Source organism: Marinobacter sp., from assembly GCF_046484525.1.
Lineage (GTDB): Bacteria > Pseudomonadota > Gammaproteobacteria > Pseudomonadales > Oleiphilaceae > Marinobacter.
In genome coordinates, this window is sequence record NZ_JAWOIS010000004.1 from 1 (window position 1) to 55554 (window position 55554).

Consider the following 55554-nt stretch of genomic DNA (forward strand, 5'->3'; position numbering starts at 1 on the left):
GGTACGCCGTCTGGTTCCAGGGTAGATGCCCGGGCTCCCCCGGCCCGACGCAATGGGGGAAAGGGGGCAGTGTGTCCAGGCAACAGAAATTGATCAATTATCAGGCAATGATGGCCGCATCTGCGTGGTCATGGCGGAAAACCGCCCAGTCTGCGAGACTTGCTGAGTAGCTATGAGAAATCCGGGCTAACACTCGTAAGCTCGCGCCAAATAATTGGGCGTTTAATGTTTAGAGGAATCTATGTCAGAGATAGTCAAAACCCCTGAGCCACCCTATTACGCAGTCATTTTCAGCAGTCACCGCACCGCAGGGGACAATGGTTACGCGGAAATGGCTGATCGCATGGTGGAGTTAGCAGCGGCCCAGCCCGGATTTCTTGGCATGGAATCCGTAAGGGAAGATTTAGGTATCACGGTGTCGTACTGGGAAAGCCGGGAGTCTATTGCGAACTGGAAGAAGAATGCTGAGCATCGGGAAGCTCAACGACTCGGCCATCAAAAATGGTACTCAGATTTTCGGGTACGGGTGGCAAAGGTGGAGCGCGAGTATGGTGTTTAACCAGTCATTCAGGTTCGTTCCCGGCCTGGCGGTCGTCCACCGGACGTCGTAGTCGGGCAGCGCCTAATATTGGTGTTAGGCGGAACAGAACGATGAATAGGACATTAGCCGTGTCATTGGGACTGTTGGTGCTCACCCTGGGAGCCAACAACCGCGCGTGGACTCAAAGCAGCGGCCTTGAGATCCTGTTGCCCGGGAGTGAATATCACCAGAGTGACCTTCCCGAGAATTCTGCGGGGCTGTGGTTTGTTCTGCACCGGCCAGACGGGGAGACGGTGCTGGAGGCGTCGAACGTGGTGGTGAGGCCGTTCCACACATGTGGGGACGAACGCCCTGAAGAGCAGCGTGGTCGCGCGGTGACTGTGTCCGCCATCAGCGATCCCGTTTTGCTCATTCGTGGGCACCCTGAACTGAGGCCAGGGCCGGTGCGGACCGAGTTTCAGGATGACGGCGTATCGGGAGAGGCGAAACGAGTCGAAGCAACATGGGGCGACGAAAAACTCATCCTGCGCCATATCGTAGACCAGGCAATTGACGATCAGCCGGGTAGGCATCTAATCGAACTCACGCTTGGAGACCTGCAGTTCCCGCTGCATGCAGACGCATGGCACGGAGACGGTCATTGGCGCGTGCGATGGATTGGTGATCTGAACCGCGACGGGTGGCCCGACCTGCTGCTCGATGCCTCGTACAAGTACAGTGTGTACACCACCCGGCTGTACCTGTCTTCGCCCGGAGCTGATGGTGGGCTGGAAATCACGGAAGTGGCGACGTTCACGCATACTGCATGCTGAATTCATTCGCCACTGGGGGATGTGCGTCGAAGGCAACGCCGTGTCATATGAACTGGCTGAACATGGCGTTGAGGCCGTTATCCAGCGAAATCCGGGAAACCGAGGCGCCGTAGATCTCAACGCCGAGGGGTTCCAGTCGTTTGAGCGTCAGCCCTGCCTCTTCGATCAGGGAGACCCGCTCAGGGTCCAGCGGGGGGTATGGTCGGCGCCATGCTGCGGGTGGTGTCTTCCGATCTCTGGTCCATCGTCCTGACTCCCTTTTCTGGTTAATTCATAGACAGGCTGACTCAGTGAGTTTTGTGAACAACTGTCTTCGGGGTGACGAAAGACCAATTCCGCCTTGCCTTCGTATCTGCGTGCCATAGACTGATAGTGGCTGGCCGCAAATTGTTCATTCGGAATGTTGCGGCAGCCCATAAATCCAAACTGAGCCAAACGACCAAGAGGAATGGCCGTGTCCCCTTTTTCCCGCTTTCGCCGCGTAGCGGCCCTGACCGCCATGCTGATCACCGGGCCCGCGATGGCCGCCGACCCGGTGGTGGTGTCATCAAAGATCGATACCGAAGGCGCCGTGCTGGGCCAGATGGTGCTGCAGTCCCTGGAAGAGGCTGGCATCCCGGTGGAAAATCGCCTGCAGCTGGGAGGAACGAGTATCGTGCGCAATGCCATCAAGGCCGGCGAAATCGATGTCTACCCGGAATACACCGGTAATGCGGCGTTCTTCCACGACCAGGCCGATCGCGATATCTGGAAGGACGCGGACAAGGCCTACGAGCAGGCTGCCCGTCTTGATCAGGAAGCGTATAACATCATCTGGCTGAAACCCGCGGAGGCCAACAATACCTGGGCCATGAGTGTGCGCGGGGACCTGGCGCGGGAGAAAGGTCTGAAGACCCTTGAGGACCTGGCCCGGTACATCAATGACGGCGGTGCCTTCAAGTTTGCCGCCAGTGCCGAGTTCGTGGAATCGGCCAGCGCCCTGCCTGCGTTCCAGGAGGCGTATGGCTTCAAGCTGGCGTCGGACCAGTTGCTGGTCCTTTCTGGCGGTAACACCGCCGCGACCCTCCGGGCAGCAGCCCTGAACAACAATGACGTCAACGGCGCCATGACCTATGGTACCGATGGCGGTCTGGATGCGCTGGATCTGAAGGTGATGGAGGATACCCTTGGCGTTCAACCGGTGTACCAGCCGGCACCCATCGTGCGCGCCGAGGTGTTGGAAACCTATCCGGAGATCCGTGACGTCCTGGTCCCCATCTTCGAATCCCTGGATCTGGAAACCCTGCAGCGTCTGAACGGCCAGGTTGCGGTGAACGGGGTGCCCGCCCAGACGGTGGCGCGGGAGTATCTGGATTCCCTGACCCGGGACTGAAGTTTGTCGGTTAGCAGCTCCGATCCCGGTCAACTGTCGCCAAACCGTGTCATTCCCGTGCTGGGTTTGCTGGCCCTGGCGCTGGTCTGGCTTCTGGACGTTGGCACCATTCAGCCCAACCGTATCGTGCCCGGTACCGGCTATGGCCTGGTCTCAGCGGTTGGCTGGGGCGGCGCGGCACTGGTCACGTTGATGTTGGCCGGTTCCATTCTGCTCGCCTTCCTGAAGTTACGGGGCCGCTACCTGATCCTTCTTGCCCTGGTTGGCCTCTCGCTGGCACTGTTGCCGTTGCTGTTGGATGTGTTTGCAGGCCGGCACCTGCCGGAAGATTCCCCCTATGCCCGCTCGTCCATTGGAGCGGGTTTCTGGTGTCTGCTGTTCCTGCTCTCCCTGATGTTGATCGAGACCCTGGGGCAGCTTGGGAGCCGGCGAGGGCCGCAGCTCCTGCTGGTGGTCGTGGTCGGAGGCAGCTGGCTGATGCTCCTGCAGAGTGACGGCCTGGAAAGTCTGTCTCTGGTGCGGGAATTCAACGCGCGGCCAGCCAAGTTCGAGCAGGCGTTCTGGACCCACCTGGCGCTGGCATTCGGAGCGGTTGCGATCAGTGCCGTTCTGGCATTTGGTCTGGCGCTGAAAATGATGCGCAGCCCCGGCTGGCAGCGGCCCATATTCGGCTTTGTGAGTTTTCTCCAGACCATCCCCAGTCTGGCAGTGTTCGGTTTGCTGATCGCACCGCTCAGCGCTCTGGTGGCGGCGTTCCCGGCGTTGGAGACGCTGGGCATCCGGGGGATCGGCTGGGCGCCGGCATTGCTGGCCCTGGTCGCCTACAGCCTGCTGCCGATGGTTCGAAACACCTTTGTGGCACTTACGGAGGTGCCCGAAAACCTGGCCGATGCCGGCCGGGGCATGGGCATGAATGAGCGGCAACTGTTTTTCAGGCTCAAGTTACCGCTGGCGCTGCCGGTCATCATCGAGGGTGTGCGTATCACCACGATTCAGGCCATCGGCCTGACGGCGGTGGCAGCACTGATCGGTGCCGGCGGCTTCGGCAGTTTTATTTTCCAGGGGCTCGGTCAGGCGGCGATGGATCTGGTGTTGCTCGGTGCCTTACCCACCATCGCGCTTGCCCTGCTGGCCGATGCTGTCTTCACAATACTTGCTGCCAGCCTGAAGCCGGCCCCGGCCTGACAGGAAAAAGGATTTGTCCGGATGATCGAACTGAAAAATGTCACCCGGCGCTTCGGTAATACCGTCGCGGTGGATAACATCAACCTGACCATTGAGACCGGTGAGGTCTGCGTGCTGGTGGGCAGTTCCGGCTGTGGCAAGTCCACCACGCTCCGGATGATCAACCGCTTGTTGCCCCACAGTGAGGGCGAAATCCTGGTGGATGGTGAAGACATCACTACCATGAATCCGGAGCAGTTGCGGCTGAACATGGGGTACGTGATCCAGGGCACTGGGCTGTTTCCCCACTGGACGGTGGCCCGCAACATCGCCATGGTGCCCCAGTTACTGAAATGGCCCCGGGAGCGGATCGACGCGCGGGTCCATGAGCTGATGACCCTGCTCGATCTTGATCCGGCCAGCCACGCCAACAAATACCCCCAGCAACTGTCCGGCGGTCAGGCGCAGCGGGTAGGGGTGGCCCGGGCGCTGGCGGCGGACCCGAATATCCTGTTGATGGATGAACCCTTCGGTGCGCTGGATGCCATCACCCGGGACAACCTCCAGCTGGAAATGCTGCGCATCCAGAAGCAGGTCCGTAAAACCACCGTTTTCGTGACCCACGACATCGACGAGGCGCTGAAGTTGGCCACCCGCATTGCCGTGATGGACCAGGGGCGGATCATCCAGCATGACACGCCCGAGAATATCCTTCGGTGGCCCGCGTCTGAGTTCGTGGAGGACCTGGTCGGCAAACAGGATCGGGGTCTGAAACTGATGAGCCTGCGTCCGGTGCGGGAGCTGATGCAGCCCCATTCCGAGCCAAAACGCCCCGAACCCGGAGCAGAGGGCCTCAAGGAGGAGGACAACCTGCGTTTGGCGCTGTCGGTCATGCTCTGGCGGGACGCGCAGCAGATGGCGGTCTTCAATGCCCGGGGGGAGGAGACCGGTGTGATCACCCGTGAACGCATAATTCGGGAAGGCGCCTGATGCGTATCTGGCTGTCGCCCGTCCTGCTGGCTGTTCTCCTGTGCGGATTGAGTGCCGGCATGCCCGTACTTGAGCCGTTGTTTCACTGGGTGCAGCCGGACAAACAGCAGGTGATCTATGAGCGGGAGAGCTTTCTGTTTCTCCTGCAGAATCATTTGCTACTGGTTCTGGTATCCGCGGCGGTTGGCACCTTGGTCGCCGTGGCCGGGGGCATCTTCGCCACCCGGCCGTCGGGGCGCGATTTCCTGCCGCTGGTCAGTCAGGTGGCTTCCATCGGGCAGACCTTCCCGCCGGTCGCCGTCCTGGCCTTGGCGGTGCCGGTCCTCGGTTTCGGGGAAGCGCCGATACTGGTCGCCCTGATGCTCTATGGTCTGTTGCCGATCCTGCGCAACACCCTGGCGGGCCTGGAAGGTATCAGCCCTGCCGTGAAGGAGGCGGCCAGGGGGATGGGTATGTCGCCACTGCAGGTGCTGGTGCGGGCCGAACTGCCTTTGGCGGGCCGGGTGATCCTTGCCGGCATCCGCACCTCCGTCACCATCAACATCGCCACCGCAGCCATCGGCTCCACCATCGGTGCCCGTACACTGGGCGATCCGGTCATCGCCGGGCTGGTCAACGGCAATACGGCGTATGTGCTGCAGGGGGCGATCCTGATTGGTCTGTTGGCGCTGACAACCGACAGTCTGTTCGAGGCGCTGGAACGAACCTGGGACCGTCGGTTTTCACCACAAGTGGCGGTTTGATACGCGCCTGTTGAATGGCTTTTCGCCGGCTCAGCCGAAGTAGAAAAACGCGAGCTTGTTGCCGTCCGGGTCTTTTACATAGGCTCCATAGAACTGGTTCGGGATGCGCTGTCCGGGTTCTCCGTCACAGGTGGCGCCCAGTTCGATGGCTTTTTTGTAGTGGGCATCAACAGCTTCCTTGGAGCCGGGGTGGATGGCCAGCATGTTGCCGTTGCCCGGGTGGTTGGGTTCGCCGTTGAAGGGTGTGCACACCGCCAGTGTGGGTTCGCGCATGCTTTTGCCGATGAACGCGATGCGGTCCATGTCCAGCAGTACCTTGGCGCCCAGATCGCCCAGCAGTTCACTGTAGAAGGCCTTTGCCCGTTCCATGTCACTGACACCGATGGTGACGTAGCCGATCATCCTCGTTTCTCCTGTTTGGTTGGTTCAATTGTGTAAGTATGAAATTCAGGGCGGATAGTTTAGTCCCTCCGTGACCTGACGTCCCGTCGGCTCCATCGCCCTATCAGCCATTTTTCCAGCTCCAGCACCATCAGCAGGCCCAGTCCGACGGCCAGGATGACAAACCACATGGCAGCGGGGATGGGCCGGGTATCAAAGAAGGTTTCCATGAACGGTGCGTAAGTGAAAACCAGTTGCAGCATTAGCACCACGCCGACCGCTATCAGTACCTTGCCGGAACCGAACAGCCCGGTGAACCCCAGGGAAGTGCTGCGAAGTCGGCGCACGCTGAACAGATAGAAAATTTCCATGATGACCAGGGTGTTGACCGCATAGGTGCGCGATTCCTCCAGCGTGTAGCCGTGGTACTGGGTCCAGCTGAAGATACCGAAAATGCCGGCGGCGAACAGCGTGGAGACTAGCAGTATGCGCCACACCAGAAAGGAGGTGAGCATCGATTCTTTAGCGGGTCGGGGTGGGCGTTTCATGATGTCGTTCTCACTGACTTCGAAAGCCAGTGCCATGGCCAGCGCCACCGAACTGACCATGTTGACCCAGAGAATCTGGAGCGGGGCGATTGGCAGCGTCAGTCCTGCCAGGATCGCCAGGATGATGCTCACGGATTCGCCACCATTAACAGGCAGCAGAAAGGCAATGGCTTTTTTCAGGTTGTCGTAAACGGTGCGTCCTTCACGCACGGCATCGACGATGGACGCGAAATTGTCATCGCTGATGACCATCTCCGCGGCCTCCTTGGCGGCCTCGGTTCCCTTGTGACCCATGGCAATGCCGACATCGGCCCGCTTGAGGGCGGGGGCATCGTTGACGCCATCGCCGGTCATGGCAACGATGGCCCCCTGTTGCTGAAGCAGGGTCACAATCCGCAGTTTGTGTTCGGGACTGACGCGTGCGTAGACGTCCACCTCACTCAGCCGTTTCTGAAGCTCGGCATCATCCATTCTCTCCAACTCGTGCCCGGTGACGGCCTCGGCGGTGTTCTGAAGCTTGAGTTGGGCAGCGATCGCACGTGCCGTCGATGAGTGATCACCGGTGATCATTTTTACCCGGATTCCGGCTGCCTGGCACTCGCCCACGGCACTGATAGCCTCTTCCCGGGGTGGGTCGATCAGTCCATAGAGGCCCAGCAGTGCAAGGCCGTTCTCCACGTCATCAAACGTGAGCTCTGACTGGTCATTCGGAGCCGGCTTCGTGGCCACAGCCAGTACCCGCTGCCCCCGGGCGGCCATCTGTTCGATCTGTTCATGCCAGTATTCGCGATCCATTGGCTGATTGTGATCAGCGCCCACCACCTCCTTGCACATTTCCACGACCCGTTCCGGGGCCCCCTTGAGGAAGAGAAAGGCCCGCCCCTCGTGGCTGTGATGCAGTGTTGCCATGAACTTGTGCTCTGACTCAAAGGGAATGAGATCCGCGCGCGGGTATTGTTTGGTCTCATGCTCCGGGTTCATCCCGGCTTTCATGGCGGCCACCAGAAGTGCCCCCTCCATTGGGTCACCATGTACTTCCCAGCCGTTATTGTCCTCGCGTTTCTGCAGCGAGGAATCGTTACACAGCAGTGCCGCCAGCAGCGTCTGTCGCAGCAGATCGTTCGAAGTCGGTTCGGAAGCCTGGCCATCACGCTCAAAGGTGCCGTGCGGGTCGTACCCCGTGCCCGTCACGGTATAGCTGTCAGCGACCGTCACAACACTTCGCACCGTCATCTCGTTCCGGGTCAGGGTGCCGGTCTTGTCGGAGCCGATAACGCTGACCGAGCCGAGTGTTTCGACCACCGGCAGTCTTCTGATGATGGCCTTGCGTGTTGCCATGCGCTGCACGCCGATGGCCAGGGTTACGGTGAGGATGGCCGGAAGGCCTTCAGGTATGGCGGCTACTGCCAGCCCCACCACGATCATGAACATCTCCACTGCTGTGTGATCGCGTAGCGTGATTCCGGCTACAAAGACCAGCGTGGCGATCAGCAGGACGGCAGCGGTGATCCACCGGGCCAACCGGTCCATCTGTTGCAACAGGGGCGTGGTGAGGGACTCCACTCGGGACACCATGGTGCTGATGCGCCCGATTTCTGTATCGACCCCGGTAGCCACAACAATGCCGGCGCCTTGCCCCTGGGTAACCAGTGTGCCGGAATAGGCCATGTTCCGCCGGTCTCCCAGATCCGCATCCGGCCGGATCGGATCGAGCGATTTCGACACCGCCACCGACTCCCCGGTCAGCGCCGCTTCCTGCACCTGCAGGCCCTTCACCTTCAGCAACCGAAGATCCGCCGGCACTTTGTCGCCGGACTGCAGGGTCACCAGGTCTCCGGGCACCAGTTGCTCGGCCGGCACCGACATCCGGCGCCCTCCGCGCACTACCATCGCTTTCGCCGAGAGCAGCTGGCGGATAGCGCGCAGGGCATCCTCGGCCTTGCCTTCCTGAATAAAGCCGATCGTGGCGTTCACCAGTACGACTGTCAGGATGACAGCCGTATCAACCCAGTGATGCAGTGCGGCCGCAATCGCTGCTGCTACCACCAATACATAGATCAGAAGGTTTCTGAAATGGGAAAAGAAGCGAACCAGCACACCGCGCGGCCGGACTTCCGGCAGTGCATTCGGCCCATATTCCGCCAGTCGCTGTCTGGACTCCTCCTCTGACAACCCTTCGCCGTCGGTGGCGAACTGAGACAGCAGTTCATCCCTTGCCAGTGCGTGCCAGGAAGGTTGTGGGGACGGGTCGTTGCCTTGTTTCCGGGCTTTGTTTCTTGCCATGGGCTGTTCCTTTTCCCGCGCTCAACTGGAGCCATCCAACAGAGTTAAACACAAGTTTCCCCTTCAGGCATGACGAGGGTCAGTAAGCAGTACCTTTCCCCGTCGATTAGGGGTTTGTACCAAGCTTCGAGACGAACCTCCTCAAAAACTGGATAATGTCGGGTTTCAGCCTGACGGCTCGCCGAAATTCTCCAAGCCTGGTGCTCCCGCTATGGAAATCAAAGTCAATTTTCTCGAAAACCTCCGCCTTGAAGCCAAGTTTGATGACTTTACCGTCGTTACTGATCAGCCCATCCGATACAAGGGCGATGGCTCGGCGCCGAGTCCTTTCGACTACTTCCTGGCATCCTCAGCCCTGTGTGCGGCCTATTTCGTCCGGGTGTATTGCCTGGCGCGCAATATCCCCACGGACAACATCCGGCTATCCCAGAACAACATCGTGGATCCGGAGAACCGTTACAACCAGATCTTCAAGATCCAGGTTGAGCTGCCGGAGGATCTGCCCGAGAAAGACCGGCAGGGGATTCTGCGTTCGATTGACCGCTGCACCGTAAAGAAGGTGGTACAGACCGGTCCGACCTTCGAGATCGAGACGGTGGAGAATCTGGACGAGGACGCCCAGGCGCTGCTGATGGTGGAGCCGGACAGCGAGCACCACACTTTCATTGAGGGCAAGGACGCACCGCTGGAGCAGACCATCGCCAGGATGACCGGCATCCTGCGGGAGCTGGGCATGAAGATCGAGATCGCCTCCTGGCGCAATATCGTGCCCCACGTGTGGTCGCTGCACATTCGCGACGCAGCCTCACCCATGTGCTTTACCAACGGCAAGGGTGCCACCAAGGAGAGCGCCCTGTGTTCGGCGCTCGGTGAGTTCATCGAGCGGCTGAACTGCAACTTCTTCTACAATGACCAGTTCTTCGGCGAGGACATTGCCAACGCCGGGTTTGTGCATTATCCGGACGAGAAGTGGTTCCAGCTGGGACCGGAGGACGAACTGCCAGAAGGCATCCTGGACGACCACTGCCTGGCCATCTACAACCCGGAAGGCGAGCTGGGCGGTTCCAACCTGATCGACACCAACTCCGGCCGGGTGGATCGCGGCATCTGTGCGTTGCCTTATGTACGCCAGTCCGACGGTGAGGTGGTGTATTTCCCCTCGAACCTGGTGGAAAACCTGTTCCTGAGCAACGGCATGAGTGCCGGTAACACCCTCGCCGAGGCCAAGGTGCAGTGCCTGTCCGAGATTTTCGAGCGGGCCGTGAAGAAACAGATCATCGAGCAAGAGATTGCTCTGCCGGATGTACCCCGGCAGGTGCTGGAGCGCTATCCCGAAATTGTCGAAGCCATTGAGGCACTGGAAGCCCAGGGCTTCCCGGTGCTGGTGAAGGATGCCTCCCTGGGCGGCCGGTTCCCGGTGATGTGTGTGACCCTGATGAACCCGAAAACCGGCGGCGTATTCGCCTCCTTCGGGGCCCATCCGAGCTTCCACGTGGCCCTGGAGCGCAGCCTGACCGAGCTGATGCAGGGTCGCAGTTTCGAGGGTCTGAACGATGTGCCACCGCCGACCTTCAACAGCCTGGCCGTGGCTGAACCGAACAATTACGTGGAGCACTTCATCGATTCCACCGGTGTGGTGTCCTGGCGCTTCTTCAGTGCGAAGTCCGACTACCCGTTCAGTGACTGGAACTTCTCCGGCACCAACGAGGAGGAGGCCGATCTGCTCTTCGGAATCCTCGCGGACCTGGGCAAAGAGGTATACGTGGCCGTGCACGAAGACCTTGGGGCTCCGACGTGCCGCATCCTGGTGCCGGGCTACTCCGAGGTCTATCCGGTGGAGGATCTGATCTGGGACAACACCAACATGGCCCTGGACTACCGGGAGGATATCCTCAACCTGCACGCCCTGAGCGACGAGCAGCTGGCGGACCTGGCGGAGCGGCTGGAAGCCAGCCAACTCGACAACTACATGACCATCATCACCCTGATCGGTGTCGAGTTTGACGAGAACACCGTGTGGGGGCAGCTGACCATCCTCGAGCTGAAGCTGCTGATCTGCCTGGCCCTGGGCTGGCATGAGGAAGCGCTGGAATTTGTCGAGATGTTCCTGCAGTTCAACGACAACACCGTCGAACGTGGCCTGTTCCACCAGGCCATGCAAGCGGTGCTGGAAGTGACCCTCGACGAGGAACTGGAGCTGGACGACTACATCGTCAACTTCCGCCGCATGTTCGGTGACGAGACCATCGATGCGGTGGTCGGTTCTGTCGAGGGCACCGTGCGCTTCCACGGCCTGACGCCGACCAACATGCAGCTCGAGGGTCTGGAGAAGCACCTGCGCCTGGTCGAGAGCTACAAGAAGCTGCACGCGGCTCGGGCGCGAGCGTCGGGAATCAAGGTCTGATGCACAGGCAGGTCAGCCCTTGGGGCTGACTTTCACCGCCTCAATCTTTTGGGGGCAGTTCCCTGGCCGGCCGCACTTCGATACTGCCGAAGCGGGCGGGTGGAATCCGGCTTGCCAGTTGAATCGCCTCGTTCAGATCCCTGGCTTCCAGCAGATAGAACCCCGCCAGTTGTTCCTTGGTTTCCGCGAAGGGTCCATCGGTGATCAGCACCTCCTCATTCCGGACCCGAACGGTGGTTGCGGTATCCACCGGTTGCAGGGGCTGGCCGGTCACATAATTGCCCTGGGCTGACAGCCGCTCCACGCCGGCCACGCATTCCTGGTTGAGGTCATGCCATTCCTGATCGGTCATCGCATTGATGATGCGTTCCTGGTAGTAAACCAGGGCAACGTATTTCATGATCTCTCCTTCGTTGGTGGGTTTTTACCAGTGAGTCGCCTGGCATCAACCGAAATCGACAGAGTGAGGAAATTTTTTCAGGAACCGGACTTCATCGCTGCCAACCTGCGTTGAAGGAAGCGTTGCTCAGGGCCCTGGCTGGTCAGCTCTATGGCGCGTTTGTAAGCCGTTGCCGCGGCTCTTTGGTCACCGGCGCGGCGATAGAGATCGGCCCGCGCGGCATGAAACAGGTGGTAATTGAGGATCTCTTTTTCGTTGATCAGGGCATCAAGCAGCCGAAGTCCATCTGCCGGCGTGTCACGCATGGCAACGGCGACTGCCCGGTTGAGTGCAATTATCGGTGAGGGCTGCTGGCGGTAAAGAGCATCATAAAGCCGGACAATTCTTGCCCAGTCGGTGGCGTCTGCCTGAAGCGCTTGGGCATGCACGGCAGCGATGGAGGCTTGCAGGGTATATGGGCCGGTGGGGGAAGCGGCAAGGGCGAGTTCCAGCCACTCAAACCCCTGACGGATGTCGTGCTGGTCCCAGCAGGTACGGTCCTGATCCTCGAGGGTCAGCAGCTCTCCCTCGGCGTTCTGGCGAGCGAGACGTCGGGAATGGTGCAGTCGCATCAGCGCGAGAAGTCCGAACACCTCTCCCTGTGGCAGCATGTGTCCAAGTTCCTCGGCAAGCCGGATCGCTTCATTGGCGAGACTGATGTCCACAACCGCGTCTCCGTCGCTTCGGGAGTAGCCTTCGTTGAACACCAGGTACACAACCCGCAGCACATCCGGCAAACGCTGCGGAAGTTCTTTTTCGCCCGGAATCTCATAGGGGATCCCCGCTTCCCGGATCTTTTTCTTGGCGCGCACGATGCGTTGGGCCAGGGTGGCCGGTTTTTGCAGCAGGGCGCTGGCTACCTGCTCGGTGGTCAGTCCGCACATCTCCCGAAGCGTTAGGGCTACCCGGGCATCCATTGAAAGGCTGGGGTGGCAGCAGGTGAACAGCAGCCGGAGCTGATCGTCAGCGATGGTATGTTTATCGGGCTCAGGGGCAATGTCCTCTTCATTTGTCAGAAGATGAGAATACTGCCGGGCGGTCTGCTTGCGCCGGATCTGGTCGATGCCCCTGCGATGGGCCGCACGAATCAGCCAGGCTGTCGGGTTGTCGGGGGTGCCTTCCTCCGGCCATTGGCGGATAGCGGCGGTGAAGGCCTCCTGCATGGCCTCCTCGGCCAGCGCGAAATCGCCGAGCAGGCGGATGAGGGTTGCGAGCACCCGTCGGGACTGTTGCTGGTAGAGTTGCCCAAGTGCGAGGGAGTCGTTTGCCATTGGTTTCTGTCCGAATTGTGCACACCAGTGCAGTCACTTTAGTTCACTCGAACCGGTCCCAATAGGGTGGCTCGCCGAAGTAGCCCTCAAGAAAGTCAACAAAGCTGCGCACCTTGCTGGCCAGCAGCTGCCGGTGCGCGTATACCGCGTATAAAGCCATCGGCTCCGGTTCGTGATCGGGGAGGATGGCCCGCAGTTTGCCCTCCCGGATTGCGGAGCCTGCGATGAAGGTGGGCTGAACCGCGATTCCGGCCCCGGCAATGGCGGCCTCCACCAGCACATCGCCATTATTGCTGACCATGTCGCCCGCCGAATGGTCCCCCGCACCCTGAAGCCACCGGTGAACCTGTCCGGTGGCATCCTGATCCATGTAGCTGTAGCGCAGGTACCGGTGATTCCGGAGGTCCTCCGGGCACCGGGGTGTGCCGTGCTGTTCCAGGTAATCAGGCGAAGCGCACACCACCAGACGCACCGGTGCGATTCGCTTGGCGATCAGTGACGAGCTTTTCAGGTGGCCGATTCTCAGCGCGATATCGAACCCCTCCTCGACGATGTCGACCTTGCGGTCGTTCAATTGCAGGTCGATGTCGACGGCGGGGTGGGCCTTCTGGAACTCGGTCAACAGAGGGGCCATGTGGCGGATGGCAAAGGACACGGGGGCACTGATGCGTAACAGGCCGCGAGCTTCGCTCTGCAAATCGCCCAGCTGGTTCTCCAGGTCGTCAATCTCGGTGAGCACCTGTTCAGCGCGCTGGTGGTAACGGGTGCCGGCCTCGGTCAGGTGAAGTTTGCGGGTGGTGCGGTTGAGTAGGCGTATGCCCAGGTGCTGTTCAAGCTGGGAAACGTATTTGCTAACCAGCTGTGGTGACATCTCCAGCCGGTCTGCGGCGCGGGTAAAAGTGCCTTCGTTCACCACCGTGACAAAGGCACGCATGGCGTCGATACGATCCATTGGTTTGTCCTGCCTTGTTGTGATCGCACATTATCAACATACGGTTGATAATAAGACAACGTTGTCCACCTTAGTCTTTGGTTCCGGCGATAGTAAAGTAGCCCCATCTTCTGGAGCGGCGCTTCAGAGCCAATCAACAGCGAAAGATTCGAGGTGACCCTTATGAACACTCAATTTGCACAGGCGCTTTTCGGTTCCACCGGGGGTTTTGTCGCACTGGTCCTGCGGGTACCGGTCGGGCTCATCCTGGCGGCCCATGGTGCGCAGAAACTGTTTGCCTGGTTTGGCGGCTACGGCCTGGAAGGCACCGGTCAGTGGATGGCCAGCATCGGCCTGGAGCCGGGCTACCTGATGGCGCTGATGGCCGGTAGTGCCGAGTTCTTTGGTGGCCTCGCGCTGGCCTTGGGCTTGCTGACCCGTCCGGCAGCACTGGTCAACGCCATTGCCATGCTGGTGGCAGTCTTCGCGGTTCACATCGGTAACGGCCTGTTCATGTCCAACAACGGCTATGAGTATGCCCTGACCCTGTTCGTGGTCAGTGTGGCCCTGGCCATTCAGGGTGGTGGACGATTCGCCCTGGATAATGTGCTGCTCCAACGCCTGAGCACTCGCGCTGCATTCAGCAAGCCCGCGGCGGCATAATCGAATCGACACAAAGAACCAAAGGCGCTCCCTGATATGCCCGGGGAGCGTTTTTTCGGGAGAGACAACCATGCAGACAAGTTCCGATGTGCTGTTCATTTCCCACGGTGGTGGGCCGATGCCGTTGCTGGGTGATCCGGGTCATCGCGGGATGGTCGACCGGCTCGTGGAAATGGCCGGCAAGCTGCGCAGGCCGTCGGCCATCCTGGTGATCAGTGCCCATTGGGAAGAGTCGGTACCGACCATCACGTCCGGAGCCAACCCGTCGTTGATCTACGATTACTCCGGGTTTCCGCCCGAATCCTACGAAATCCGGTATCCGTGTCCGGGAGCACCGGCGCTGGCGGGACAGGTACAGGCGGCACTGGAAAAAGCGGGAATTCCGGCAAGTCTGGACGATCAGCGCGGCTTCGATCACGGTCTGTTCGTGCCGCTGAAACTGATGTATCCGGATGCCGATATTCCGTGCGTGCAGTTGTCACTGGTGAACACCATGGATGCCGGGACGCACCTGACGATTGGTCGCGCGTTGCGGGCGCTGGAATATGACAACCTGCTGGTAATTGGCTCCGGCTTTTCCTTCCACAACATGCGGGCGTTTTTTGCTCCGAATACTCCGGAAATTCAGGCCCGGAACCAGGCATTCGAGAACTGGCTTGAGGAGACCTGTACTGATGCGGATATGAGTGAAACAGAGCGCACCGAACGCTTGTTGCACTGGGACCAGGCGCCCCATGCCCGATTCTGTCATCCCCGCGAGGAGCACCTGCTGCCTCTGCATGTATGCTACGGGCTGGCTGGGCAGGCCGCTCAAACGCGCTTCGAAGCAACGATTCTCGGGAAGCAGTCGGGGATGTTCTACTGGCGATTAAGCCCTTGAAGTGGGAGTTCGCACATAGTGTCTGGAGTATGCCAGAATCGCCTTGGTACGGGTGAAAAAGGCATACTCTCTTGTCCCCTGAGCTCTATCTCCTGCTGGCGGATTCGCTGCTGGTGCTGCATGTGCTGCTGGTAGGCTTTGTAATTTTCGGTCTGGTGACAGTTTTTCTGGGCCGTTTGCTGCACTGGCGCTGGGTGCGGAATTTCTGGTTCCGGGTCACTCACCTGGTGGTGATCGCAATTGTGGTCCTGCAGGCTTGGCTGGGCGTGCTCTGCCCGCTGACGGTATGGGAAATGGAGCTGAGGGAGAGAGCCGGCGCGGCCGGGTATGAGGGTTCGTTCATTCAGCACTGGCTGCAATCCCTGCTGTATTACAGTGCGCCGGAGTGGGTGTTTATTCTCGTGTACACGGTGTTCGGGGGCGTGGTCCTGGCCAGCTGGTTCCTGGTCAGGCCCGGGCGCCCCCGGAAATGATTCTCAGCGTGTCTGGATCACGCCGTTCTCGTCGGAAATGACGATCTCCACCCGTCGGTTCTGTTGTCGCCCGGCACTGGTGTCATTGCTCGCTACGGGGTAAGCCTCGCCGTAGCCGATCACTTCCACCCGGCTTCGCGCAACTCCCTCGGCCATCAGCGCATCGCGCACGGCCATGGCCCGGCGCTCGGACAGATCCTGGTTGTATGACTCGGCGCCGGTACTGTCGGTGTAGCCTTCGACCCGCACCCGGCGGTCTTCATATTGCAGCATGAAGTCTGAGAGCCTTTGTACCGTGCGCATGCCCGCGGGTTTCAGATCGGCCTCGTTGAGGTCGAACAGCACGTCACCGAGGGTCAGTACCATGCCGCGCTCGGTTTTCTCGGCTTGGAGGGCCTCCATTTGCGCACGGAGGGAAGCCGCCTCGTTGGATTTCAGTTCCAGCATGATGTCCTGCCGGCGTTTCTCTGCGGAGCTGATTTCCTCCTCCAGTTCAGCGCGCAGGCCCTGCTGCTCGGCGATTTCGGCATGACGCTTGGCGAGGTAGGCGGCGTGCTCGACGTGCAAGATATCCTCGTCATCCTCCAGCAAGGCTTCCGCCCGATCCAGTTCGGTGCGCGCGCTGCGGAGCTGGCTGGAACCGCTGCGGGCAACGTAGGGATCTTCCGTGATTTTGTTGTAGACCATACGGGCTTCTTCAACTTTGGCGTTCTGCTCGGGGGCGCTGGCACAGCCAAACATCAGCGCCGACAGCCCGACCGTGGTAATCAGGGACAGTGTACGAATCATGGTGTCGATCTCCTTTCGGGGGCTCACTGTTGGTCCATTTCCAGCTGTCTGCGGAGGTTCTCGATGTTGGCATTGGTCTCCTCCACGGCGCGCCTGGCTTTTTCGGTCTCGGAGCGTGCTCCGGCCAACTGTGCGTCCACCGCGGCCTGCTCCAGCAAGCGCTCGGCTTCCCTGTATTCTTCCCGATCGATCAGTTCGCGGGCATCGGCCACCTTGTTCTGGGCCTGGTTCAACAGAACCGGCTCGAACTGGCGGGCATCGGCAGCTTCCGCCTGGGTAATGGACCCGGTGGCCAGCTGCAAATCGCTGTCCGGGCGAGGTCCGGGACCCGCGCACGCCGCAAGGGTCGCTGCAAATCCAAGAATGGCAAGTATGCGTGAGAAACGGATGTGTGGCTGCATGCATGAACTCCCTTGTTCAGACATTTCCTTGGTCGGTGGGCGATCACGGCTGTGAAATTTTGTGAAATCCCAAGGAAAATATAGCAGCTCTGGAGCTGGCAACGGGGTATCTGGTCAAAAGATGATCGGAATCGGGCCGTGAGTGCCCGACGTGGAAGTCAGTCGAGTTTGAGCAATTTGATCAGGTTTTCCTTCAAAGCTTCTGCCACAGGGCGGCCGGCAATGCCCTCGGCGAGGCGGATGGTATTGCCCCCGGTTTTGTCACGGAATTCCAGTGAGAAGTATTCAGTGGTTTGCTGGCCACCGTTCATGCTCACACCGACTTTGAGGTTCAGTTGGTCAGCGTGTACCAGGTGGCCCGAGCGTTTCCACAGGGCCACGCCGCCCCAGTATCGGACCGCTTCAACCCGGTTGCCTTCTATGCGGGCCTTCAGGCTTCGTCCAAGCATGAACAGGCCACCGAGGAACATGGGAAAGCCGAACAGGCCGAACGTGAAGGCCATAAAGTAGAGCATGATGCCTTCTTCCGCCGCTACGTAGCCGAGGCCGAGGCTGACGCCCCCGAAGATTACCCCGAAAACGAGAACCATGGCCTTCATGGCCAGATTGCGCCCCGGCCGGCTATGAAGCAGCAGACCGTGACCAAGCATCTCTATATCAATCTGCTCGGCCGCGTCGGTCAATGCCTTCATTTGCGCCTGACGCTCGTGATGCTCTACATGAGCCGGGCTCAGAGAGATGGAGGAGATCCGGGTGCCCTGGACCACCGGTAACTCATAGGTTCTTTCGAGTGGAACAGGCTGTTTGGGACCGTTCAGCAGCAGGCGCCACTCGATCTGACGGCTGCCGCTGTCATCTGTTTCCGGCAGGTTCTCGGGCGGCTTGAAACGAAACCGCACCACGGAGCCCGCGGCCTCATGGCTGACCTCCGGCACCTGGTCCGCCTGCCACAGCAAGGATTCGCTCCTGCTGCTGTTCTTGCCTCGACTGATCCGCACTTTCAGACACTGGAGAGTCACCAGCCAGTCGGCCCGGCCCAGGCCCCGGTGCAGGGTGATACTGCCGGCGACGTCCCCGCCGATCTGGCCCGGAGCGGGATCCAGTACCAATGGCGTGGGGCCGTAATAGCGCCAGTTGCGCCAGTTTTTCCAGGCTATGTAGGCGAGCCAGAGGCCCGCCAGGGGAAACAGGAGTGTCACGAGTATCGGCCAGTTCTCCTTGTCGAGTTCATCCGGAATCGCCAGTACGGCGGGCAAGCTGATGCCCAGGAACATGAACGCCATGAATCCGAACAGCCAGAAACCGTGCTTCTCGGAGGAGTGGATGGGGCCGCCCGCTATGGCAGCCACAGCCGCTTTTTTCCGCCCCATGAACATGACGAACAGGCCTACACCGCCGAAGACGGTGCCGAAAATGGTCATGAACAGCATCTTCTCCCACCGCAGTTCCCGGACCAGATAGCTTTCCGAAGGCGAATCCGGATTCACCCAGGCCCTCAGGGCGCCCCGATTGCTGGCGTGACGCAGCCGGCTGACCAGTTCATGGTGGTAGTCACTGATGTTATCGCTGCCTCGATCGTAGCCGACCCGGGAGCCGTAGTAGTTCCGGCCGCTGTATTGGTAGCGGTAGCCGGCCTCCACCGAATAAGTGGTCGAGTCGGAACCGGTGTTGCTGCGCACGTTGACGCTCTCGAGGGTCACGGGTACTTGTCGCCAGTCGGCGCTGACGGCGTGTTCATAGAGGGTGTGCATGGGGCCGAGCGTCAGAACGCCAAGGCCGACCGCCAGGAATATGAGGCCAAAGAGATTCACTCCGAGCCCGGATGTTTTCTTTTTGCTGACTGCCGCCACCGCTGATTTCCTTTCCCTGTCGTTCAATGAAATTCGTAACAATTTCCCTATGATAGCTGCAAAAGCCGGGCAGAAGTGTGCGGTGTGTCAGCCCGGGCGGATCAACGCACCCGATCGGTCTGCAGGTACTGCTTCTTCGGAAGTGAAATACCGTCGTCGTAAAGGGTGGTTCCCGAGCGCAGGCAGACCGAGAGGTTGCGGTGGGATTCCCCGGTTTCCTTCGGCAGAAGGTCTTTCACGGTGTCCATTTCCGTGAGCAGTTCCTGCTCGGAGAGCGTCATCTTCTCCCGGGCGAACTCACTGATCTCCAGGCCCTGGACAATCTGGTAGCGGCCATAGTCACAGCGCACCGGGAACGAATAGATGATGCCTTTCTCGATGCCGTAGCTGCCGTCACTGACAATCCCCATGCTGACCCAGTCGTTTTCGGGGGTGCCGTTAATCCAGTCGTGCATGTGGTGGATGATGGCCTGGGCGGCGGAGGCGGCACTGGAATGCCCGCGGGCGTCAATGATGGCGGAGCCCCGCTTCTGGATCTTCTCGATGAAGGTGTCCCGGTACCAGTCCTGGTCGACCTGTGGCAGTGCCGGCTCGCCGTAGATGGTGGCGTGGTGCAGGTCCGGGAACTGGGTGGAGGAATGGTTGCCCCAGACCGTGACGCGGCGGATGTCCTTGGGGTTAGCGCCGGTATGGTTGGCGAGGATACCCCGGGTCCGGTTGTGGTCCAGACGGGTGAGGGCGGTGAACTGGGCCGGTGACAGATCCGGCGCGTTACGGCTGGCGATCAGGGCGTTGGTGTTGGCCGGGTTACCGACGACCAGCACCTTCACATCCCGGTTGGCCAGCTTGTTGATGGCCTGGCCCTGGTGGGCAAAGATTGGTGCGTTGGTGGCGATCAGCTCGCTACGCTCCATCCCCGGCCCGCGCGGTTTGGCGCCGATCAGTAATACATAGTGGGCACCGACTACGCCTTCCTCGAAGTTATCGTGCAGGCTGATGCTGTGCAGCAGCGGAAATGCGCAGTCCTCAAGTTCCATGGCAATACCACGCAGCGGTTCCATGGCCTGTGGCATTTCGATCAGTTGCAGGATAACCGGCTGGTCCTGGCCGATCATTTCACCGGTGGCGATCTTGAACAGCAGGGAATGGCTGATGCTGCCGGCGGCGCCGGTGATGGCGATTCTGACGGGACGTTTCATGACAATTTCCTGTTTTTGTCGTGAAGCCGAATCGGCCGGAGAATTCCGACGAAATCCAGAATAACGATAGTGCCGGGAGGATAGAAGGCGATTAAGTAGCTGCGATGGTTTGTCGCACCTTCAGTCATCGCCCTCAGCCTTGTCTTTGGCTTCCATCTCCTCCTTGCGCTTGCGGATTTTCTCCAGCTTTTCCGGTGGAAGGCGCATGTGAGCCGAATCGCGCAGCACCATGAGGCTGCCGACGATCAGGGCCAGCGCGAGCAGAATAATGATCCATCCAATCAGGGGCATGTGTGAATCCTCGAAAAAAGCGGGCTATCATCCTGCATTATGGTATCGAGCAAGCAGAAGGGCGAATCGGCTGGAAATAAGCAGACTGCCGGGTCTTCTGTTAAGTTTAGGGGTAATCCCCCGAGAAGGAGTTCGTCCATGTTCGTTGCCGAGAAAGCCACCGGGCACTTGATCGAAGTGCTGGATAGTGCCGCTCTGTTCGATCCCCACCTGGATTCCATCAAAGGCAGCCTTCACTATGGGGAGGAAGCCCAGGACCTGGAATCTTTCCGGAAATCCGAATTGGTGTTTCCCTCCGGAGAACCCCTGCCGAAGTGCTGGACAGACCCGGATTACCGTCGTAAGGAATAAATTCCTTCCTGAACCGTCCTCCTGATGAAAGCAACCCGAAAAGGGCAAATCAGGAGGACGTAACCATGAAAAAACACGTACTGACCCTCGCAATCTGTTCCATCCTTTCCACCGGTGCCCTGGCGGCCGAAGGCTCCGGTTCCGCCAATGCCAGTATGCAGGCCGAGACCAGCATGAGTGCCGAGGCCAATGCCCAGAATGGTGTTTCGGCCCAGGGCGGCGGATCCGCTTCGGCTGAAGATAGCGTCAATGGCCGGTCGGTTCGCGATGAAGCATCTGAACAAGGCCAGGCGGCCAGCAATGAGGCTCGCCAGAACGCCAACCAGGCTGTACGCGCTGGCGTCGAAACCGGTCAGAAGGTCCGGGGCACTACCAATGCCACGGCCGAAGCTGCTGCCTCCACCGCAGGTGAGCAGCGCCAGCAGGCGCAGGAGCGCATGAATGAGGCCCGGAATGCCGAAATCCGGGCTGAAACCAATCAGCAAATCGGCACGTCTGTCTCCGATAGCGTGAAGAGTGAAGTTCGCAACACCGTGAAGGGCACGGTGCAGGGCTCCGCCACCGGCGGCGTTCTGTAAGCACTCACAAAAGCGCGGCCGGGCCGTTTTCAGGCCCGGCTTTTTTCTGGCAGAGAGGAGCCGATATGCGTTTTATACAGCGAACCTCCAGACTGTCCCTGGCATTGGGACTGCTGTCTCCGTTACTGGTGGCCCAGGCGGCGGAAAAGGTCGAACTGAAGGGGCACCTGGCAGGGGGCTATGAGCACGACAGCAACCTGACCGTGGACGAACTGAATGCCTCTTCCGGAGAGAGTGACGAGGCCTGGGTGTTCGACGCCGGTCTGGAAGGCATCCTCAGGCCGACGGAACGACTGAATATCACACTCGGTTATTCGGTGTCCGGTCGCCGATATCAGACCTTTGACCGGTTCGACCAGGACGTTCATCTGGCTTCCGCCGACATCAGTTACGACTTCAATCCGGTTACCGTCGGAGCCAGCTACCATTTTTCCCACGCGACGCTTGGTTCCGATCCTTTCCTGGATTATCAGCGGGCCAGTGTCTATCTCGGACGTCTGTTGGGTGACGATGTCTACCTGCTGGCGAGCCTGCAGGACAAGGGCAAGGACTTTGAGGACAGCGATGCCCGGGATTCGGACATCAAGGGCGCCAGCCTGGATGCATTCTTCTTTTTCAACGAGGCCCGAAGCCACTTGCTGTTCGGCGTGGATGGCGACCGTGAGGACGCCGAGGCCGATGCCTATGACAACCGCCTGGTGCGGGTCCGCGTCAGCCTGGTGCACAAGTTCACGCTGGCAGGCGAGGACAACCGGTTCCGGCTGGGCTGGCGGTTCGAGGACCGGGAATACGAGGCGGTGACCATCACCAATAGCGATCCGCTGCTGACGGATCCGCTCACTGGCGACCTTACCGAGCGCAGTTCCAGCCAGCGCGCGGATCAGGGGCGGATCCTGGAAGCAGGATGGCGCATCGGCCTGACCGAGGTGGTCAGTATTGAGCCCGGCATTTCCTACGGAAACTACACCTCGAACGTGGATTCGGCCGACTATGACAAGACCGTGGGTGGAGTCACCCTGCGGGCCGGGTTCTGACCCGGAGGACTCAGTAATCCAGCAGGCCGTGGCCGAAACTCCGGTCACGGCCAGGCGCCCCAAGGTCCCCGGCTGTTCCGATCAGGGCCTCGATGGCCTCCTCCGGGGAAGCCTCGAGAAGCCGGCAGGCGAGGGCTGCCGCGACCACCGGTGCTGCCAGGGAGGTGCCGCTTTCAGACGACAGGCTGCCATCCGGTGCAGCGACCGGAACCGATACGCCCCGGGCCGCAAACATCACCTGCTCGCCACGATTGGCTCACCGATAAAGCTCATTCGAGTCATCCACCGCGGTAACACCGACGACCCCCGGATAGGCTGCCGGATACAGCGGCGGCGCCGCCGGTCTCTGATTGCCCACAGCGGCCACCAGCACAATGCCGCGATCCAGCAGGTTGCGGATAACCGTCGCCAGCACCCGGTTATCCGGCCCCGTCAGGCTGATATTCAGGACGGAAATAGCCTGCTCCGACAGCCAGTTCAGGCCCTCCAGAAGGTGCCCCAGGCTGGCACCGGACAGGCGGGCCTGCGAGTCACCGCTGAAGTCGCCCACCATCAGGCTCGCGACGGCGGTCCCGTGGGCAAGGGGCTCGGCAAGCTGGCCTTTCGCGCCGTCGAACTTGAGGAAACGGGACTGCACCAGCTGGGCTTGCCGGAATGCCGGATGGTCCTTGGCAATCGAGGTATCTACCATACCGACCCGAACCGGGGAAGAGCACAGGCTCTGCCACTGGGGTGCCCGCGACTGCGGCTTCGGCGGTGGTTCGTCAGTCTGGGGGCTGTAGATATGATTCCGGTTCAGCCGGGCCGGCCGCACCGTCCAGCACGCCGCTACCCAGCGCCACAACCGGCGTAGCGAGCGAGGCCAGGGCAAGGGTGGAGAGCCAATGGATCTTTCGGGAGTGCTTCATCGTGTCTGTCCGCATTCGGGAGTGTTTCATTCGATATAACGACCGGGTCGGAAGATAATTCCGTTTTTCATGGAATAAAACGTTTTCTGGCTCGTTGCACTGGTAACACGTATCAGCAAAGAGCGCTATGCATCAGGAAATGACCGAACTTTTGCCTAGGCTCAGACGCTTTGCCTACTCGGTTACCGGCTCCATGCCCGATGCCGACGACCTGCTCCAGAACACGGTGGAACGGTTACTGGCCCGGGAAATGCCCGGGGACGCGGACCTGACCAAGTGGGCGTTCCGGGTCTGTCGGAATGTCTGGATAGACGAGTGCCGGGCCCGGAAGGTTCGCCGAGAGGCAGCGGAACGGCCAGAGCTGTCCGATGGCCAGGTTGTGGACGGCGAGCAGCAGACGGCCCGGGAGATCGAGTGGAGCCGGGTGGACGCTGCCATGGCAAGGCTGCCGGAGGATCAGCGCCAGATCATATCCCTGGTGGCCATTCAGGGCTTCTCCTACCAGGCCGTTGCGGAGATTCTGTCGGTACGCAAGGGCACGGTCATGAGCCGGCTGGCCCGGGCGAGGGTGGCACTGAGCGAGGCGCTGGCACCTGTAACCATGAGGACCCGACCATGAACATAACCGACGAGACCCTGTCTGCTTTCCTGGACCATGAACTGCCCGAGGCGGAGATGCAGGCGGTGCGTGACCAGCTGGCCGCCGATCCGGCACTGGCCGATCGTCTGGCGGAACTGGCGTCGGTCGATGCCGAACTGCAGGCCCGTTATGGTGCGATCGATGACCGGCCGATGCCCGAGTCGGTTACCCGGCGGCTGGCCGATGGGCCGTCCGGAGGTGCTGGCGGCGAGCCGGGCAAGGTCATTGCCTTCCCCTGGTGGCGTCGAGTGCGGGAGCATACCGGCAAAGCCGTCGCCGCTGCGGTGATTGCCGGGTTTGCGCTTGCCCAGTGGCTGGCCTTGCCGGATTCCGGTGAAGAAGCCGGCCGGGCGGTGGTGGCACAGGCTCTGGAGACGCGCGCGAGCGGTGAGCCCCATGCCATTGACGATACCACCGTGACGCCGAGACTGACCTTCCGGAACCAGGCCGGTGACTGGTGTCGGCAGTACCTGGTACAGCTGTCTGACCGTGCCTCGGAACAGATTGCCTGCCGCACCGGTGCCGGTGACTGGGAACAGGTGGCGAAAGTCGATGTTGAGTTGAGCGCCGCACCAGGTACCTATCAGACGGCGAGTGGAGGCAGTGTGCTGGATGAGACGCTTGATCAAATAATGGAAGGACCGCCAATCGGCCCGGAGGCGGAACGATCATTATTGCAACATCACTGGAGCGGCCCCTGACGGCCGCTCTTTTTTTGAGCAAGTTTGAAATCCCTGTTACGGTTCTGTAGCCTTTATTTTAATTGAACGTTCAATTAATAAAAAACAGGTGGAGGTCAGAGCCTGTTTTCGACATGGAAATCATCGGGAATACGCGGAATCGCCATGCCAAAAGTTGGAATGAAAGATACCCGCAGGCAGCAGCTCATTGACGCCACCATGGAGTCCATCGCCGAGCTGGGCATGCAGAACACCACCATAGTCAGCATCAGCAAGCGGGCGGGAATGTCCTCGGGGATCATCAGTCATTACTTCGGGGGCAAACGAGGTCTGATCGAGGCGGCGTTGCGTTACCTGCTCGAGCAGCTGGGCAAGGAATTGCGTGAGCGCATGGTGAAAACCGATGGCTCACCGGAGCAGCGGCTCAATTGCATCGTGGAAGCCAATTTTTCCGAATTCCAGCGCTCGGCCCTGGCCGCCAAGACCTGGCTGAGTTTCTGGGCCCGCTCCATGCACGAGCCAGGGCTCAAACGCCTGCAGCAGATCAATAATGCCCGGCTGTACAGCAACCTGCGATATTCCTTCGTCCAGGTGTTGCCCTCGGGGCAGGCCACCGAGGCCGCGCGGCAGACCGCGGCAATGATCGATGGTTTCTGGCTGCGAAGTGCCCTGAGCCTGGACCCGGTGGAAAGCTTCGAGGCGGGCGAGCGGCTCACCAAACAGTTTATTCACGACACCCTGGCCAAGGCCGGGGCAACGAATTCAGCGAATTGAGGTTACCGGTCACTATGTCCAACAGCGTACCTGTGGTTCAGAACTTTGTGCACGGCCGTTTCCTGGCCAACACCAGCGGCGAAACCTTCCCGGTGGTGAACCCGGCCACCGGCCAGGTCATCTACGAAGTGGAAGTAGCGGATAAGTCCGTCCAGCAGGCGGCCATGGAAAGTGCCCGGGCCGGGTTTGCCCAATGGTCCGCCATGCCGGCCATTGAGCGCAGCCGCATTCTGTTGAGGGCGGTGGCCTTGCTGCGCGAACGAAATGACGAGCTGGCGGCGACAGAGGTGCGCGATACCGGCAAGCCCTGGCAGGAAGCGGAGGTCGTGGACGTAGTCACCGGCGCAGACGCCATCGAATTCTTCGCCGGCCTGGCGCCCTCCATCGAGGGCAACCAGCAGGATCTGGGCGGCGATTTCTATTACACCCGTCGCGAGCCGCTGGGTATCTGTGCCGGTATCGGTGCCTGGAACTACCCGCTGCAGATTGCCTGCTGGAAGTCGGCCCCGGCGCTGGCCACCGGCAATGCCATGGTGTTCAAACCCTCCGAGGAAACCCCGATGGGGGCCGTGAAGCTGGCGGAAATCTTTGTGGAGGCCGGAGTGCCGGCCGGTGTGTTCAACGTGGTCCAGGGCGCGGCCGAAGTGGGCCAATGGCTGACTCACCACCCGGATATCGCCAAGGTGTCGTTCACTGGCGAAGTGGGCACCGGCAAGAAGGTGATGGCCGCTGCGGCGTCTTCCCTGAAGGATGTGACCATGGAGCTGGGCGGCAAGTCCCCGCTGATCATCTTTGACGATGCCGACCTGGAGAATGCCATCTCCGCTGCCATGGTGGGCAACTTCTACACCCAGGGCGAGGTCTGCACCAACGGTACCCGGGTGTTCGTGCACGAGCACATCTACCCGCAGTTCATGGAGCGTTTGCTGGAACGCACCCGCAAGAACATCAAGCCGGGCGATCCGATGGATCCGGACACCAACTTCGGTGCCCTGATTTCGGAAAAGCACCGGGATCTGGTGCTGGATTACATCGCCAGGGGCCTCTCGGAAGGTGCGACCCTGAGCCATGGTGGCCGGGCGTTCGAGCCGGAAGATTCGAAGGGCGGCTATTTTGTGGAGCCCACCATCTTCACCAACTGCACCGATGACATGACCATTGTGAAGGAAGAGATCTTCGGGCCGGTGATGTCGGTGCTGACCTTCTCCGACGAGGGCGAGGTGATTGCCCGCGCCAACAACACCGAGACCGGCCTGGCCGCTGGCGTGTTCACCAACGACATCCGTCGGGCCCACCGGGTCATTCACCAGATCCAGGCGGGAATCTGCTGGATCAACAGTTACGGCGCCTCGCCGGCGGAAATGCCGGTGGGCGGCTACAAGCTCTCCGGTATCGGCCGGGAAAACGGGCGCGAGACCATTGCGCACTACACCCAGATCAAATCGGTGTACGTGGGCATGGAGGACCTCGACGCCCCGTTCTGATCCCGCAGGCCACATAGGAGACACTGCATGAAAGAAAACCAATACGACTACATCATTGTGGGTGCGGGCTCGGCCGGTTGTGTGCTGGCCAATCGCCTCACCGAGGATGGCCAGAACAAGGTGCTGCTGCTGGAAACCGGCGGCAGTGACAAGAGCATCTTTATCCAGATGCCCACCGCCCTGTCCATCCCCATGAACACGAAAAAGTACGCCTGGCAGTTCGAGACCGAGCCGGAACCTTACCTGAACAACCGCCGCATGCACTGCCCCCGGGGCAAGGTGCTGGGTGGTTCTTCCTCTATCAACGGCATGGTCTATGTCCGTGGCCATGCCCGGGATTTCGACGAGTGGGAATCCGAAGGCGCCACCGGCTGGCAGTACGCCAATGTCCTGCCCTATTTCAGGAAGGCGGAGACCTGGGCCTTCGGTGGCAATGACTACCGCGGCGATTCCGGGCCGCTGGGTGTGAATAACGGCAACAACATGCAGAACCCGCTGTACAAGGCCTTTATCAAGGCGGGATCCGATGCCGGTTATCTCGAAACCGCCGACTACAACGGCGCTCAGCAGGAAGGCTTCGGTGCCATGCACATGACGGTAAAGAACGGCCGTCGCTGGTCCACTGCCAACGCCTACCTGCGCCCCGCCATGGCGAGAGATAACCTGACCGTGGTCACCCACGCCCTGGTGCACAAGGTATTGCTGGACGGGAAGACCGCCACTGGCGTGCGTTACGAGCAGGGCGGCAAGGTCCATGACGTCCATGCCAGCCGTGAGGTGATTCTCTCCGCCGGCTCTATCGGTTCTCCGCACCTTTTGCAGCTGTCCGGTATCGGTAAGCGCGAAGTGCTGGAACAGGCCGGTATCGAGGTGCAACACGAGCTGCCTGGCGTGGGCGAGAACCTGCAGGATCACCTGGAGTTCTATTTCCAGTTCCGTTGCAACAAGCCGGTGTCCCTGAACCGCAAGCTGGACTGGTGGAACAAGCTCAAGATCGGGGTGCGCTGGATCCTGCGCAAGGATGGTCTGGGTGCCACCAACCACTTCGAGTCCTGCGGCTTTATCCGCTCCAGGGCCGGCGTCGAGTGGCCTGACCTGCAATACCATTTCCTGCCGGCGGCCATGCGCTATGACGGCAAGGAAGCCTTCGATGGCGATGGCTTCCAGCTGCACATCGGTCATAACAAGCCGAAGAGCCGAGGCTTTGTCCATGTGCAGTCCGCCGATCCGAAGCAGGCGCCGCGCATCCGCTTCAACTACCTGGAGCACGAAGCCGATCGCGAAGGCTTCCGGGATTGTGTGCGGCTGACCCGAGAGATCATCAACCAGCCGGCCATGGACGAGTATCGTGGAGCAGAAATTCAGCCCGGTGCCGAGGTCCAGACCGACGACGAAATCGATGCCTTTGTCCGCCAGGCGGTGGAGAGCGCCTATCACCCGTCCTGCTCCTGCAAGATGGGCACCGACAAGCTGGCGGTGGTGGACCCGGACACGCGGGTTCGCGGCATCCGGAATCTCAGGGTGGTGGATTCGTCCATCTTCCCGACCATACCCAACGGCAACCTTAACGCGCCCACCATCATGGTGGCCGAGCGGGCGGCCGACCTTATCCGGGGCAAGGACCCCCTGCAATCTTCTGATGCGCCTGTGGTGATGGATGACCAATGGCAGGCACGCCAGAGACCGGGACAGGCAAAGCGCGTGCTGGCATAGCGCGTCGTCATCCCGCCCGGGCGTGCAACGCGCCCGGGGTTTTGCAAGCCCTCAGGATTTCCCTATCAGCGCGACGGCCGCCCGCCGTTTTCGGGCGCCGGATAGGCAAGTCCTGGGTTTGTGTCCGATTCGAACTACAAAGTAGAGGAGGAACACCCATGCTGTTCACTATAATGATGACAAACAACCGGAGGTGCAGCGCATGACACTCTGGTTATCCACAGGACTGATATTCACCTTCGCCGCCATTGCCCTGATTCTGTACAAATGGTGGGACATGCGGTGCATTGGCGTGACACCGGTCCGCACCTTTACGTTCATTGCCATCCTGTTCACCTCCGGTCTGGACGTGGGGCTGATCATGTTCCCGCTGACCGAGTTCGGCGGCTATGGCAATGTCTCCGAGAACCCGGAATACGGCTTCGCCAACCCGCTTGCCATTGAGTTCGGCTTCTGGGCGTTCCTGATCTGGGGTTTCTATTTCCTGACCTGTTTCTACTTTGCCATCATCGAACCGCGGGTGAGATTCTTCGAGATCCCTTTGGTGAAGCTGGTTAACAACGTCGTAATCATCGGCACTTGCGCGTTCACCGCCTACTTGCTGCTGGTGAACCTGCCCTGGTATCTGCCCCAACTGGGTGACGGCGAATCCGTGGTGCCAGTGTTCTACGTGATCGTGTTCCTGTCGATCGCGCTGGCGGTGTATTCCAGTTCCAAGGTCAAGTACATCCGCATTCTCAGTATCGGTTCCAGCGTGCTGTTCATTGCCCTGATTGTCGGTATGTGGTTCCGGGCATTCGTGTTGGGCAAGGGCTCGCCGGCGGATTTCTTCGGCACTGCCAGCATGTTGGGCGAGTACTTCGGAAACATTCACCAGTTTGTGCTTCCGATTAACGACTACCATGCTTTCTACCTGTTCTGGTGGTTTGCCTGGAGCATCATGATCGGCCAGTTCACCTCCCGTTTCGTCAGCGGAATCCGGACCTGGCAGCTGCTGATTGCCATGCTGGTGGTGCCGTCCATCGCCATCGGGGTGTGGTTCAGCGTGCTGTATTACTACCACGCCGAGGGCCTGCGGATAGCTGCCTTCACCAACATCGCCATGATTTCTGTCGGTGTGTTGATGGTGGTGAATTCCCTGGATTCTCTGATTCGCCTGTATACCGACAACCTGAACCTGACGGCGCAGCGCCTCGGCCGGGTGAGCTACGTGATCTTCAACCTGGTGGCGATGGTCGGTCTGACCATGCTGTTCCAGCTGGATTTCCTGCGCATCCAGTGGGTTGGTGCGCTGGTAATTGCCCTGTACTTCGCCTGCTTTGCCTACATCCTGGCGAAGAAGCGGAGCGAGGTGGCTGCCATCAAATCGTCACCCAAGGAAAATATTCTGGATTTCCACAAGATTGAATTGGCGGGATAAGGCCCCATATCAACAACCGCGGCCATTTCCCGGGATGGAAATGGCTGCGGGTTGATGGTCTGGGCTTCGTCTGGATAGGCTAAACCTATTTCTGCGTTGGAAATTATCAATTTTAACGAAGCCGGAAAAATCCGTATCTTTGCTTCCCGTGAATTCTTCAACCCTCAAGTGAACCAAACAGGAGTTATCTTAAATGGGCATCATTAACAGCGAGATCCAGCCGTTCAACGCCACCGCTTTCAAGAAAGGTGAGTTTGTTGAGATCAGCGAAGCAGACGTAAAAGGTAAGTGGGCTGTCTTTTTCTTCTACCCGGCCGACTTCACTTTCGTGTGCCCGACCGAGCTGGGCGACGTAGCGGACAAGTACGAAGAGCTGCAGAAGCTGGGCGTAGAAGTGTTCTCCGTGTCCACCGACACCCACTTCACCCACAAGGCGTGGCACGATACTTCCGAGACCATCGGCAAGATCCAGTACTACATGGTTGGCGACCAGACCGGCACCATCACCAACAACTTCGGTGTAATGCGTGAAGGCCAGGGCCTGGCCGACCGTGCCACTTTCGTGATCGATCCGGACGGCATCATCCAGGCCGTTGAGATCACTGCCGAAGGTATCGGCCGTGACGCCGACGACCTGCTGCGAAAGATCAAGGCCGCCCAGTACGTTCGCAATAACCCGGGTGAAGTTTGCCCGGCCAAGTGGAAAGAAGGCGAAGAGACCCTGGCTCCGTCCCTGGACCTGGTCGGCAAGATCTAAGTTTCCCGTTACGGTGAAACTGAATGGATACGAGGTCTGCTGTGCGGACCTCAGATTCCAGAAGAACCCCGGCCAATCCGGGGTTCTTTGCGTTTGGGGGACAGCAATTTGCTCAGCTCACGCAGCCACAGCACGGAGCTGGCCACTGCGGCGCAGAACAGCCAGTCCCCGAAGGTGAGGCTCACGGTGGAGAACGCCTTCTGCAAGAACGGCAGGTAAACCACCGCCAGTTGCAGTGCCAGGGACAGGGCAATGGCTGCCCAAATCCAGAGATTGGAGAACAGGTTTCTGAAGGCACTGTGTTGGTCCGAACGGGAGGTAAACACGGTAAACATCGAGAACAGCACCAGGGTGGTGAAGGCCATGGTCTGGCCGTAGGCCAGGCTCCCGCTGCTGTCGATAAAGCCGCCCGGCAGGGAGGCGTCAAGGACGAACAGGGTGCCGGCGGCGGTTATGGTGCCTACCATTACCATACCGGCCCACATCCGGCGGGTAATTACACCCTCTCCCCGGGATCTGGGCGGTTGGCTCATGGAATCTTCGTCACCGGGATCGAGTCCCAGGGCCAGTGCCGGTGCGCCGTCACTGACCATGTTGATCCAGAGGATCTGGGTGGCCAGCAGGGGAAGTGCCAGGCCATCACTGCTGGCCGCGAGCCCGATCACCTCCGCCAGAAGCACCCCGAAGAACATGGTCATCACCTCGCCGATGTTCGAGGACAGCAGGTAACGCAGGAACTTGCGGATATTGGAGAAAATGGCCCGGCCTTCCTCCACAGCTGCCACGATGGAGGCGAAGTTGTCATCGGCCAGGATAATGTCCGAAGCCTTGCGTGAGACGTCGGTGCCGGTAATGCCCATGGCCACGCCTATGTCGGCCGTGCGCAGGGCCGGGGCGTCGTTCACGCCGTCGCCGGTCATGGCCACGATGTCCCCGGCCTTCTGGAGCGCCTTCACGATTCTCAGCTTGTGTTCTGGATTTACCCGGGCATAGACGGAAACCTCCTGCACCGTCCTTTGCAGCAAGTCGTCCGGCATCTTGTCGATTTCCGCCCCGGTCACGGCCCGGCCGTCACTGCCGATACCCAGCTCCGCGCCGATGACCGCTGCTGTCACGGGATGGTCTCCGGTAATCATCACTGGCCGTATGCCTGCGGCCAGGGCATGGGCGACGGCCTCCCTGGCTTCCTCCCGGGGCGGGTCGATCATGCCAATCAGGCCGACGAAGATCAGGTCCTGCTCAACACCTTCGTCGACCTCGTCGGGTTCGAAGGCATCGGCCGGAAGCAATCTGGCGGCGACGCCGAGAGTCCGCAGGGCTTCGCCAGCCAACTGCTCGTTTGCGGTCAGGATCTCCGCCCGGCGCTCGGGTGTCAGGGGGCGGGTAGTGTTGCCCACCCGTTCCCGATTGCACCGACCCAGCAGTACATCCGGGGCGCCCTTGGTGAATACCTGGATGTGTTTTCGTTGTTGACTGTCGGTGTGGAGCGTGGACATCAGTTTACGTTCGGAGGAGAACGGCACTTCGCCGACCCGTGGGTAACGGGCATCCAGAGTCTCGTCGGCCAGCCCTGCCTTGCGGGCGGCAACGACCAGGGCGCCTTCGGTGGGATCACCCTGGATGGTCCATTGGTCATCTTCCTGCTGGAGCACAGCGTTGGTGGCGCGATCACCGACGGTCAGAGCCCGTTCGAGTTCCAGCCGCAGATCCCCGGAGAGCGGTCCCGCGGCTTCAGCGCCCTCGCGCCACGCAGTCACCTCCCCCTCCGGCTCGTAACCGGTACCCCCGAGGGTGACCCGGCCGCTGGCGGTCACCACCGCGCGCACGGTCATCTCGTTGCGGGTCAGGGTGCCGGTCTTGTCCGAGGCAATCACGTTGGCCGAGCCGAGGGTCTCCACGGCGGCCAGGTGCCGGACGATGGCATTGCGGCGGGCCATGCGCTGTACGCCGAGGGCCAGGACCGCGGTGACCACTGCCGGAAGGCCCTCGGGCACGGCGGCCACGGCCAGGGCGACACCGAGAATGAGTACATCGAAAACTTCGGAAAAGTCGGTGACGTGTTCCACCAGGATGATGGTTGCGATCATCACCACCGCAATGGCGATGACCACCAGGCCCAAAAGCCTGCCGACCCGGGCCAGGTCCTGCTGGAGCGGGGTGGTTTCCGGTGGTGCCGCCTCCAGCATGCCGGCAATCTGGCCCATCTGGCTCTGCATTCCGGTGGCGGTCACCACCGCCTTGCCCCGGCCGTAGGTTACGGTGGTCCCGCTGAACACCATATTCTGTCGGTCACCGACGGGAGCCTCACCAATAATGGTTTCCGGTTCCTTGGCCTCGGGCAGGCTCTCACCGGTGAGAGCGGCCTCGGAGGTCTGCAGGGCCACCGATTGGATCAGCCGGCCGTCAGCGGGGATGGTGTCACCTTCCTCCATCAGCAGTATGTCGCCGGCGACCACATCACTGGCGGGAATACTGCGTTGTTCACCGCTGCGAATAACCCGTGCCCGGGCCGCGGACATCTGCCGAAGTGCTGCGACCGATTGTTCGGCCCGTGCCTGCTGGATGAATCCCATGGCAGCATTGAGGATAACGATGGCGAGGATTGCGATGGCTTCGTAGGGCAGATCGGAGTCGCGTTCGAACAGCCACAGGGCAAGGGAAACCGCCGCAGCGATCAGCAGCAGGATAACCAGGGGATCGGTAAATTGTGCCAGCAGTTTACGCCATGCGGGGATCGGCTTCTTGGTGCGCAGTTGGTTCGGGCCGTCCCGCTCCAGCCGAGCCCTGGCCTCGTGGTCACTCAGGCCCCGGTGTTCGTCACTGCCCAATGCCTCGATGACAGCGCGGGGAGACAGCCGATAGGCTGCCATCGGTCCTCCCGGTGTTCGTTCTCCGGCCATGGGTGTTCGTCCTTGTGGGTGTGAGGGTCACAAGGAACAGTGTAGACGCAGGATATGACCGGAAAGGAGATCCCTGTCAGGAGCTAGCGATCTCGCTGCCGTAATCGGCGCCGCGGGCCTTGAGCCGGTAGAATTCCTCGATCACCTCCGCCATGGCTTCCGGGCAGTAGGGGCGCAGTCCACTCAGGACCAGGCGTTTGGTCACCTCGCCCACGGGCTTGCCATCGGCCTTCAACAGGTACTCCAGGGTCACATTGCCCCGTTTGCCGGCAGCTTCGAGTTCGGCGTTGCTCAGCTCCAGTTCCGGGGAGGAGGCATCCACCGTGTCCAGGGCCAGGCTCATGCTCTCATACATCACCATGGGACGGTCCGGATTGAACATGACACCGTTCGATTCCATCAGCGGTTTCAGGGTGTGCGGGAAGTTCTTGCCCGAGGCCGACACGTAGCAAAGGGTAAAGTCCTCGATGAACTGCTCATCCCGGGTAATCTCGCCGCTGCGGATGACTTCAAGGTAAACCTTGCCGCCCTCGTCACAGACTTCGATGCTGTCATTGCCGTTTTCCCGGAACAGGAGTTCAACGCCATCACCGACTAGGGCGCGGAACCGGAACGTCATGTTCTGGGAAAGCCCGAAGCGGGACAGGACCACGGCAAACAGCAGATCTCCGGGCACACAGAAGCGCCGCGCATCGGGATCATGAATCGGGTTGAAGTCCCCGGCCACTTCCTTGGCGAACTGACTGGCCTGGAGCGCGGAAATGGTGACACGTCCGTCCTGGAGGGAGTGGAAACGTTCTAGAAACATGGTTCGCCTTTTACGGGTCGCGGGGCTGACAATGGGAGATTAACTCTTCGTCCCCCTATGATAGTTGAGCCGCATCAATAGCAAAATGCGCTATTTGTCCTACTGTGGACATAAAGCAGGGAAGTTACGGGGGAGCAGGCCATGGGTATCACGGCAATTCCGGTAGACCAGCGGGTGATCGATATCGATTCCCGGCGGTTTCACCATCCAGTATGAGCGCCACCAGAACGGTACCATGCTGGTGGTTGCCGACCAGGCCGAGGGTATGACCTGGCGACAGGCCCTGGCCAGCCATCGTGATCGACAATCCCCTGGTCCACATCTCCCAGTACCGTTCGGTTTTGCACTCTCTCTCGCACAACATCTACCTGCGGGAGATCCTCGGGCGTCTGCGCGTTGAACTGGTGCACCGCCAGGCCGGCCACCCGTTTCATGTCTCCTTGCGGGTGAATCCGGACAGCTTTGCCCCGGATGATGTGTTGCACATCAGCTACCGTTTTCCGGATTCGGTGCAGCTGGATAGCAGGCCCACGGAGTTGCCGGTGTCCCGACGGACCGACCGGAGCCGGATCAAATGGACCATCACCGGCACCATCGCCCCAAAACCCATCATCCCAGACACAAGCACCGGGCCGTATCCCGTGACCACGGAGAGGCGATGTTCATCGGTTATGAGTTCCGCGTCTTGCATAACGAACTGGAGCGGGCGGAATACAGCCCGAAGGAACGGAAGATCCTGATCCGGCGCTACGGCAGCGACATTCACCGTTCTTTCATCAACGTTTAAAGTCTGCCAGGGAGTGGCTGGCTATTGCTGCATTCTGCTTCATAGGACTGCCCTATCAAACAATTTGGGGCAATTAATTTGAGGCTTAGCCCCCGAATCCTTATCTTACCTGCAACTTCAATTATTGATTCATTTTGAATTCAGACACTTAGCTTTACGACATATCAAGGGGAAAAACCTACATGTTGGATGCCAATATCAAGCAACAGCTCCAGGCCTACATGGAAAAACTGCAGCAGCCGATCGAGCTGGTGGCGGCCTACGACGACAGCAAAAAGTCCCAGGAGCTGAAAGAGTTGCTGGAAGACATCGAGCCGATGTCCTCGAAAATCAGCCTGCGCACCGAGGAAGATCCGGACGTGCGTCGCCCGTCCTTTGCAATCAATCGTGTGGGTACCGACATTGGTATCCGGTTTGCCGGTATCCCCATGGGTCATGAGTTCACCTCACTGGTGCTGGCCCTCCTGCAGGTGGGAGGTCACCCGTCCAAGGAATCCCGGGAGCTGATCGAGCAGATCAAGGATCTGGAAGGGAGTTTCGAGTTTGAAACCTACTTCTCCCTGTCCTGCCAGAACTGCCCGGACGTGGTCCAGGCCCTGAACCTGATGGCTGTCTTGAACCCGAACATCAAGCACACCTCCATCGACGGTGCCCTGTTCCAGGACGAGGTGGAGCAGCGTGAAGTGATGGCTGTGCCCAGCGTGTTCATGAACGGCGAGTCCTGGGGCCAGGGCCGTATGACCCTGGAAGAGATCGTGGCGCGGCTGGATACCAGCTCCGCCGAGAAGGAAGCCGAGAAGCTCAACCAGAAGGATCCGTTCGAGGTGCTGGTCATCGGTGGTGGCCCGGCGGGCTCTGCTGCCGCGATCTACGCCGCCCGTAAGGGTATCTCCACTGCGATTGCGGCCGAGCGTTTCGGCGGCCAGGTGGCTGATACCATGGGCATCGAGAACCTGATTTCCGTGCCCTACACCGAAGGCCCGAAACTGGTATCGGCCATGGAACAGCACGTCAAGGAATACGACGTGGATATCATGAACATGCAGCGCGCCGATAAGCTGATTCCGGCCGCCAGGACCGGTGGTCTGCACGAGGTGCGTCTGGCCAATGGCGCCACCCTCAAATCCCGTACCGTGGTGCTGTCCACCGGTGCCCGCTGGCGCCAGCTGGGCGTGCCGGGTGAGGAAGAGTACCGCAACAAGGGCGTGGCCTACTGCCCGCACTGTGACGGCCCGCTGTTCAAGGGCAAGCGGGTGGCGGTCATCGGCGGTGGTAACTCCGGTGTGGAAGCGGCCATCGATCTGGCCGGCATCGTCGGCCACGTGACTCTGATTGAGTTCGGTACCGAGATGCGCGCGGACGAAGTGCTTCAGAAGAAGCTGCGCAGCCTGAAGAACGTGGAGATCATCACCTCTGGCCAGACCACCGAGATTACCGGTGAGAATGGCAGGGTGAATGGCTTGATCTACACCGATCGTAATACCGGCGAGTCCCACCATGTGGCGCTGGAAGGCGTGTTCGTTCAGATCGGCCTGGTGCCGAACACCGAGTGGCTCAAAGGTGACATCGAGCTGAGCCAGCACGGTGAGATCATCGTCAACGACCGTAACGAGACCTCCATCCCGGGTGTCTTCGCGGCGGGCGATGCCACCACCGTGCCCTACAAGCAGATCGTGATTTCCATGGGTGAGGGGTCCAAGGCGGCGCTGAGTGCCTTTGACTTCCTGATCCGGAATTCTGTCGAGGACTGAGGCTGGCGTGAAAGTGGGGTCAGATGAACAAGTTCATCAGACCCCGATCAGCACCTAACCCGGGGTCAGAAGAAAGCCTTCTTCTGACCCCTTTTTCATTCCCAAGCCAGAGCCCGAACCCCGGGGTCGGATGAACGCTTTCATCTGACCCCAACTTCACGCCCACTCACCGCCCAGACACATCTTTCTCCAGGCTTCCGTCTACTTCCACACTCTCCCCATCCGCCGGAAACAGATGCCCATACGCCGCCCGCACCCCATCCACGATGAACTGGTGCGGCACATCGTCAAACACCCCATGATCGTTGATGTACTCCATGTGCGCCTGGCCATCTTCGGTGAATTCCTGGAACACCGAGTCATTCACACCATCAAACTCCAGCGGCTCCACCTTCATCAGCTCACACAGCTGCTTGTTGAACGCCGGAGTCGCCTTTACCCATTGGCCATTCAGGTACAGCTCGATAAAGCCGTGCATCCGGAAAATGTCCGAGCGCAGCCATTCGATCAGTTTCGGGCTGGAGAGGTGGTTACGCACATCTGCCAGGCCCAGCCGGCTGGGAATGCCGATGGCCCGGGCGGCGGCGCCGAGCAGGACGGCCTTGGGAATGCAGTAGGTCTCTCTGCTGGCCAGGGCGTAACTGGCGGATAAAGTGGTGGGGTCAGTACGGAATACGTAGGGGTTGTAGTTGATGCTGTCCCTGACCGCCAGGTACAGCACCTTGATCTGCTCCACCGGGTCGTCGGAAACACCCTCAAGCTGCCGGGCGACCCAGGCCTTGAGTTCGGGCTCGTCGTAATCGAAGAAGGCGGTGGGCTGAAGGTAGCGTTCCATAGGGACTCATCCAGGGTTCGGGCATCAAAGCCCGATCCTCGCTGATTAGCAACCTACGGGCAATGGCCATTTCCGCCAAAGCCATTGCCCGGTTTGCTCATTCCTTTCCTTCAAAGCCCTGCATGACATTGACCGCATTCACGCCGATGGCGTCCACGTCGTAACCGCCTTCCATGGTGAATACCGTGGGTAGCCCCAGCTGCTCCAGGCGTTTGCCCAGTTTGAGATAATCGCCTGACGTCAGCTTGAAGAAGGAAATCGGGTCCTCCTCGAAGGTATCCACTCCCAGCGCCACCACCAGGGCATCCGGCGCGAACGCCTGGATGCGCTCGCAGGCCTTCTCCAGACCCTGGCTCCAGATGCTGAAGGGAGTGTCAGGTGGAAAGACGATGTTCAGGTTGTAGCCTTCGCCATCACCCTCGCCGGTTTCATCCTCGAATCCCAGAAAGTGCGGAAACACCAGGTCCGGGTCGCCGTGGAGGCTGATGGTGAGCACGTCGCTTCGATCATAGAAAATCGCCTGGGTGCCGTTGCCGTGATGGAAGTCCACATCGATTACCGCGACCTTGCTGTAGCCCTGGTCCCGGAAGGCCTGGGCGACAATGGCGGCATTATTGAAGAAGCAGTAGCCTCCGAACACATCGGCATGGGCGTGATGACCCGGTGGCCGGCACAGGGCGAAGGCGGCGCGTTCGCCCCCGGCCACCAGCTTCTGGGCGGTGAGAGCAACATTGGCGGACGCCCGGGCCGCTTCCCATGTGCCATCGGAGATCGAAGTGTCGGCGCCGAGACTGTAATAGCCGAGTCGACCGTCGATGTCCTTTGGCAGCCGGGCGCGCATGCCCCGGCCAACCCAGAACGTGGGGATGGCCTCGCCGCGTTTGCCGGCCGCCACCCACTCGCCCCAGCAGGTTTCCAGGAAACTCACATAATCCGCCGTGTGGACCCGCTTGACCGGTCCAAGCCCGAACTCTTCCGGCTCCAGGATCTCCCCGAGACCCTGGTCCTTCACCCGCGCCAGGATGGTTTCAGCCCGGGAGGGCTTTTCGTGGGGCTCGATCAGCAGGCCGCCATCCAGTTCGGTTTTGACATGGCGACGGCTATGCAGGGGTGAGAACACGGTTTTCATGGCGGCGGACATTCCTGGCTGAATGAATCGGATCACTTTGGCACACGGGTGATCGTGGCTCAAATGCGGCAATTGTGGCAGGCTGGTGCCCTTTTCAGGGAGAGGGGATTACCGCTATGACGCCTTGTGCATTGCTGGAGAAACATGACTGAGCTGATTGCGGAGATGTCTCTCGCGGAAGGACTTGGGCAGCTTTCTGGCCTGATTGCCCTGGCGTTCTGCATTGCCGGCTTCGCCAACAAGAACGACGACCGGCTGATGGTGCTGCTGATCTCAGCCAACGTCGCCTTCGCCCTGATGTTCGCTTTCTTCGAGAGTTGGACGGCGTCGGCACTTACCGTGCTGGTGATTGTCCGCATCACGCTCGCCCGCAAGTATCAGGGCAACTGGAAGATCATGGCGGTGATGCTGGCGGTGAATCTGCTGGTCGCCTGGGCGACCTGGAAATCCCTGACGGATATTTTCCCGCTTACGGCGGCGGTGCTCGGCACCATGGGCATGTTCATGCTCCGGGGTATCGCGCTCAGAATCGTTCTGGGTCTGGCGGCTCTGGCCTGGATGCTCAACAACATCGTGATTGGCTCGGTGGGCGGTACCCTGGCCGAAGCCATGGTTCTGGTCACCAACATCATCACCATCATCCGCCTCTATCGGCTGCAGAAAAAGTATCCGGATCTGAAAACCGATGCCATAGTCAGGATACAGAGCGACTGACTGGCGGAGCATACGGATGGGAATGATTATCCGGGTAATTCTAATAGCATCGGTGGGCTTGCTGGCGGGGTGTGTCATGGCGCCGGTGCACTATTACGAGCCGGTTGATCCCGGGTACAAGACAATAGGAGGCCCCTGTGGTGCGGGCCCCGAAGACCGGGTTGTGCTCGAGTATGGCGAAATCACCTTGCAGGTATTCATTGAGCGGGAGACAGACCGGCCTGCTCTATTAATCGGAATCGATATCCCTGACGGTCATTTTGTCACCCTTCTGACCGATCAAGTGTTAATCAACGGTGAATCCCGGGACCTCGGCCCGGCCAGGGCCTGGAACGCGGCGCAGGCTGCGTTGGTAACCGTTGGCCCCGAACTGGTTGGTAGCGGCGAGAAAAAATTCCGTTGGATCGTGTCCGACACTTCAGTGTTGCCAAGGCATTTCACGATCGAGACGCCACTGCCTCCGGCCCTCGACGTCTACCGGATCCAACTGCCCGCAATCCTGTTGGATGGTGAACCAACCGGGCTGCCGGAACTGACCTTCCGGAAAGCCTCTGGATTATTCAGTACGCCAATCAACTGCTGACGCTTCCACCATTGCGGGGTGCCGAGAGCCTTGACGGGCATACACCCGGAGATACCAGCTCACGGCTGGTAACGCAAAGGGCACCGTTGATGGCACCGGCTTTCAGACAGTCGGCCAGTTCCCCGCCCTGCAGGTAGCGGTGCAGGAAGCCGCTGAAAAATGCATCACCGGCTCCATTGGTGTCGATCACCGCCGGCACTTCCATCGCCGGTTGTTCCATCCATGCACCTTCTCTGGTCAGAAGGGTTGCTCCGGCGGATCCGTGGGTACATACAACAAAGGCTTTACCCCGCCCAACCAGCTGTTCCATGGTAGTCCGATAATCGGCGAGGTTGTCGCTGGACAGGAAAATGACCTCTGCCGCGTCGATGAACGGTTGGTGGTAAGGATTCTCGCCATCGTAATCGTGCAGGTCGGTCCAGATCGGCAGGCCTGCCGATTTCAGCCAGGGCAGCACAGGTAGGGTGTAGCCCAGAATGTTGACGACCACCAGGCAACACTCCGTTATTGCCTGGTGAACCGGTAACCAGTCGATATCCTCCGGCTCGGGTGGCGGTTGGATGAACAGGGAGATCCGTTTGCCGTCCTCGGACATCAGGTTCACATGCTGTTCGGTGGGCCCGTCAGTTTCCTCCTCCAGCACACGGATCCGGGGGTGGGCCAGGGCGTCCCGGATTTGCTGGCCTTCCGTATCTTTGCCCAAAAGGGTGTGGAAGATGACAGGCTGTTCCAGGGCTGCCAGGTTCAGGCTTTTGCCGGCCCCGGTGCTGCCGAGGGCACGATAGCTCGCGGTGGGCCAGATGGTCTGGGGTTTGGGATCGGGAAGGACGGGCAGATGGATAATGGTATCCAGCGAGGCGCCGCCAAGGATCAGAACCGGCTTTGTCATGGTGGTATCGTCCAGCAAGTTTCCAGAAACGGTGGACGCCAGTATAAGCGGAGCCATGGTCCGGCAGATCCTCCCCGCCACTACGCCCCCTTACCTTTTCTCGGCGCCAATTCTGGGCTATGGTCAGAAGGCATTCGCAGCAAGCGAAGTCACTCATCCGCAGGGAAAAGGGTCGGTACTATGGCCAGCGAAAGCTACCACGAGCCTGTTGAAGAGCTTTCTGACGATACCCGGGACATGCACCGGGCAATCAGCTCGCTGATGGAGGAGTTTGAAGCCGTTGACTGGTACAACCAGCGCGCTGAGTCCTGCAAGGACTCACAGCTGAAGGCGATTCTCCAGCACAACCGGGATGAAGAGAAGGAACACGCGGCCATGGTGCTGGAATGGATCCGCCGGAAGGATCCGACCATGGACAAGTACCTGCGGGAGTTCCTGTTCAAGGACGGACCGATCGGACACTAGTCGCGGCCTTCAGTCCGGGTAGGTTTTCAGAAGTTCATTGCCTGTCCGGCGAATGGACTCGAGGGCCTGCACGTTCTTCCAGTCTTCCCGGTAGACCATCCCGAAACTGAACGAGATCCGGGGAGAGAAGGGCCGCATGACCACATCCGTGCGGCCCACGAGCTGATCCGTCGCCGTGATGGGATTCATCACACTGATCCCGACACCGTTAGCCACCATTGCGGCAATGGCACCGATGTTCGACTCGGTTTTGCCGGCAATGGAGATCGAGTGGCTGGCGGCGAGGTGGAGCAGGGGGTCCGCGCCCACATTGGGTTGGTTGCTGATGACGAGGTATTCGTTCTGTAGATTCTCGATTGTGACCTCTTCCCGGTTTGCCAGCGGGTGATTTGCGGGTACCAGACAGTGCGCCTGGGTGGTCAGCCACTCCTCGATCCTGAGCAGCCTTGAGCTCACCGGCAGCGTGACGAAGCCGATGTCTGCGTGACCGGACTCCACCTCCCGAAGTACATCGTGGCTGGACATCATGTCGAAACTGATGCTGAAACCGCGATTCTCTGCCAGCAGGGTGCCAATCAGGCGGGGAACAAATCCGAACGCGAGCCCCGGAATCGCAGCAATGCGCAGGCGAGAGGTGCCGAACTCTTTCAGCGCCAGGACGCTGTGCCGCAGTTCCTCGATATTCCCCATCAGGCGCAGAATTTCCTCGTAAAGCTCATACGCCTCGGGCGTCGCGACCAGTCGGTTTTTCTCCCGCAGGAATAACTGAATCCCCAGGTTGTCCTCCAGCTGGGCCAGGGAACGGCTCACCCCGGATTGGGTAATGCCCAGGGTTCGTGCGGCCTGCGAGGCACTCCCGGCTTCCAGCAGTGTCTTGAAGATCGCCAGCGATTTCAGAGAATGGATGTTGACGTCAGCCATGATTAAAAATCATCGAATCCGGTAAAAAAATCATATCTTGAAATACTTTTACATATCTTTCTAGACTGCAAATCAACAACAGTAAAACTATACCGGATTGCAACATGTCATCTTCCCCTCTTTTCTACCAGGCCGGACCGGCCATGCCTGAGGTCTCTCACGGACGTGGCGTCTATCTCTGGGATACGGACGGCAAGGAATATCTTGATGGCTGCTCGGGTGCCATTTCCTGCAACCTGGGTCATCACCATGACGGTATCCGTGATGCCATGCTGGCGCAGTTGGACCGGGTGGCTTTTACCTATCGGACCCAGTTTGAAAATGCGCCGGCCATGGCATTGGCTGAAGAGCTGGTCAACATGACCAACCGGGACCTGGAAAAGGTCTTTTTTGTGTCCAGTGGTTCGGAGTCGGTCGAATCCGCGATCAAGCTCGCGCGCCAATATTTTGTGGCCCGTGGCGAATCCCATCGGCGCCACTTTGTCTCTCTGCGTCCGTCCTATCATGGCAGTACCCTTGGCGCGCTCGGCGTGACCGGGTATCAGCCCCTGGAGGCACCCTTCGCAGACATTACCCAGGGGTCCATCAAGGTGCCTGGCCCGGATTTCTATCGCCACACCGAGACGGATGACGATACCCATATCCGCAAAGTGCTGCAGGAAACCCGTGATCGGATCGACGCCGCTGGTGGCGACAACATCATTGCGGTGGTCCTGGAGCCGGTCGGTGGTGCCAGTACCGGCGCCAGGATGGTCAATAAGGCTTACCTCGAGGGTATTCGGGGGCTGTGTGACGAGATTGGTTGTCTGCTTATTTTTGACGAGGTGCTGTCTGGCGTCGGCCGCACCGGCACCTGGTTCGCATATCAGCACTGGGGCGTCGCGCCGGACCTGCTGACCACAGCGAAGGGACTGGGTGCCGGCTATTACCCGGTGGGCGCGCTGCTTTGCCGGGAGGACATTGTCGATACCGTCATGGCCAATGGCGGGTTCCAGCATGGCCATACCTATGCCGGCAATCCGTTGGCCTGCGCGACTGGTCTGGCTGCCGTGGAAGCAATACGGAACGAGAAGCTGCTGGATAACGTGGCCGCCCGGGGCCAGCAGGTACGCGAAGGTATCGAGGCCCTGAAAGCCCGCTTTGACTTCATCGGCGATGTCCGCGGGATCGGACTGCTCTGGGGCGTGGAGCTGGTCCTGGACCCGGCCACCAAGACCCCGTTTCCCGCAGAGATCAACCTGTTCGCCAGTGTGACCGCCCTGGCCAAGGAAGAGGGACTCCTGATCTACCCCCGCCGGACCCTGGACGGCCTGGCCGGTGATCATTTCCTGATCAGCCCTCCGCTCAACATCTCCGAACCGGAAATTACGATACTGCTGGAGCGCCTGACCCGGGCCCTGCAACGTCTTGAAAGCGAAGTGGTGGCGCCCCTGTCTGCCACAACCGCCGAACCCAATACCCAAAGCACCATAGGCTGATATCGCATGACACTGCTGAACCAGAAATACACGTCCGTCGAAGATGCCATCGCGAAAATTCCCGATGGTGCGTCCATCATGGTCGGCGGCTTTGGCTCACCGGGCACCCCGTTCGCCTTGCTGGACGAACTGCTGGCCCAGGGCCAGAAAGGATTAACTCTGATCAAGAACGACGCCAACGAGCCGGATATCGGTATCGGGCGGCTGATCCGCGCGGGTCGTGTGGATCGCCTGATCACCTCGCACATCGGCCTGAACCGTGTGGCGATTGAAGAAATGAACCAGGGGCGGCTGGCGGTGGAAATGTATCCCCAGGGCCTGCTGGCGGAGAAGATCCGTTGTGCCGGCGCCGGCCACCTCGGCTTCCTGACCGACATCGGGCTTGAGACCGAGATCGCCCAGCAACGGCATGAACTGGAGCTTAACGGCCGCAAGTGTGCGGTCGAGCCCGCCATCACTGCGGACTTTGCGCTGATTCATGCGGATATCGCCGATACCTATGGCAACCTCGCTTACCGGGGGACGGCAATCAACTTCAACCCCCTGATGGCGATCGCAGCGGACAAGGTGATTGCCCAGGCCTTCCGGGTGGAGTCACCGGGAGGCCTGAAACCCGAAGCCATTCATACGCCCTGTGCCTTCGTGAACCATGTAGTCCGGGTCGATCCTGCCAGCAGTGAACAGGGGATACGTGCCCATGCCGTCTGATCAGGAAAGAATGCTCGCCCGCGCCGCCAGGGAAATCCTGCCCGGCCAGATCGTGAACCTGGGCATCGGCCTGCCGACGCGCCTGTTTCATTACATGCCCGACGATCTGGAGGTCCTGGTGCACTCCGAGAATGGTGTGCTCGGCTGTCAGCCTCTGGGCCAGGATGTGGCCCCGGACTACGAGCTGATCGACTCCGGCGGAGCCTACATCGGTACCCGTCCGGGTGCCAGTGTGTTCGACAGTGCCCTGTCCTTTGCCATGATCCGGCGCAGCCGCGTGGACGTGACTTTCATGGGCGCGTTCGAGGTGGACCAGCAGGGCAATCTCGCCAACTGGAAAATCCCGGGCAAATTCTCGCCCGGTATCGGCGGGGCGATGGAACTGGCCCAGAAGGTCGAGAAGCTGGTGGTGCTGTGTTCACACAATGACAAGCACGGTAACCCGAAGATTCTCAAACAATGCAGATTGCCGCTCACAGCCCCCCGGTGTGTTTCGCTCATCGTGACCGAGAAGGCGGTTATGGAAGTGACGGAGAAAGGGCTGGAAGTGATTGATATCGCCGAGGGCATGGATGTGGAAAGCTTGCGTGCTGCCACGGAGGCCGAGCTGATCATTGATGAAAGCCGGCTTGGGAGGTTCTGATGCTGACCGCCATCGAACAACGCATTCTGGATTGTTGTGATGAGCTCATGGGCGACACCCTGGAGCTTACCCGTGAACTGGTGAGGGGGTATAGCGTCCTCGGCTACGAGCATGGCGCGCTGGAAACCATGGAGAGTTGGTTCCAGCGCCTGGATTTGCCGGTGGAGCGTGTGGCGCTGGATGCACCTGGTTTCTCGGAGCATCCCCATCGTGCCCCTACCAAATGGTCCAGTGAAGGCCGCTACAACGTCGTTTCCCGTCTTAATCCCTCTTCCAATAAACCGCACCTGATCTTCAATGGCCACCTGGATGTGGTGCCGGCTGAGCCGACCGATATGTGGACCCGGTCACCCTGGGAGCCCTGGGAGAAGGACGGCTGGCTGTATGGTCGTGGCGCCGGTGATATGAAGGCAGGCATTGCCGCCATGGTGATGGCGGTTGAGGCCGTGCGCCGGGCCGGCGTGGAGATCGACTTCCCGTTGACGTTGCAGACGGTCATCGAGGAAGAGTGTACCGGCAATGGCGCGCTGGCCTGCCTTCATCAGGGCTACACTGGCGATTTTGTGCTGATTCCCGAGCCCTTCGGCGCCCAGATCTACAGTGGCCAGGTGGGTGTGCTCTGGTTCCGCATGCGCATCGATGGGGTGCCGGCTCACGTGCTGGACACCAGGGCCGGTCGCAATGCCATCGAGACGATTCAGACCTACCTGCCCGCGTTCAAGGCACTGGAAGAGGAAATCAACAGCCTGCCACGTCCTGCACCGTACGAGGCCAAGGCGCATCCGTTCAACCTGAGCATTGGCAAAATCGAGGGCGGCAACTGGGCTTCCAGCGTGCCCGCTCACGCCATTCTGGAAGGCCGGGTTGGCTTCCCGCCGGGTATGTCGCCCGATGAAATCATGACCCGGGTGCGCCAGGTGATCGCCGACCACCACCAGGCCCTGGGTGATGGCTCCCCGGAGCCACGCGTGGAGTTCCATGGCTTTCGCTCCGAGGGCCATCTGGTGGATCTCGAGACCCCCGGCATCCGGCTGCTGTCCCGGTGCCACGAGGATCTCGTGGGGGAGCCTCCGGCCCATTACCTCTCGACCTGTACCACCGACCTGCGGGCCTTTCATGTCTCCGGTGGCGTCAACGGCACCTGCTATGGCCCCGTTGCCCAGCGCATCCACGGGGTGGATGAGTGTGTCGATATCGAGTCAATTCGCCAGGTGCTGACCACCTATGCCCTGTTCCTCAGCCGCTGGTCCACCGATACCGAATCTGCAAGGAGTGTGCTATGAACGACGCTTATATCGCCGACTTCGCCCGCTCGGCCTTCACCCGTGCCCATCCCCGCAAACCCGAGGTCGATGCCTGGTCCGGTCAGCGCGGCGACGTCCTGCTGGGCCAGGTAATTGACGCACTACTGGATCGCTCCGGGGTGCCGGGGACCGAGGTCGAGGATTTGAGTGTGGGCTGCGCATTGCCGGTCAAGGATCAATGGAGTTTTGGCGGCCGCTACCCCCAGTGGTTGTCCGGAGTGGGCATCCAGTGCCCGTCCCGTCAGATTGACCAGCAATGCGGGTCTGGCCTGGCCGCACTGCGTTCCACCGCACGGGAGATCCAGACCGGAGCGATCGAAACCGGCCTGGCCGGTGGTTACGAGAATATGTCCCGCGTCCCGATGGGCCCCAGCCTGTTCCAGGAGGGGGTGTTGACCGTCCCGGAGTCCCTGCAGCAGCAAAAAGAGCTCGATCTGACGGTCGCCATGAATATGGGCCTGACCGCCGAGCGGCTGGCGCGGGAGACCAGGATGAGTCGTGAGGAGATGGACGCCTTCGCGGTCCGCTCCCATCAACGGGCGGCCCGGGCGGAGCAGGACGGCTGGTTTGAAGGGGAGCGTTTGGCACTCAGGAATCCGGCCGGTGCCCTCGTCGGCCAGGACGCCAACATCCGACCGGACACCAGCGCCGAGCGCCTCGCCGAACTCAAGCCCGCATTCTCCGAGGACGGCCAGGTGACGGCCGGCAACAGTTCGCCGCTGACCTCTGGAGCCGGTGCGGCACTGCTGATGTCCGACGCTGCGCTGAGCCGTCACGGTCTGTCGCCGCTTGCCAGAATCGTGGCGATTGCCGACTGCGGCGTAACGCCCGAATGCATGGGCGCCGGCGCGGCGGTGGCGGCGGAGCGTGTACTCAAGGCAGCCGGCCTGAGCGCCGGTGATATCGGCGCCTGGGAAATTAATGAGGCGTTCAGCGCCGTGCCGCTTTACACCATCCGTTTTCTGGACATCGACCCGGAGCGGGTAAACATCTTCGGCGGCGCCCTGGCGCTCGGACATCCATTGGGCGCGACAGGCGTTCGTCTGGCGGGCACGCTGGCGCGCACCTTGCAACACCGGAGCGAACGCTACGGATGCGCAGCGGCCTGCATTGGTGGCGGCCAGGGGATCGCGATGATTATTGAGCGGTGCTGACTTTTGCTGCCACACGCACCCACTGGTTCAAGAAGCCTGTGCTGCTACAACGACCAACAAGGATTAAACAATGACGTCGTTTTTTGAAAATCTGTTATCTACCTTCCCGGCTTTTATGGAAGCCGCCTGGATGACCCTTCGGCTGACCGGCGTTTCGCTGGTCCTGGCCCTGGTAATCGGCCTGATTTTTGCCCTTATGAAGGTTACCGGTGTCCGTTGGCTGGGTGTGATTTACAACGGCTATGTGGGCATTATCCGCGGTACGCCGCTGATCGTTCAGATCATGTGGCTGTACTTCGGTATCACCCACATCGTTGTGCTCTCGGCTTTCTGGGCCGGCACCATTGCCCTCGCCATTCACAGCGGTGCCTACATCGCCGAAATCTTCCGGGGCTGCATCCAGTCGGTGGACAAGGGGCAAATGGAGGCCGCGGAATCCCTGGGGATGAAGCGGGCCTTGGCCATGCGACGGGTGATCCTGCCCCAGGCTCTGAAACGGGCCATCCCACCGCTGGGTAACCAGTTCATCATCGGTCTCAAAGACTCGTCGCTGGTAGCTTTCATTGGCATCACGGAAATCTTCAGCCTGTCCATGGATAACGCTGCCGTGACCTTCAAGCAGCTTGAGTTCTACACCATCGCAGGCCTGTATTACCTGGCCATGGTCGCCATTGTCACCTTCGTTCTGAGCCGCGTTGAAAACCGGATGGATACAGCCAAATGATCAAAGTCGAGCAACTCCACAAGTACTTCGGTGACCTCCACGTTCTCAAGGGTGTCGACCTTGAGGTGGCCCCCCAGGAAGTGGTGGTCATGATCGGTGCCAGCGGGTCGGGCAAGAGTACGCTGCTGCGCTGCCTCAACTTCCTCGAGATGAAGGACAAGGGGCGCATCCTGATTGATGGCAAGGAAGTGGACCCGGCCACCACACCCTTGAACAAGGTGCGTGAGCACGTCGGTATGGTGTTCCAGCATTTCAACCTCTTCCCGCACATGACCGTGCTGGAAAACGTCATCGAAGCGCCGGTCCACGTCAAAAAAATCCCTCGGGGCGAGGCCATCGAGCGCGGCCGGGAATTGCTTGAAAAGGTCGGCCTTGGCGACAAGGGCGATGTTTATCCGGAGAAGCTGTCCGGCGGGCAGAAACAGCGCGTGGCCATTGCCCGCGCTCTGGCGATGGAGCCGTCGGTCATGCTGTTCGATGAGCCCACATCCGCCCTGGATCCCGAACTCGTAGGCGAAGTGCTTGAAGTAATGAAGAGCCTGGCCGCCGACGGCATGACCATGGTGGTGGTGACCCATGAGATGGGCTTCGCCCGGGAGGTCGCCGACCGCGTCGTCTTCCTGGATAACGGGCAGATTGCAGAGCAGGGGGACCCGGAAACCTTCTTCAGTAATCCCCGGCACCCCAAAGCGCAACAGTTTCTCAGCCGGGTGCTGTAAGCCATGAGTATTGCGATCCAGGCGCTGGAGCCGCGCTTTATCAGCGAGCTGGCGGCCTGGCACCAGGCCCAGTGGTATCACCTCGACGACACGGTGAATGAGGCCGTCCGTCGGAAACGGCTCGCCGAGCACTGTGATACCGCTTCGCTACCGGCCACCTTCGTTGCCCTCGAGGACGGCGAACTGGTCGGCAGCATCTGCCTGGTGGCACATGACACGTCGGATCGGCCGCAGTATTCGCCCTGGCTATCGCGAATCTTTGTGGCACCGGAACACCGAGGCAAGGGGATCGGCAAGGCGCTGATCGACCGGGCCAAGGCGGAAATGCGTCGGCAGGGCCACGACGCGCTTTACCTGATCACGGAGGATAAGGGCCCTTATTACGCCCGGATGGGCTGGATAAACGTCGAAAACTACAAACTTAACGACCACCCAGTGGAAATCATGAAGATCTCATTGCACGGATCTTCTTCAAAGAGAGGGGAACACAATGAAAAAACTGATCCGTAACCTGATTGGGGTGACCAGTGCGCTGGTCATCGCCGCCACCATCAACGTAACGCATGTGGACACCGCGAAGGCCGCCGATAAAGAGGTCTTCACCTACGCCATGACCGGTCTTTATCCGCCGTTCAGCTTCCGTCAAAGCGGCGATCTTTCCGGTTTTGACATGGAGGTCGGGCAGGCACTGGCGGAGGAAATGGGTATGCAGCCCAATCCGGTTGCCAATCCCTGGCAGACCCTGATCGCGGCACTCAAGTCAGATCGCTTTGATGCCATTATCGGCAGCATGGCCATAACCGAGGAGCGCCTGAAACAGGTGAATTTCACCGATCCGTACTACAGCTCCGGGGCTCAGGTTTTCGTCAGCACCGATAACGACGAAATCACCGAGGTTGAGGATATCCGTGGCAAGACCATCGGCGTTCTGGTTTCCAGCAGCTTCGCCAAGGCCGCTCGCGAGTACAGTGACAACATCACCACTTATACCGACGACGTCACCGCGCTGAGGGATCTCACCGTGGGTGGTCGCGTGGACGCGGTGATCACCGATCAGCTGATCGGCGAGAATGCCATCCTGAACGCCGGCCTGGAGGTCAAGCCGCTGGGTGATCCGATCTACGTTGATGACATCGGAATTGCGGTCAACAAGGGCAACGAGGCCTTGCTTGAGAAGCTCAACCAGGCCCTGGCCGCCATCAAGGCGAATGGTAAGTACGCACAGATCAGCGAGAAGTACTTCGGTCGTAACATCGCCGAATAAGCCTTTGCCTGAGAGAGCGAAAAGCGCAGTCGGGTCGGGGTGAGTTACCCCGACCCGACCTTATTAACACAGCGCTTCAAGTGCCCCTTCAATCACATTCAGTCCTTCCTCCAGAACCGAATTCTCGACCGTGATCGGTACCAGAACACGAATAGTGTTGCCGTAAAATCCACAGGACAGCAGGATCAGGCCATGCTCACGTGCTTTGGCGCACACGGCCCCGGTGAGGGCAGGATCGGGATTGCCATCGCTGTCGAGCAGTTCGAAGGCGGCCATCGCCCCCAGGTTGCGGGCATGACCCACCCGGTCAAAGCGTTGTTCCCACGCGGCAAAGCGGTCGGCCAGTCTTTCCCCGAGTTCGGCACTGCGTTGGAGGATATTTTCTTCCTCGATAACCTCGATCACTGCCAGTGCAGCTGCGCAGGAGAGGGGATTGCCGCTGTAGGTGCCGCCCAGGGAGTTGGGGCCGGAGCCGTCCATCACTTCGGCCTTGCCGACCACCGCTGACAGAGGCATGCCGTTGGCCAGGCTCTTGGCGGTGGTGAGCAGATCCGCCTCGATGCCACTGTGTTCCAGAGCAAAGAGCTTGCCGGTACGGGCGAAGCCGGACTGTACCTCATCCACGACCAGCAGGATGCCGTGCTCATCGCAGAGCTCACGTAATGCCTTCAGGTAGGCCGGGGAGGCGATGTAGAAGCCGCCTTCACCCTGGACCGGTTCGATCACGATGGCCGCGGTGCGGTGTGGAGCGATATCGGTCTTGAACAGGGTGCGCAGGGCCTTCAGTGACGCTTCTTCACTGACGCCGTGGATCGGATTGGGGTAGGGGGCCCGGAACACATCGCCGGGCATCGGGCCGAAATCGTTCTTGTAGGGCAGTACCTTCCCGGTCATGGCCAGGGTCATCATGGTGCGGCCGTGGAAGGCGCCATCAAAGGTGACGATGCCGGTACGACCGGTGGCGGCCCTGGCAATCTTGATAGCGTTCTCCAGCGCCTCGGCGCCGGTGTTGACCAGCATTGCCTTGCGCTTGGGGCCACGTACCGGCGCCAGCTGGCAAAGCTTCTGGCAGAGCTGGACGTAGGGCGCGTACGAGATGACTGCGGCGCTGGTGTGCATGACCTTGTCCAGCTGCGCCCGGACGGCATCGACAATTTTCGGGTGGCGGTGACCCAGATTGAGCACGCCAATACCTCCGGCAAAATCGATCCAGCGTTGGCCGTCGGCATCCCAGAGTTCGGCGTTCCTGGCCCGATCGGCAAATTCGGTAGTGGGAGTCGCCGCGCCGAACGCGACGTATTCTTCTTTCAGGGCGTTGAGTTCTGCGTTGTTCATGGTGTTATCTCTCGTAAGTGTTGCGTGATGTCATGCACAGGAGCCTGTCCGGGCACCCATTACAGGCCGCCCAGGCAGACGTACTTGAGTTCGGTGAATTCATCCAGGCCATGGTGGGAGCCTTCGCGCCCGAGGCCGGATTCCTTCACCCCGCCAAACGGTGCCAGTTCGCTGGAGATCAGGCCTTCGTTGACCCCCACCATGCCGTACTCGAGGCCCTCGAGGGTGTGCCAGATACGCCGATAGTCGGTGGCATAGAGGTAGGCGGCGAGGCCTGAGGGGGTGTCATTGGCCATGGCAATGGCTTCCTCGGCAGTATGGAACCGGAAGACCGGCGCCAGCGGTCCAAACGTTTCCTCGGTGGCGACGGCCATGTCAGGGGTTACATCGGCGAGCACCGTCGGGGTGAAAAAGTTGGGTCCGAGCTCATGCGACTGACCTCCGCCGGTTACCCGGGCGCCCTTGCCGACAGCGTCGTCCACATGACGTTGAACCTTGTCGATGGCGGACCGGTTGATGAGGGGGCCAACGGCGATGCCGTCCTCCAGGCCGTTGCCGACTTTCAGTTCGGCAACCCGCGTTGTCAGCTTCTCCAGAAAGGCTTCATAGACACCGTCCTGCACCAGAAAACGGTTGGTGCAGACACAGGTCTGGCCGGCATTACGGAATTTGGAGGCAATCGCTCCGTCAACGGCGGCGTCCAGGTCGGCATCATCAAACACGATAAATGGGGCGTTGCCACCCAGCTCCATGGCGGTTTTCTTTACCGTCGAGGCGCATTGAGCCAACAGTTTCTTGCCCACGGCGGTGGAGCCGGTGAAGGACAGTTTGCGCACCCGTGGGTCGGTACTCAGGACTTCGCCCACCGCCACCGGTTCGGAAGCCGTGACCACATTGATCACGCCCTTCGGTATGCCGGCCTCCAGCGCCAGCCGGGCGAGAGCCAGGGCCGTCAACGGTGTGGCTTCGGCAGGCTTGATGACTACCGTGCAGCCAGCGGCAATGGCCGGGGCGCATTTGCGGGTGATCATGGCCATGGGAAAGTTCCAGGGGGTAATGGCAGCAACCACACCCACGGGCTCGCGCATCACCAGTATGCGTTTGTCCGGCCCCTGGCCCGGTAGCGTTTCCCCGGCCATCCGCTTGGCTTCCTCGCCGAAGAACTCGATGAACGAAGCACCATAGGTTACTTCACCCCGGGCTTCTGCCAGCGGCTTGCCCTGTTCCAGGGTCATCAGGCGGGCCAGGTCATCGGCATGTGCAGTAACGAGTTCGAACCACCGGCGCAGGATGCCGGCACGTTGTTTGGCAGGTACGCGTTTCCAGGACCGACCTGAAAGCTCCGCCGCCGCTACCGCTGTGCGGGTATCGTCTGCATTGCATTCGGCGACCCTGGCGAGGATCTCGCCGGTTGCGGGGTTGGTGACGTCAAAGCGCTCCTCACGCTGGCACCAGTGCTGGCCGATCAGGGCGGGCACCTCGTCATTCAGCACGCTGGTCAACAAAGGCGTATCTACTGGAGACATGAACCGATTCCTCTCGAAAGTAACTGGAATGCCAGGCACCCTAGCAGGTACCCTAGGGTCTGGACATGAACCACTTTCGAGTTCAACTGGACCACTTTGATGTGGTCGATTGCGACACAAGGCCCTGATGACCGAAGACCTCATGCCCGGCGATCCGCTCGAGAGCCTGATCCGCCGTTACCAGCAACAGCCGAAAAGCCTGAGCAAACAGGTCAGGGCGCAACAGGCGCTGCGCCTTCTGGTCGAGCAGGACTGGCCATCAGGCCTGAAGCTGCCTTCCCATCGCCGCATCTGCAGTGCGCTGGGACTGGCGCGTAATACCCTCGCCGGGGCGATCAACACGCTTGTGGAGGAAGGGCTGCTGGTGACTGGTCATGGCCAGGGGACCTGGACCCATCGGCCCCAGTCCGTATCCGTTCTTCCGGCACGACCTGCTCTGGATGGCCTTTCCGATCGTGCCCGTGAACTGCTCAGCCAGCCGGGGGCGGCGGAGGTCCAGAGCGGCGCCTTCGTGCCCGGGATACCGGATATAGCGCAGTTCCCCATGCGTAAATGGCGCCAGCTCTATGCCAGTGTCACGGTGCCCCAGAATGCCTTGCTGTTGTCCTACTCCACCGGAGGCTATGGCCCGTTGAAGCGGGCTATCCGGGACTTTCTCCGCCGCTGGCGGCACTTTGACTGCGATCCCGAGCAGATCATCATCACCGAGGGCACTCACAATGGTCTGGAACTCTGTGCCCTGGCGCTGGCAGATACCGGCGACCGGGTGGTGATGGAGTCGCCCTGCTACTGGGGGGCACGAAATGTATTCACAGCCTGCGGGCTTACGCTTGAGATGTTGCCCTGGTATCCCGGTGCGGGGCACAGGGGCGAGGCGCAGCCGTCGCCAAAACTGCTGTATCTCACCGGTTCCCAGCATTACCCACTCAGTGTGCCTACCTCGCGGGCGGACAAGGAGGCCCTGTCGCAGCGCCTGTCACCGGATTACATCATCGAAGACGATTATGAATTCAACGGCCAGCGCGATACCCGGCTGGTATTCGACCCGCGTTCGCAGAAGCACATCCTTGCGGGCTCTTTCTCCAAGCTGTTGTTTCCCGGGTTGCGGCTGGGCTACCTCGTGGTTCCGCACCACCTGGCGGCCACGATCAGCCGGCTGCGCAGTGAGGTTTTCCGTGAAGGGCGAATGCTGGATCAGGCAGTGCTCGCGACCTTTATCGCCCATGGCGATCTGGATCTGTGGTATCAGCGCATCCAGAAAGAGTATCTGGCCCGACAACAGGTAATGCACGACCAGCTCCGCCAGGTGCCGGCCATTACGCAGCTGTCCGCTCCCAGCCACGCGATCAGTCTTTGTGTCCAGTTCGCGGATTCAGTAGACGACATCCTGATCACCAGGCAGTTGTTCAGGGAGCATTTTATTGTCAAACCGCTCAGTGCCGTCTGTGCCGCCGGAGACAGGCGTAGCGGATTGATCATGGGGGTGGGCATGCTGAACCGCGAATCGTTGAGAAAAGAGGCCATCCGATTCAGGGAAGTCCTGAAGCGACTGACCGTTTGAGCATGGACCTCGTGTGGCGAGGGCCAATTTGCGATACACGGGAACTCGTTACTGTTGAAGCATAACGAACCGGCTCGGGTCTAAACTTCAACAGAAAGCCGGAGAAACGTGCCTATTACCAGTGAGGCAAGCACAATGAGCCAACACCATTTTGACGTCCTGATCATCGGCGCCGGCGTTTCCGGCATTGGCATGGCGTGTCATTTGAAGCGCGAGTGCCCGGGCAAGTCCTTCGCCATCCTGGAACGCCGGCAATCTCTTGGAGGTACCTGGGACCTGTTCCGCTATCCTGGTATCCGTTCTGACTCCGATATGTTCACCTTCGGCTACAACTTCCGCCCCTGGACCGGCGGCAAGGTGCTGGCGGACGGCGCCTCGATAAAGAATTACGTGCGCGAGACTGCCCGGGAGAACGATGTCGAACGGCACATCCGCTATGGCCTGGCGGTGAAAACGGTGGACTGGTCCGGTGTGGACAAGTGCTGGAAACTGTCCGCTCAGAACGAGGCCACCGGCGAAACCGAACACTACACCGCCAGTTTCCTGGTGGGCTGCACTGGCTACTACAACTATGATCAGGGCTACAAACCGG

The 55554-nt window shown here is 60.3% G+C and carries 55 protein-coding genes and 1 pseudogene (1 of these 56 only partly in view); 36 read left to right on the forward strand and 20 right to left on the reverse strand.

Annotation, left to right across the window (positions count from 1 at the left end):
• Positions 1–241 precede the first annotated feature (241 nt).
• The 6 genes from R6W86_RS00730 to R6W86_RS00755 all read left to right on the forward strand — a co-directional run bounded on the left by R6W86_RS00730 (position 242) and on the right by R6W86_RS00755 (position 5622).
• Entirely contained in the window at positions 242–559 is a 318-nt protein-coding gene (locus R6W86_RS00730; RefSeq protein WP_410327482.1) for an antibiotic biosynthesis monooxygenase family protein, read from the forward strand.
• A 110-nt stretch (positions 560–669) separates the two neighbouring features.
• Positions 670–1353 carry a hypothetical protein gene (locus R6W86_RS00735; protein ID WP_410327483.1) on the forward strand — a complete coding sequence of 228 codons (684 nt, stop codon included), beginning with the start codon at positions 670–672 and terminating at the stop codon, positions 1351–1353.
• Positions 1354–1801: 448 nt separating this feature from the next.
• The gene (locus R6W86_RS00740; protein WP_410327484.1) at positions 1802–2725 is read left to right on the forward strand and encodes an ABC transporter substrate-binding protein; all 924 of its coding nucleotides are present in this window, start codon (positions 1802–1804) and stop codon (positions 2723–2725) included.
• A gap of 3 nt (positions 2726–2728) precedes the next feature.
• Positions 2729–3910, forward strand: a complete 1182-nt coding sequence (locus tag R6W86_RS00745; protein WP_410327485.1) for an ABC transporter permease — start codon at positions 2729–2731, stop codon at positions 3908–3910.
• Between the two features lie 21 nt (positions 3911–3931).
• On the forward strand, positions 3932–4879 hold the full coding sequence (locus tag R6W86_RS00750) for an ABC transporter ATP-binding protein (RefSeq protein WP_410327486.1): 948 nt from the start codon (positions 3932–3934) through the stop codon (positions 4877–4879).
• Positions 4879–5622 carry an ABC transporter permease gene (locus tag R6W86_RS00755; RefSeq protein WP_410327487.1) on the forward strand — a complete coding sequence of 248 codons (744 nt, stop codon included), beginning with the start codon at positions 4879–4881 and terminating at the stop codon, positions 5620–5622. The genes R6W86_RS00750 and R6W86_RS00755 overlap by 1 nt, the downstream gene beginning before the upstream one ends.
• Before the next feature lie 30 nt (positions 5623–5652).
• Here R6W86_RS00755 and R6W86_RS00760 read toward each other — a convergent pair whose 3' ends face one another.
• Both R6W86_RS00760 and R6W86_RS00765 read right to left on the reverse strand, forming a co-directional pair.
• Entirely contained in the window at positions 5653–6024 is a 372-nt protein-coding gene (locus tag R6W86_RS00760) for a VOC family protein (RefSeq protein ID WP_410327488.1), read from the reverse strand.
• 59 nt (positions 6025–6083) lie between these two features.
• Positions 6084–8834, reverse strand: coding sequence for a cation-transporting P-type ATPase (locus R6W86_RS00765; protein ID WP_410327489.1), 2751 nt, complete (start codon positions 8832–8834; stop codon positions 6084–6086).
• Between the two features lie 211 nt (positions 8835–9045).
• On the opposite strand from R6W86_RS00765, the gene R6W86_RS00770 reads away from it, so the two are divergent.
• Complete coding sequence (locus tag R6W86_RS00770; RefSeq protein ID WP_410327490.1) at positions 9046–11238, forward strand: OsmC domain/YcaO domain-containing protein; 2193 nt, start codon at positions 9046–9048, stop codon at positions 11236–11238.
• Between the two features lie 40 nt (positions 11239–11278).
• Here the strand turns inward: R6W86_RS00770 and R6W86_RS00775 are convergent, their stop codons facing one another.
• From R6W86_RS00775 to R6W86_RS00785, 3 genes are all read right to left on the reverse strand, one after another.
• Complete coding sequence (locus R6W86_RS00775; RefSeq protein ID WP_410327491.1) at positions 11279–11638, reverse strand: YciI family protein; 360 nt, start codon at positions 11636–11638, stop codon at positions 11279–11281.
• A gap of 77 nt (positions 11639–11715) precedes the next feature.
• Positions 11716–12948 (reverse strand): RNA polymerase sigma factor, encoded by a 1233-nt coding sequence (locus tag R6W86_RS00780; protein WP_410327492.1) that lies wholly within the window; start codon positions 12946–12948, stop codon positions 11716–11718.
• Positions 12949–12991: 43 nt separating this feature from the next.
• The gene (locus tag R6W86_RS00785; protein WP_410327493.1) at positions 12992–13900 is read right to left on the reverse strand and encodes a LysR family transcriptional regulator; all 909 of its coding nucleotides are present in this window, start codon (positions 13898–13900) and stop codon (positions 12992–12994) included.
• Between the two features lie 162 nt (positions 13901–14062).
• Between R6W86_RS00785 and R6W86_RS00790 the strand changes: the two genes are divergently transcribed.
• From R6W86_RS00790 to R6W86_RS00800, 3 genes are all read left to right on the forward strand, one after another.
• Positions 14063–14542, forward strand: a complete 480-nt coding sequence (locus tag R6W86_RS00790; RefSeq protein WP_410327494.1) for a DoxX family protein — start codon at positions 14063–14065, stop codon at positions 14540–14542.
• Between the two features lie 70 nt (positions 14543–14612).
• Positions 14613–15422 carry a DODA-type extradiol aromatic ring-opening family dioxygenase gene (locus R6W86_RS00795; protein ID WP_410327495.1) on the forward strand — a complete coding sequence of 270 codons (810 nt, stop codon included), beginning with the start codon at positions 14613–14615 and terminating at the stop codon, positions 15420–15422.
• A 71-nt stretch (positions 15423–15493) separates the two neighbouring features.
• Positions 15494–15895 carry a DUF2784 domain-containing protein gene (locus R6W86_RS00800; RefSeq protein ID WP_410327496.1) on the forward strand — a complete coding sequence of 134 codons (402 nt, stop codon included), beginning with the start codon at positions 15494–15496 and terminating at the stop codon, positions 15893–15895.
• Positions 15896–15898: 3 nt separating this feature from the next.
• Here R6W86_RS00800 and R6W86_RS00805 read toward each other — a convergent pair whose 3' ends face one another.
• From R6W86_RS00805 to R6W86_RS00825, 5 genes are all read right to left on the reverse strand, one after another.
• Positions 15899–16684, reverse strand: a complete 786-nt coding sequence (locus R6W86_RS00805; protein WP_410327497.1) for an OmpA family protein — start codon at positions 16682–16684, stop codon at positions 15899–15901.
• Positions 16685–16707: 23 nt separating this feature from the next.
• Entirely contained in the window at positions 16708–17085 is a 378-nt protein-coding gene (locus tag R6W86_RS00810; RefSeq protein ID WP_410327498.1) for a DUF4398 domain-containing protein, read from the reverse strand.
• 158 nt (positions 17086–17243) lie between these two features.
• Positions 17244–18935 carry a DUF3592 domain-containing protein gene (locus R6W86_RS00815; RefSeq protein WP_410327499.1) on the reverse strand — a complete coding sequence of 564 codons (1692 nt, stop codon included), beginning with the start codon at positions 18933–18935 and terminating at the stop codon, positions 17244–17246.
• 101 nt (positions 18936–19036) lie between these two features.
• The gene (locus R6W86_RS00820) at positions 19037–20134 is read right to left on the reverse strand and encodes a malate dehydrogenase (protein WP_410327500.1); all 1098 of its coding nucleotides are present in this window, start codon (positions 20132–20134) and stop codon (positions 19037–19039) included.
• Between the two features lie 120 nt (positions 20135–20254).
• Complete coding sequence (locus R6W86_RS00825) at positions 20255–20425, reverse strand: DUF2897 family protein (protein ID WP_410327501.1); 171 nt, start codon at positions 20423–20425, stop codon at positions 20255–20257.
• Positions 20426–20563: 138 nt separating this feature from the next.
• Between R6W86_RS00825 and R6W86_RS00830 the strand changes: the two genes are divergently transcribed.
• From R6W86_RS00830 to R6W86_RS00840, 3 genes are all read left to right on the forward strand, one after another.
• Complete coding sequence (locus tag R6W86_RS00830; protein WP_410327502.1) at positions 20564–20776, forward strand: acetyltransferase; 213 nt, start codon at positions 20564–20566, stop codon at positions 20774–20776.
• Between the two features lie 65 nt (positions 20777–20841).
• Positions 20842–21354, forward strand: a complete 513-nt coding sequence (locus R6W86_RS00835) for a hypothetical protein (protein ID WP_410327503.1) — start codon at positions 20842–20844, stop codon at positions 21352–21354.
• Positions 21355–21419: 65 nt separating this feature from the next.
• Positions 21420–22388 carry a hypothetical protein gene (locus R6W86_RS00840; RefSeq protein WP_410327504.1) on the forward strand — a complete coding sequence of 323 codons (969 nt, stop codon included), beginning with the start codon at positions 21420–21422 and terminating at the stop codon, positions 22386–22388.
• Positions 22389–22398: 10 nt separating this feature from the next.
• On the opposite strand, the pseudogene R6W86_RS00845 reads toward R6W86_RS00840, so the two are convergent.
• Positions 22399–23079: pseudogene (locus R6W86_RS00845) on the reverse strand (S8 family serine peptidase).
• 344 nt (positions 23080–23423) lie between these two features.
• Between R6W86_RS00845 and R6W86_RS00850 the strand changes: the two are divergent.
• The 7 genes from R6W86_RS00850 (at position 23424) to ahpC (ending at position 30764) form a co-directional block, all read left to right on the forward strand.
• Positions 23424–23915, forward strand: coding sequence for an RNA polymerase sigma factor (locus R6W86_RS00850; RefSeq protein WP_410327505.1), 492 nt, complete (start codon positions 23424–23426; stop codon positions 23913–23915).
• Entirely contained in the window at positions 23912–24637 is a 726-nt protein-coding gene (locus R6W86_RS00855; RefSeq protein WP_410327506.1) for an anti-sigma factor family protein, read from the forward strand. The genes R6W86_RS00850 and R6W86_RS00855 overlap by 4 nt, the downstream gene beginning before the upstream one ends.
• 144 nt (positions 24638–24781) lie before the next feature.
• Positions 24782–25390, forward strand: a complete 609-nt coding sequence (gene betI / locus R6W86_RS00860; protein WP_410327507.1) for a transcriptional regulator BetI — start codon at positions 24782–24784, stop codon at positions 25388–25390.
• A gap of 14 nt (positions 25391–25404) precedes the next feature.
• Complete coding sequence (betB, locus tag R6W86_RS00865; RefSeq protein WP_410327508.1) at positions 25405–26874, forward strand: betaine-aldehyde dehydrogenase; 1470 nt, start codon at positions 25405–25407, stop codon at positions 26872–26874.
• 27 nt (positions 26875–26901) lie between these two features.
• A complete protein-coding gene (gene betA, locus R6W86_RS00870) occupies positions 26902–28587 on the forward strand; it encodes a choline dehydrogenase (protein WP_410327509.1) in 1686 nt (561 codons plus the stop codon).
• 202 nt (positions 28588–28789) lie between these two features.
• Positions 28790–30007, forward strand: a complete 1218-nt coding sequence (locus tag R6W86_RS00875) for a BCCT family transporter (protein ID WP_410327510.1) — start codon at positions 28790–28792, stop codon at positions 30005–30007.
• Positions 30008–30200: 193 nt separating this feature from the next.
• On the forward strand, positions 30201–30764 hold the full coding sequence (ahpC, locus tag R6W86_RS00880; protein WP_410327511.1) for an alkyl hydroperoxide reductase subunit C: 564 nt from the start codon (positions 30201–30203) through the stop codon (positions 30762–30764).
• A gap of 50 nt (positions 30765–30814) precedes the next feature.
• Here ahpC and R6W86_RS00885 read toward each other — a convergent pair whose 3' ends face one another.
• From R6W86_RS00885 to R6W86_RS00895, 3 genes are all read right to left on the reverse strand, one after another.
• Positions 30815–33664 (reverse strand): cation-translocating P-type ATPase, encoded by a 2850-nt coding sequence (locus tag R6W86_RS00885; protein ID WP_410327512.1) that lies wholly within the window; start codon positions 33662–33664, stop codon positions 30815–30817.
• Positions 33665–33740: 76 nt separating this feature from the next.
• Positions 33741–34472, reverse strand: coding sequence for a DUF3581 domain-containing protein (locus R6W86_RS00890; protein WP_410327513.1), 732 nt, complete (start codon positions 34470–34472; stop codon positions 33741–33743).
• Positions 34473–34620: 148 nt separating this feature from the next.
• On the reverse strand, positions 34621–34779 hold the full coding sequence (locus R6W86_RS00895) for a hypothetical protein (RefSeq protein WP_410327514.1): 159 nt from the start codon (positions 34777–34779) through the stop codon (positions 34621–34623).
• Positions 34780–35046: 267 nt separating this feature from the next.
• Between R6W86_RS00895 and R6W86_RS00900 the strand changes: the two genes are divergently transcribed.
• Both R6W86_RS00900 and ahpF read left to right on the forward strand, forming a co-directional pair.
• On the forward strand, positions 35047–35259 hold the full coding sequence (locus R6W86_RS00900) for a hypothetical protein (protein WP_410327515.1): 213 nt from the start codon (positions 35047–35049) through the stop codon (positions 35257–35259).
• Between the two features lie 182 nt (positions 35260–35441).
• On the forward strand, positions 35442–37010 hold the full coding sequence (ahpF, locus tag R6W86_RS00905; protein ID WP_410327517.1) for an alkyl hydroperoxide reductase subunit F: 1569 nt from the start codon (positions 35442–35444) through the stop codon (positions 37008–37010).
• A 166-nt stretch (positions 37011–37176) separates the two neighbouring features.
• Here the strand turns inward: ahpF and R6W86_RS00910 are convergent, their stop codons facing one another.
• Positions 37177–37845 (reverse strand): transglutaminase-like domain-containing protein, encoded by a 669-nt coding sequence (locus tag R6W86_RS00910; protein ID WP_410327518.1) that lies wholly within the window; start codon positions 37843–37845, stop codon positions 37177–37179.
• A 97-nt stretch (positions 37846–37942) separates the two neighbouring features.
• The gene (locus R6W86_RS00915) at positions 37943–38974 is read right to left on the reverse strand and encodes a histone deacetylase family protein (RefSeq protein WP_410327519.1); all 1032 of its coding nucleotides are present in this window, start codon (positions 38972–38974) and stop codon (positions 37943–37945) included.
• 144 nt (positions 38975–39118) lie between these two features.
• Here R6W86_RS00915 and R6W86_RS00920 point away from each other — a divergent pair, with 144 nt between their 5' ends.
• A complete protein-coding gene (locus R6W86_RS00920; protein WP_410327520.1) occupies positions 39119–39688 on the forward strand; it encodes a YgjV family protein in 570 nt (189 codons plus the stop codon).
• A 16-nt stretch (positions 39689–39704) separates the two neighbouring features.
• Complete coding sequence (locus R6W86_RS00925) at positions 39705–40271, forward strand: hypothetical protein (RefSeq protein WP_410327521.1); 567 nt, start codon at positions 39705–39707, stop codon at positions 40269–40271.
• Here R6W86_RS00925 and R6W86_RS00930 read toward each other — a convergent pair.
• On the reverse strand, positions 40261–41217 hold the full coding sequence (locus R6W86_RS00930; protein WP_410327522.1) for a carbohydrate kinase family protein: 957 nt from the start codon (positions 41215–41217) through the stop codon (positions 40261–40263). The genes R6W86_RS00925 and R6W86_RS00930 overlap by 11 nt on opposite strands.
• Positions 41218–41340: 123 nt before the next feature.
• On the opposite strand from R6W86_RS00930, the gene R6W86_RS00935 reads away from it, so the two are divergent.
• A complete protein-coding gene (locus tag R6W86_RS00935) occupies positions 41341–41625 on the forward strand; it encodes an encapsulin-associated ferritin-like protein (protein ID WP_410327523.1) in 285 nt (94 codons plus the stop codon).
• A 9-nt stretch (positions 41626–41634) separates the two neighbouring features.
• Here R6W86_RS00935 and R6W86_RS00940 read toward each other — a convergent pair whose 3' ends face one another.
• Positions 41635–42546, reverse strand: coding sequence for a LysR family transcriptional regulator (locus R6W86_RS00940; protein ID WP_410327524.1), 912 nt, complete (start codon positions 42544–42546; stop codon positions 41635–41637).
• 104 nt (positions 42547–42650) lie between these two features.
• On the opposite strand from R6W86_RS00940, the gene R6W86_RS00945 reads away from it, so the two are divergent.
• From R6W86_RS00945 to R6W86_RS00985, 9 genes are all read left to right on the forward strand, one after another.
• Complete coding sequence (locus tag R6W86_RS00945; RefSeq protein ID WP_410327525.1) at positions 42651–44024, forward strand: aspartate aminotransferase family protein; 1374 nt, start codon at positions 42651–42653, stop codon at positions 44022–44024.
• A gap of 6 nt (positions 44025–44030) precedes the next feature.
• Complete coding sequence (locus tag R6W86_RS00950; protein ID WP_410327526.1) at positions 44031–44732, forward strand: CoA transferase subunit A; 702 nt, start codon at positions 44031–44033, stop codon at positions 44730–44732.
• The gene (locus R6W86_RS00955; RefSeq protein ID WP_410327527.1) at positions 44722–45375 is read left to right on the forward strand and encodes a 3-oxoacid CoA-transferase subunit B; all 654 of its coding nucleotides are present in this window, start codon (positions 44722–44724) and stop codon (positions 45373–45375) included. The genes R6W86_RS00950 and R6W86_RS00955 overlap by 11 nt, the downstream gene beginning before the upstream one ends.
• Positions 45375–46658, forward strand: a complete 1284-nt coding sequence (locus R6W86_RS00960) for an ArgE/DapE family deacylase (RefSeq protein ID WP_410327528.1) — start codon at positions 45375–45377, stop codon at positions 46656–46658. The genes R6W86_RS00955 and R6W86_RS00960 overlap by 1 nt, the downstream gene beginning before the upstream one ends.
• A complete protein-coding gene (locus R6W86_RS00965; protein ID WP_410327529.1) occupies positions 46655–47833 on the forward strand; it encodes an acetyl-CoA C-acyltransferase in 1179 nt (392 codons plus the stop codon). Before R6W86_RS00960 ends, R6W86_RS00965 begins: the two co-directional genes overlap by 4 nt.
• 70 nt (positions 47834–47903) lie before the next feature.
• Positions 47904–48557: an amino acid ABC transporter permease gene (locus tag R6W86_RS00970; protein WP_113861681.1), complete on the forward strand. Its 654-nt coding sequence runs from the start codon at positions 47904–47906 to the stop codon at positions 48555–48557.
• Complete coding sequence (locus tag R6W86_RS00975) at positions 48554–49276, forward strand: amino acid ABC transporter ATP-binding protein (protein WP_410327530.1); 723 nt, start codon at positions 48554–48556, stop codon at positions 49274–49276. Before R6W86_RS00970 ends, R6W86_RS00975 begins: the two co-directional genes overlap by 4 nt.
• Before the next feature lie 3 nt (positions 49277–49279).
• Positions 49280–49786 carry a GNAT family N-acetyltransferase gene (locus R6W86_RS00980; protein ID WP_410327531.1) on the forward strand — a complete coding sequence of 169 codons (507 nt, stop codon included), beginning with the start codon at positions 49280–49282 and terminating at the stop codon, positions 49784–49786.
• Complete coding sequence (locus R6W86_RS00985) at positions 49767–50540, forward strand: transporter substrate-binding domain-containing protein (protein ID WP_410327532.1); 774 nt, start codon at positions 49767–49769, stop codon at positions 50538–50540. Before R6W86_RS00980 ends, R6W86_RS00985 begins: the two co-directional genes overlap by 20 nt.
• 63 nt (positions 50541–50603) lie before the next feature.
• On the opposite strand, the gene gabT is transcribed toward R6W86_RS00985, so the two are convergent.
• Entirely contained in the window at positions 50604–51875 is a 1272-nt protein-coding gene (gene gabT, locus R6W86_RS00990; RefSeq protein WP_410327533.1) for a 4-aminobutyrate--2-oxoglutarate transaminase, read from the reverse strand.
• Positions 51876–51934: 59 nt separating this feature from the next.
• Positions 51935–53401, reverse strand: coding sequence for an NAD-dependent succinate-semialdehyde dehydrogenase (locus R6W86_RS00995; protein WP_410327534.1), 1467 nt, complete (start codon positions 53399–53401; stop codon positions 51935–51937).
• Positions 53402–53528: 127 nt separating this feature from the next.
• Between R6W86_RS00995 and R6W86_RS01000 the strand changes: the two genes are divergently transcribed.
• Both R6W86_RS01000 and R6W86_RS01005 read left to right on the forward strand, forming a co-directional pair.
• On the forward strand, positions 53529–54962 hold the full coding sequence (locus R6W86_RS01000) for a PLP-dependent aminotransferase family protein (protein ID WP_410327535.1): 1434 nt from the start codon (positions 53529–53531) through the stop codon (positions 54960–54962).
• Positions 54963–55097: 135 nt separating this feature from the next.
• Positions 55098–55554 carry the start of a flavin-containing monooxygenase gene (locus tag R6W86_RS01005; RefSeq protein ID WP_410327536.1) on the forward strand. The gene runs 1076 nt beyond the window's last position, so the window shows 457 of its 1533 coding nt (coding positions 1–457); the start codon lies at positions 55098–55100; the stop codon falls past the right edge of the window.

Excerpts from the sequence above, each read along its gene's own strand:
- R6W86_RS00790 (WP_410327494.1), top strand. The coding sequence starts at position 14,063 with ATGAACACTCAATTTGCACAGGCGCTTTTCGGTTCCACCGGGGGTTTT.
- R6W86_RS00925 (WP_410327521.1), top strand. The coding sequence starts at position 39,705 with ATGGGAATGATTATCCGGGTAATTCTAATAGCATCGGTGGGCTTGCTG.
- R6W86_RS00875 (WP_410327510.1), top strand. The coding sequence starts at position 28,790 with ATGACACTCTGGTTATCCACAGGACTGATATTCACCTTCGCCGCCATT.
- R6W86_RS00760 (WP_410327488.1), bottom strand. The coding sequence starts at position 6,024 with ATGATCGGCTACGTCACCATCGGTGTCAGTGACATGGAACGGGCAAAG.
- R6W86_RS00970 (WP_113861681.1), top strand. The coding sequence starts at position 47,904 with ATGACGTCGTTTTTTGAAAATCTGTTATCTACCTTCCCGGCTTTTATG.
- R6W86_RS00730 (WP_410327482.1), top strand. The coding sequence starts at position 242 with ATGTCAGAGATAGTCAAAACCCCTGAGCCACCCTATTACGCAGTCATT.
- betA (WP_410327509.1), top strand. The coding sequence starts at position 26,902 with ATGAAAGAAAACCAATACGACTACATCATTGTGGGTGCGGGCTCGGCC.
- R6W86_RS00985 (WP_410327532.1), top strand. The coding sequence starts at position 49,767 with ATGAAAAAACTGATCCGTAACCTGATTGGGGTGACCAGTGCGCTGGTC.
- R6W86_RS00980 (WP_410327531.1), top strand. The coding sequence starts at position 49,280 with ATGAGTATTGCGATCCAGGCGCTGGAGCCGCGCTTTATCAGCGAGCTG.
- R6W86_RS00770 (WP_410327490.1), top strand. The coding sequence starts at position 9,046 with ATGGAAATCAAAGTCAATTTTCTCGAAAACCTCCGCCTTGAAGCCAAG.
- R6W86_RS00945 (WP_410327525.1), top strand. The coding sequence starts at position 42,651 with ATGTCATCTTCCCCTCTTTTCTACCAGGCCGGACCGGCCATGCCTGAG.
- R6W86_RS00825 (WP_410327501.1), bottom strand. The coding sequence starts at position 20,425 with ATGCCCCTGATTGGATGGATCATTATTCTGCTCGCGCTGGCCCTGATC.
- R6W86_RS00805 (WP_410327497.1), bottom strand. The coding sequence starts at position 16,684 with ATGATTCGTACACTGTCCCTGATTACCACGGTCGGGCTGTCGGCGCTG.
- R6W86_RS01000 (WP_410327535.1), top strand. The coding sequence starts at position 53,529 with ATGACCGAAGACCTCATGCCCGGCGATCCGCTCGAGAGCCTGATCCGC.
- R6W86_RS00975 (WP_410327530.1), top strand. The coding sequence starts at position 48,554 with ATGATCAAAGTCGAGCAACTCCACAAGTACTTCGGTGACCTCCACGTT.
- R6W86_RS00965 (WP_410327529.1), top strand. The coding sequence starts at position 46,655 with ATGAACGACGCTTATATCGCCGACTTCGCCCGCTCGGCCTTCACCCGT.
- R6W86_RS00810 (WP_410327498.1), bottom strand. The coding sequence starts at position 17,085 with ATGCAGCCACACATCCGTTTCTCACGCATACTTGCCATTCTTGGATTT.
- R6W86_RS00960 (WP_410327528.1), top strand. The coding sequence starts at position 45,375 with ATGCTGACCGCCATCGAACAACGCATTCTGGATTGTTGTGATGAGCTC.
- R6W86_RS00755 (WP_410327487.1), top strand. The coding sequence starts at position 4,879 with ATGCGTATCTGGCTGTCGCCCGTCCTGCTGGCTGTTCTCCTGTGCGGA.
- R6W86_RS00920 (WP_410327520.1), top strand. The coding sequence starts at position 39,119 with ATGACTGAGCTGATTGCGGAGATGTCTCTCGCGGAAGGACTTGGGCAG.
- R6W86_RS00995 (WP_410327534.1), bottom strand. The coding sequence starts at position 53,401 with ATGTCTCCAGTAGATACGCCTTTGTTGACCAGCGTGCTGAATGACGAG.
- R6W86_RS00830 (WP_410327502.1), top strand. The coding sequence starts at position 20,564 with ATGTTCGTTGCCGAGAAAGCCACCGGGCACTTGATCGAAGTGCTGGAT.
- R6W86_RS00930 (WP_410327522.1), bottom strand. The coding sequence starts at position 41,217 with ATGGCTCCGCTTATACTGGCGTCCACCGTTTCTGGAAACTTGCTGGAC.
- R6W86_RS00780 (WP_410327492.1), bottom strand. The coding sequence starts at position 12,948 with ATGGCAAACGACTCCCTCGCACTTGGGCAACTCTACCAGCAACAGTCC.
- R6W86_RS00765 (WP_410327489.1), bottom strand. The coding sequence starts at position 8,834 with ATGGCAAGAAACAAAGCCCGGAAACAAGGCAACGACCCGTCCCCACAA.
- ahpC (WP_410327511.1), top strand. The coding sequence starts at position 30,201 with ATGGGCATCATTAACAGCGAGATCCAGCCGTTCAACGCCACCGCTTTC.
- R6W86_RS00885 (WP_410327512.1), bottom strand. The coding sequence starts at position 33,664 with ATGGCCGGAGAACGAACACCGGGAGGACCGATGGCAGCCTATCGGCTG.
- gabT (WP_410327533.1), bottom strand. The coding sequence starts at position 51,875 with ATGAACAACGCAGAACTCAACGCCCTGAAAGAAGAATACGTCGCGTTC.
- R6W86_RS00850 (WP_410327505.1), top strand. The coding sequence starts at position 23,424 with ATGCATCAGGAAATGACCGAACTTTTGCCTAGGCTCAGACGCTTTGCC.
- R6W86_RS00785 (WP_410327493.1), bottom strand. The coding sequence starts at position 13,900 with ATGGATCGTATCGACGCCATGCGTGCCTTTGTCACGGTGGTGAACGAA.
- R6W86_RS00910 (WP_410327518.1), bottom strand. The coding sequence starts at position 37,845 with ATGGAACGCTACCTTCAGCCCACCGCCTTCTTCGATTACGACGAGCCC.
- betB (WP_410327508.1), top strand. The coding sequence starts at position 25,405 with ATGTCCAACAGCGTACCTGTGGTTCAGAACTTTGTGCACGGCCGTTTC.
- R6W86_RS00940 (WP_410327524.1), bottom strand. The coding sequence starts at position 42,546 with ATGGCTGACGTCAACATCCATTCTCTGAAATCGCTGGCGATCTTCAAG.
- R6W86_RS00890 (WP_410327513.1), bottom strand. The coding sequence starts at position 34,472 with ATGTTTCTAGAACGTTTCCACTCCCTCCAGGACGGACGTGTCACCATT.
- R6W86_RS00915 (WP_410327519.1), bottom strand. The coding sequence starts at position 38,974 with ATGAAAACCGTGTTCTCACCCCTGCATAGCCGTCGCCATGTCAAAACC.
- betI (WP_410327507.1), top strand. The coding sequence starts at position 24,782 with ATGCCAAAAGTTGGAATGAAAGATACCCGCAGGCAGCAGCTCATTGAC.
- R6W86_RS00820 (WP_410327500.1), bottom strand. The coding sequence starts at position 20,134 with ATGAAACGTCCCGTCAGAATCGCCATCACCGGCGCCGCCGGCAGCATC.
- R6W86_RS00950 (WP_410327526.1), top strand. The coding sequence starts at position 44,031 with ATGACACTGCTGAACCAGAAATACACGTCCGTCGAAGATGCCATCGCG.
- R6W86_RS00935 (WP_410327523.1), top strand. The coding sequence starts at position 41,341 with ATGGCCAGCGAAAGCTACCACGAGCCTGTTGAAGAGCTTTCTGACGAT.
- R6W86_RS00840 (WP_410327504.1), top strand. The coding sequence starts at position 21,420 with ATGCGTTTTATACAGCGAACCTCCAGACTGTCCCTGGCATTGGGACTG.
- R6W86_RS00750 (WP_410327486.1), top strand. The coding sequence starts at position 3,932 with ATGATCGAACTGAAAAATGTCACCCGGCGCTTCGGTAATACCGTCGCG.
- R6W86_RS00835 (WP_410327503.1), top strand. The coding sequence starts at position 20,842 with ATGAAAAAACACGTACTGACCCTCGCAATCTGTTCCATCCTTTCCACC.
- R6W86_RS00955 (WP_410327527.1), top strand. The coding sequence starts at position 44,722 with ATGCCGTCTGATCAGGAAAGAATGCTCGCCCGCGCCGCCAGGGAAATC.
- R6W86_RS00775 (WP_410327491.1), bottom strand. The coding sequence starts at position 11,638 with ATGAAATACGTTGCCCTGGTTTACTACCAGGAACGCATCATCAATGCG.
- R6W86_RS00795 (WP_410327495.1), top strand. The coding sequence starts at position 14,613 with ATGCAGACAAGTTCCGATGTGCTGTTCATTTCCCACGGTGGTGGGCCG.
- R6W86_RS00900 (WP_410327515.1), top strand. The coding sequence starts at position 35,047 with ATGGACCATCACCGGCACCATCGCCCCAAAACCCATCATCCCAGACAC.
- R6W86_RS00740 (WP_410327484.1), top strand. The coding sequence starts at position 1,802 with ATGGCCGTGTCCCCTTTTTCCCGCTTTCGCCGCGTAGCGGCCCTGACC.
- R6W86_RS00855 (WP_410327506.1), top strand. The coding sequence starts at position 23,912 with ATGAACATAACCGACGAGACCCTGTCTGCTTTCCTGGACCATGAACTG.
- ahpF (WP_410327517.1), top strand. The coding sequence starts at position 35,442 with ATGTTGGATGCCAATATCAAGCAACAGCTCCAGGCCTACATGGAAAAA.